This is a genomic window from Streptomyces sp. NPDC088400 (assembly GCF_044753355.1).
Taxonomy (GTDB): Bacteria; Actinomycetota; Actinomycetes; order Streptomycetales; family Streptomycetaceae; genus Streptomyces.
Genome location: NZ_JBIVMZ010000007.1, coordinates 401,899 through 459,569 on the forward strand (window position 1 = coordinate 401,899; position 57,671 = coordinate 459,569).

The window sequence follows — 57,671 nt, forward strand, 5'->3', positions numbered from 1 at the left end:
TCGTCCTGCGTCCGGGACGGTCCTGCGTCGGGGACAGGTCTCAGGCGTCGATGCGCGAGCGGTCCAGGGTCGCGGCCGAGCTGGTGATGAATTCCTTGCGGGGCGCCACTTCGTTGCCCATCAGCAGGTCGAAGATCTGCTCGGACGATTCGAGGTCACCGATGTTGATCCGCCGCAGGGTGCGGTACCGCGGGTCCATCGTGGTCTCCGCCAGCTGGTCGGCGTCCATCTCGCCGAGGCCCTTGTACCGCTGGATGGAGTCCTTGAACCGGATGTTCTTGCGCTGGTACTCCAGCAGCGTCTGCCGCAACTCACTGTCCGAGTACGTGTACACGTACTTGTCCTGGCCCTTCTTGGGCTGCACCAGCTCGATCCGGTGGAGCGGCGGTACGGCGGCGAAGACCCGGCCCGCCTCGACCATCGGCCGCATGTAGCGCTGGAAGAGCGTGAGCAGCAGGATGCGGATGTGGGCCCCGTCGACATCGGCGTCGACCAGGAGCACGATCTTTCCGTAGCGGGCGGCGTCGATGTCGAAGGTCCGGCCCGAGCCCGCCCCTATGACCTGGATGATCGCCCCGCACTCGGCGTTCTTGAGCATGTCCGACACAGAGGCCTTCTGGACATTGAGGATCTTGCCGCGGATCGGGAGCAGCGCCTGGAACTCGCTGTTCCGGGCGAGCTTGGCCGTACCGAGCGCGGAGTCTCCCTCCACGATGAACAGTTCGCTGCGGTCCACGTCGTCACTGCGGCAGTCGGCCAGCTTGGCCGGCAGCGAGGAGGACTCCAGGGCCGTCTTCCTGCGCTGCGCCTCCTTGTGCTGGCGGGCCGCGATGCGCGTACGGGCGGCGGCCACGGCCTTCTCCAGGACGGCGCGGGCCTGTGCCTTGGCATCGCGCTTCGTCGAGGTCAGGAAGGCCTTGAGCTCCTTGGCGACGACATTGGAGACGATGCGGTTGGCCGCGGACGTACCGAGGACCTCCTTGGTCTGGCCCTCGAACTGCGGCTCGGCGAGCCGCACGGTGACCACGGCGGTGAGGCCCTCCAGGGCGTCGTCCTTGACGACGTCGTCCTCGGCGACGCGCAGCATCTTGGCCGAGCGCAGCACCTCGTTGACCGTCTTGGTCAGAGAACGCTCGAATCCGCTCACATGGGTGCCGCCCTTGGGGGTGGCGATGATGTTGACGAAGGACTTGACGGAGGTGTCGTACCCGGTGCCCCAGCGCAGGGCGACATCGACACCCAGTTCGCGGGTGACCTCCGTGGGAGTCATGTGCCCGCGGTCGTCCAGGACCGGCACGGTCTCCTTGAAAGTGCCGTGTCCGGTGAGCCGCAGCACGTCACAGACGGCCTTGTCCTGCGCCAGGTACTCGCAGAACTCACTGATGCCACCGTCGAAGCGGAAGGTCTCCTCGACCGTACCGTTGCCCTCGCTCTCGCCGACGGCCCGCTCGTCCCTGACGACGATGGTCAGGCCGGGGACGAGGAAGGCGGTCTGGCGGGCGCGCTGGTGGAGCGTGTCCAGGGAGAGCTTGGCGTCCTTGAGGAAGATCTGCCGGTCGGCCCAGTACCGGACACGGGTACCGGTGCGCGTCTTGGGTACGCGCTTGCCCTTGAGCGGCCCGTTCGCCGGGTCGAAGGGAGCGTCGGGGCCCGGCTCGGTGAACATTCCGGGGACACCGCGCCGGAAGCTGATCGAGTGGGTGGCGCTGTTACGGTCCACCTCGACGTCGAGCCGGGCGGAGAGGGCGTTGACGACGGAGGCGCCCACGCCGTGCAGACCACCCGACGCGGCGTACGAGCCGCCGCCGAACTTTCCGCCGGCGTGCAGCTTGGTCATCACGACCTCGATACCGGAAAGGCCGGTCTTGGGCTCGACATCGACCGGAATGCCCCGGCCGTTGTCCTTGACCTCGACCGAGCCGTCCTCGTGGAGGGTCACATCGATGTGGTCGCAGTAGCCGCCCAGGGCCTCGTCGACGGAGTTGTCGATGATCTCCCAGAGGCAGTGCATCAGGCCGCGGCTGTCGGTCGAGCCGATGTACATTCCGGGGCGCTTGCGGACCGCTTCGAGCCCCTCAAGGACGAGCAGGTGCCGCGCGGTGTAGTTGGAACCGTCACGGTCTGCGGTCAACAGCGCACTGGACGGCACGGACGTATCGGCGGTCACGCGGTTCGCTCCTCGCTGAATTTGGGATGGGGCCCCGTGGGGTAAGGGCCCGGCGTCTGTCACCGGTCAGAGGGTACAGAGGCCTGGTAGAGCCGTTGTCACGCCACCCACGTGAATTCTCATGCTAGTCCAAGGTCGCATAGGTGTTCGATCCCTCGTGGGAGTGAAGCACACATCACGTTCCCTTCCAGGCATGAACCATTTAGGCTCCGGGCACGTCCTCATCAACAACCGGCAAGCCAGCCGGTGAGGACAGGCCCCCAAGACAAGCAATGCGAAACCCGTAGAGCGAAGCCCAGCGGAGCGATACGGCCCATTCGCCGCCAACCGCCAGCAGCCAGCCGGCTCGGAAAAGAAGTTTCGAGAAAAAGCCGTGAGCGGGAACGTTTTCGGCCTGGTTGGATGTTGACCCTGGTACGACAGCTCGTCGAGCTAGAGAAGAGGCGACGTGACTACTGTTCTGACCCCCGCGAGCCCGCTGACGGCGGCTGACCGCTGCGACCGCTGCGGCGCCCAGGCTTATCTGCGCGTCGTCCTGTCCAGCGGTGGTGACCTGCTCTTCTGCGCCCACCACGGGCGTAAGTTCGAGCCAGAACTCAAGAAGATCGCCGCGGAAATACAGGATGAGACCGACCGGCTGACGGCCGTACCGGCCGGCGGCGGTGAAGAGGAGCACTGACACCTCGCATCCACGACGAGCCAGGGGCCGGTCCCGCACCGGCCGACGGGCGGCCACCCCGCACAGGGGGGCCGCCCGTTCTCGCTCATCGCGCGGCGTGCGCCCCGACCGCCTCTGCGACCGGTCCTACAGCTGTGGTGATCCGGGTGTAGACCCCGGGGCTGTCCGCGCGGCCGCAGCCGCTCCCCCAGGAGACCAGCCCGATAAGCCGTCCCTGGGCCACCAGCGGCCCGCCGCTGTCTCCCTGGCAGGCGTCATGCCTGCCCTCGGGGTCGCCCGCACAGAGCATCGTGGAGGCCTCGTAGCGGCCTGCTGAGCCGCCCGAGTACGCCCGCTCGCAGTGGGAGTCCGCCAGGACCGACACAGGCGCGGAGCGCAGCGCACCGGCGTAGTCCCCCTCCCCCGTGGTGTCACCCCAGCCGTAGACGGTCGCCTCGGCGCCCGGCGCGGACGCGGGGTCCCCGGCTTCCGCCGGCCGGATCGCATACCCCTTGGGGAGCGCCCGCGACAGCGTCAGTACGGCCAGATCCGACGCGTTGGTGTCCGGATCGTATGCGGGGTGCACCCGGACGGACCGCACCGCGACCTCGCGCCCGCCGCTGCCGCGCAGCCGGTCACGGCCCGCGATGACCAGGAGGTCACTCACCTTCTCGGGAGCCGCTCCGAGGACGTCCCGGCCCATGCAGTGGGCGGCGGTCAGCACTTTCGTCGGCGCCACCACCACGCCTCCGCAGAACTGACCCGCGCGCGTACCGCCGAACCGGTCACGGCTGGACAGGGCCACCACCCAGGGGCTGTCCACGGCCCGCACCGGCACACCACCGACGATCACACGGTCGGCGGCGGCGGGAACGGGCGCGACAAGCGGCAGAACGGCCCCCGTCGCGATCACGGCCAGCCCTCCCGTCAGTACTCGGGCAAGGGAACGGCGCATACAGGCTCCTGACTCTCCGGTTCACCATGATCTACCCAGAGTCATCCAAACGGTCGGCGCGCGCACCCGGCGCACGGACGAAGGCCCGGATGCACGGTGGCATCCGGGCCTTCGTCTGTGCTTCCGCGCGCCCCCGGAACAGCCGGGGAAACCCCGCCCGCCCTGGGGGCGCTGCTTTCGCAACACGTCCTGGTCGAGTCCTAGTCGAGGTAGTCGCGCAGCACCTGCGAACGCGACGGGTGACGCAGCTTCGACATCGTCTTCGACTCGATCTGACGGATACGCTCACGCGTCACGCCGTAGACCTTGCCGATCTCGTCCAGCGTCTTGGGCTGGCCGTCGGTGAGACCGAAGCGCATGGAGACCACGCCCGCCTCACGCTCGGAGAGCGTGTCGAGCACCGAGTGCAGCTGCTCCTGGAGGAGCGTGAAGCTCACGGCGTCGGCCGGGACGACCGCCTCGGAGTCCTCGATGAGGTCTCCGAACTCGCTGTCGCCGTCCTCGCCCAGCGGAGTGTGCAGCGAGATCGGCTCACGGCCGTACTTCTGGACCTCGATGACCTTCTCGGGGGTCATGTCGAGTTCCTTGGCCAGCTCCTCCGGAGTGGGCTCTCGGCCCAGGTCCTGGAGCATCTGGCGCTGCACACGCGCGAGCTTGTTGATGACCTCGACCATGTGCACCGGGATACGGATGGTGCGGGCCTGGTCGGCCATGGCGCGGGTGATCGCCTGACGGATCCACCAGGTGGCGTACGTGGAGAACTTGTAGCCCTTGGTGTAGTCGAACTTCTCGACCGCGCGGATCAGACCGAGGTTGCCCTCCTGGATCAGGTCCAGGAAGAGCATGCCGCGGCCGGTGTAGCGCTTGGCCAGCGAGACGACCAGGCGGAGGTTGGCCTCCAGCAGGTGGTTCTTGGCGCGGCGGCCGTCCTCGGCGATGATCTCCAGCTCGCGTTTGAGCTTGGGCGCGAGCTTGTCCGAGTTGGACAGCTTGTCCTCGGCGAAGAGACCGGCCTCGATGCGCTTGGCGAGCTCGACCTCCTGCTCGGCGTTGAGGAGCGGGACCTTGCCGATCTGCTTCAGGTAGTCCTTGACCGGGTCGGCGGTGGCACCCGCGACGGCGACCTGCTGGGCCGGCGCGTCGTCCTCGTCGTCGTCGGAGAGGACGAAGCCCTTGTTCTCGCCCTCGGGCTCCTCCTCGTCACCCTTGACGCCCTGGACCTCGTCCGCCGGCTCTTCGCCGTCGATGATCTCGTCGGCGTCCTTCTTGCCCACGGTCTTCTTGGCCGTCGTCTTCTTGACGGCGGTCTTCTTGACCGCCGCCTTCTTGGCGACGGTCTTCTTCGCGGCCGCCTTCTTCGCGGGGGCGACGGAATCGTCGGCCGCGGCGTCCACGGTCTCTGCCGTCGGAGCGGCCGTGGCGGCCGCGACGGTCTTGGTCGTGGTCGTCTTGGCCGCGACAGTCTTGGTGGCGGTGCGCTTTACCGGGCTCTTCGCTGCGACGCTCTTGCGGGTGCGCTTCGGCGACTCCGCGGCACTGACCATCAGCGTCACACCCTCTTCCTCGAGGATCTGGTTGAGGCTGCGCAGAACATTCTTCCACTGGGTTGGCGGAATCTGGTCGGCCTCGAAGGCTCGACGCACGTCATCGCCGGCGATCTGCCCATCAGCCTTTCCCCGCTCGATGAGCGCCATCACAGACTCGGACTCGGCGATCTCCGGCGGGAGCGTACGGGATGTGCTGGCCGACACGAACAACCTCTCGGAACGATGGAAACGGCTTCCGGCCCCGCCCATGATCGGGCCGGAGCCGACGACCGGCGGCTGGGGATGTCGCCGACGGCGCGGGTTGGACCTCGGGGATGAATACAGCGCCACGTGCGGCGGTCGTATTCCCTCCTCGGCTGTCACCTCTTAGGTCATCGCACTGCCTCGAAGAGTGTTACGCCCAATCCACGTGGCCCGAGTCACACCCCATATGCGGCAAAGCCTACAGAGCATGCTTTAAGACCCCACAATCGTGTCGCCGGACCCGGCGGGCCCGGCGACACACGATGCGTACATCCCCGTACGCCCGGGCATGGGGCAGCGTTCAGTGTTCGCGCGGCGCCGGGACGACGCGCTCCACTTCCGGCTGCACGGTGAGCAATTGACGCATGGCCGATTCCGCCGCGGGCGCGTCGCCCGTGGCGAGGGCGTCGACGATCCGCGCGTGGTGGGACAGCGAGGCATCGGTGGGGCGGTCGCATCCGGTGACCGGACCGCCGGAGACCTGGAGGGCCGCCGAGACGATCCCCGAAAGGTGCTCCAGCATGCGATTGCCCGCGAGCTGGATCAGCAGGGAGTGATATTCGACGTCCGCTCGCGCAAAGGTGATCGCGTCACCCTGCGTAAGGGCGTGCCCCATGATCCCCACCATGTCCGAAAGCCGCTGCTGAGCATCCGCCCGGCCATGACCGGCGGCCAGGCGCGCGGCGAGGGGCTCGATCGTCCAGCGCAGCTCACTCAGCTCGCGGCGCTGGTCGTCGCGCTGCGGCCCGAAAGCACGCCATTCGATGATGTCGGGGTCCAGCAGATTCCAGTCGCTCACCGGACGGACCCTGGTACCGACATTGGGCCGGGCACTCACGAGGCCCTTGGCCTCGAGGACCCGCAGCGACTCCCGCACCACCGTGCGGGAGACCTCGAAGCGCTGACCGATCTCCTCGGGCACGAGCGGCCGGTCGGCACCCAGGTCTCCGGAGACGATCATCTGACCGAGCTGTTGGACGAGTTGGCCGTGGAGCCCGCGGCCACGGCTGCTTGTCGTACGCCGCCCCACCCGGCCCAGATCGGTGTCTGCGCCGTCCCAGACGGGGGCGGCCATGCGGTCGGCGACGGGCGCCTCCGCGAAGGGGTAGCGGTCGAGTTCGCCCGAGTCGGCGAGGCCGTTCTCGACGGAGCGGGCGGCGGTCATCATGGTGTGCGCAAGGGTACTCACGCATCCTTTGTCGGCGTTGCTTCCATCACCCTTGAGGTCTTTGGTGAAAAGCACACGAAAGGGTGATCGGCGCTCACCCCTCGATTGACGCCTTATCGGAAAGAAGCGGGCTTTTTCAGGGGAGTTGCGGACAGGATGGCACGCTCCGGTCGTTCCCCGGTCACCAACGGGCCCTGCGGCGAAGGCCGGTGAACAGATATGCGCAGAGCAGGGCCGACAGTGACAACGTCAGGGCCGCGGCGACCGGTTGGGCGACGAGCCTGCCCATGGCCATCAGCCAACGATCCGCCTGGTGCGGCCATTCCAGCCACGCCAGCTCGCGCAGCCTGCCCGGCAGTCCGACGACCGAACGTGCGGACGGACCGGCAAGCCCCTTCTGCAGAAGGGGTACGACCAGGGTCGGTACGGCGACGACCGCGGCCATTCCGGCGACGGTGATCCTGAAGACCCCGGCGCCCAGCAGCCCGGCCCAGGCGCAGCCGATGGCGAGCCCGGCCCAACCGGCGATCAGCGCGGCCCAGTTGCCCGGCACAGGGACGGCGGCGGCGCCGTACACGAGACGCAGCGCGGCGGCGTCCGCCGCCACCGCCAGGAGCGCGAGCAACAGGGCCGCACCCGCCGTCACGGTGAGCTTGGCGAGCAGGAGGCCGAGGCGGCGCGGGACCGTTCCCCGCGCCCCGGCGAGAGCGGGATAGCGGAACTCGTCGCCGAACGAGAGCGCGCCGAGCAGTCCCGCGCCGAGCACGGCGGGCGGCAGGGGCAGGAGCGCGGGCCAGGCCGCGAGCAGTTCGGGCAACGGTGTCCTGCCGGTTCGGGCGAGGGGCACGGCGAGGACCACGGAGGCGATCAGGACGGCGGCCACGATCAGTGGCGTCGAACGCACGCCGAGCATGCGGCGGAGTTCGTAACGCACCGGCCAGAGCGGGCTGCTGACCGGACGCGACATGGGCGGCGGCGGGAGCGGCCCCCGGTCGTGAGCCGCCGCCCGGACCGTCCTCGGCTTCGCCTCGGGGGCAGTGGCGGGGGCGGGCACGAGGCCGGGGGTGGGCGCCTGCGCGGGGACGGGGCCGGTGTCGCCGACCTCATCGGCGAGCTGATGGACCAGGACGCCGTGCCGGAAGGCGGTTTCGCCGATCTCCGGACAGCTGCTGCCGTAGACCGTGAGCCTGCTGCCCGCCTCGGCGACCACTTCGACGGAGCGCCTGCCTGCCCTGGCCTCGCGGTTCAGCGCGTCGGCGAGGCGTGCGGCGTGCGGCGTCCTGACCACGACGCGGGGACGCAGCCGGGTCCGGGCGAAGTCGAATCCGTCCTGGTCGGCGACGAGGCGACCCCCGTCGATGGTGACGACATGGTCGGCGGTCCGGGCGGCCTCCTTGGGGTCGGTGGTGGTGTACAGGACCGTGCCGCCATGGTCGGCATGGGTACGCAGCAGTCCGAACAGCCAGCTGTTCTCGCGGGACGAGAGCCCTGCGGAGGGTGTGTCGAGCAGGAGAGTGTGCGGGTCACCCAACAGCGCGGCGGCGAGCCCGAGTCTGCGGTCCATACCGGACGAGAGAGTGCCGAGGCGCTCACCGCGGAGACTGCTCAGGCCCACGATGTCGAGGAGTTCGTCGGCGCGGGCGGCAGGGACGCCCGCGGCGGCGCAGAGCATCCGGAGTTGGCCCCGGGCGGTGCGTGCGGGATGGCCGGGCACATCGCCGAGGAGCACCCCGATCTCGCGGGCCGGATGGGAGAGACGGTGGAGCGGACGGCCACGGAAGTACGTGACACCACGGCCGGGTTCGAGTTCGAGTATCAACCGGAGCACGGTGGCCTTGCCCGCGCCCTCGGCGCCGAGCAGCGCCGTGACAGAGCCGGAACGGGCCTCGAAAGTCAGATCCTCCACGGCGGGCGTGAGGTCTCGACGGGGGGTGCTGGTCAGTCCGATGGCCTGGAGCATCGCTTCTCTCGCGGGGAGGTGAGACCGCTCGGCGGCTGGGCAGGTACCGCAGCAAGATAACGCGACATGTCGGACTTGCGAGGGAGGGGCGGACGTCTGGGTGTTGGATGTCCGCGCGTCCCGGATGCTTCAGGCCCTCTGATCCTTCCGCCGTTGCCGACCTTCCGGCCCCTCCGGCGCTTCCGGTGCCGGGGAGTTCGTCCGGGGCGGAGACCGGTCAGACCTCGGGCCGCAGCATCGGCGGATTGAGAACGGTCGCCCCGCCGGCCCGGAACAACTGCGCGGGCCGGCCGCCCTGCCGGGTGGTAGTCCCCCCGGACGGAACCAGAAATCCCGGAGTGCCCGTCACCTTTCGGTGGAAATTACGGGGATCGAGCACCACGCCCCACACCGCCTCGTACACCCTGCGCAGTTCACCGACGGTGAACTCGGACGGGCAGAAGGCCGTGGCGAGCGAGGAATACTCGATCTTGGACCGGGCCCGTTCCACCCCGTCCGAGAGGATCCGCGCATGGTCGAACGCGAGCGGGGCGGGCTGCTCGTCCTCCCTGGCGAAACCACCCTCCTGATGGAGCAGGTCCGCGACGGAGGCCCAGCGCGCGCTGTTCGCGTCGCCTCCCGCCCGGGGCGCGGGAAGGTCGGGCGAGAGCGCCAGATGGGCCACGCTGACCACCCGCATCCGAGGATCGCGCCCGGGATCTCCGTAGGTGGCGAGCTGTTCGAGGTGGGCCGCGTTCCCCGGCGCCGGGGAACGCGGATCGTGGGCGCAGAGTCCGGTCTCCTCGGTGAGCTCACGCGCGGCCGCGCCGGCGAGATCCTCGTCGCCCCGGACGAAGCCGCCGGGCAGCGCCCACCGTCCCTGGAACGGTGGCTCCCCCCGCCGTACGACCAGCGCGCAGAGCGCGTGGCGGCGCACGGTCAGCACGACCAGATCGACGGTGACAGCAAAAGCCGGGTAGGCCGACGGGTCGTAGGGCGACATGCCGTGATCATAGTCGTCTGCCTGACGATAAACACTCCTTCCGACATTCTCGCCGTCTGCTTCCCGGCCGTCTTCGTGATCTTCGCGCTCCGGTCCGCCGACCGTGCTTCCCCGTGGCTCCGCGCGCTCCACACGAGGCGGGCCGGCCGTCCGTCACGCGAGTGGCCGGGGCGTGGATGTCATCGCCCGCTCCTGGTCCCGCGTCGGCCGGTCCGCCGGACGCTCCGATTGCGCGCGGCCGTCATACCGGGGCCCGGCGCTTTCGGCGGCAGGGCTTTCCGTCCCGTGGGCGGGCGCACCGCGCGGGGCTTGGGCCGCCCGCCCTGTTCCCGGGCGCCGCGCTCCTTGCGCAGACAGTGGCGCAGCGTTTCGGGGTCCAGGCCTTCGTTGCATGCCTGGTGGAGCAGTTGTGCGAAGACGTACTGGGGGTCGAGCCGCAGGGCGAGGCCCAGCGCGACCCGGGCACCGGGCTCGTCACCCGTGGACCAGGCCACCCAGCCGGCCAGGGTCAGTGGAGCGGTCGCGTGCTCCGCGTACGGGCCGACGCAGCGACGTGAAAGGGCGCGCCAGAGCCGTAACGCCGGTGCCGCCACCGGTCCTTCCATCCACTCCGCCGCGCGGTCGCGTGTCTCCCTGTCCTGGAGGCCGAGGATGACGGCGGCCGCCTCGTCGTGGCCGATGAGCCGGTCGTCCTCGGTGTCCGTGTCGGGGGCGCCCGCGCACGATGCGTCGCCCAGCCGTTTGATGAGCTCGCGCGCCAGCCGCAGGGTCTCCCTGCCGACCTGCTCCCGGCTTCCTCCGGCCAGGATCCTGGGCACGAGGGCGGCGCCCGCGTCGTCCAGGGCCCGCGCCTGCTCGTCCGCGGCCGGGGCCTGCCAGGGCTCCAGCCGTGCCTCCATCTCCCGTAGCGATCCTCGCACCCGGACACCCGCGTAGGTGGCCGCCGCGGCCATCACCGATGTGCCGGCCATGGCCAGTCCGGTCCCCTCCGGCGGACAGCAGCGGACATCGGGGCAGCAGTAGGACCAGAAACGGCCGTCGGAGATACAGAGCACTTCGTGCACGGGCACGTCGAGATTCCCGCACGCGATGCGCAGCCGTTGCGCGAGGGGGCGCAGCCGCTCCATCACCTGCCGGCCCGTCTCCCCGTCCGCCGGGTCCTGGCAGAGGAAGGCGACGATTCCGTCGGGCCGGGAGCCGCGCCGCTCGCTCCCCTCGATCAGGCATTCGGCGAGTTGCTCGGCCACCGGCGGCCACTCCCGCGGTGAGCGCGGGATGCCGAGCCTGAGCCGCCCGCCGAAGCGCCCTCGGTCGCCGTGGAGCGCGACCATGACGACGGAGTCGGTGGGGTGGAAGCCGAGCAAGTACGGGAGAGCGTCGGCGAGTTCCGCGGGGCTGCGCAGGGTGATCTGCTGCTCGTCGGCGGATCCGGTCGGTTCGTGATGCTTGTTCATGAGTCGACCGTCCCGCGCCGAGCCTGATCACGCGACCCCTGTGGATAACGTTATCCACAGGCTGGCGGCGAACTTCGCGCATTGCCGGAGCCGTCGGGTTGCATGGGGACATGACCAAACGATCGCGCCGCCGACGACCGGGACTGACGGCCCTACGGTGGCCGCGCGGCGACACCCCCGCGGAAGATCGCTCGCGTGATCTTCCCCTGGATCCCGACGGGTTGGCGGGACCTTGACTCAGCCCGCCGCGGCGAGGACCAACGGAAGCACCCGTTCGCTCCCTGCCTGACGGAGCAGCCGGGCAGCGACCGCGAGGGTCCAGCCGGAGTCGGTGCAGTCGTCCACGAGCAGCACGGGGCCGGGAGAGCCGGCCAGGGCGCCGGCCAGTTCCTCAGGGACGGTGAAGGTGCCGGACAGCGCCTTGAGGCGCTGGGCGGAGTTGCTGCGTCGTGCCGCGTGGGCGCCGCTCGGCCCGGTGTACGTCAGTGTGCCCAGAAGGGGCAGGCGGCCGACGGCCGCGATTCCCTGGGCGAGGGAACCGACCAACTGCGGGCGGGTCAGGGACGGTACGGCGACGACTCCTACCGGCCGGGCGGAAGCGTCCGGGGTATTCGTCGCCCATCCCCCCGGAGAGCGGGCCCAATCGGCGAGGACCGCCACCGCAGCCTGCAGGACATCGTCAGGGACCGGCCCGTCGGGCGCGCTCTCAGCCAGCAGCGGGCGCAGCCGGTTGCCCCAGCCGATGTCCGAGAGCCGCCCCAGGGCACGCCCGGTGGAGCACTGCTCCTTGGCCGGGATACGCCCCTTGAGGTCGATGCCCAGTGCGGGCATCCCCGTCGGCCACATCCGGCGCGGCTCAACCTCCACCCCCGGACGGTCCAGTTCCTTCGTCGCCCCCGTCAACGACTCCGCCGAGACAGCGGAATCGGTCCAGGCTCCCGCGCAGTTGTCACAACGGCCGCACGGGGCCGCTCCCTCGTCGTCCAGCTGCCGGCGCAGGAACTCCATCCGGCACCGGGACGTACTCACGTAATCGCGCATGGCCTGCTGCTCGGCCGCCCGCTGTCGCGCCACCCACGCGTAGCGTTCAGCCTCGTACACCCACTCGGCTCCCGTGGCCGTCCAGCCGCCCTTCACCCGCTTGACCGCGCCGTCGACATCCAGCACCTTCAGCATCGACTCCAGTCGGCTGCGCCGAAGATCCACCGCCGCCTCCAGAGCCGGCACGGACAGCGCCCGTCCCGCATCCGTGAGGGCCGCGAGGGTCTGGCGCACCTGTGTCTCGGGCGGGAAGGCGGTATCGGCGAAGTAACGCCAGATGGCCTCGTCCTCCTTGCCCGGCAGCAGCAGCACATCGGCGTGGGCCACACCGCGCCCCGCGCGCCCCACCTGCTGGTAGTAGGCGATCGGCGAGGACGGCGAGCCGAGATGCACCACGAAGCCCAGGTCCGGCTTGTCGTAGCCCATGCCCAGCGCCGAAGTGGCGACCAGCGCCTTGACCTTGTTCTCCTGCAGGTCGATCTCGGCCTGCAGCCGGTCGGCGTTCTCCGTCTTCCCGGTGTACGAGGCAACGCGGAAGCCGCGCTGCCGCAGAAAGGCAGTGGCCTCCTCGGCCGCGGCGACGGTGAGCGTGTAGATGATCCCGGAGCCCTGCAACTCGTCCAGGTGCTCGGCGAGCCAGGCCAGGCGGTGCGCGGCATCGGGCAGTTGGACCACGCCCAGCCGCAGGCTTTCCCGCTCCAGCGGGCCGCGCAGCACCAGGGCCTCGCCCGCACCGGTACCCAACTGATCGGCCACATCGGCGGTGACGCGCGCGTTGGCGGTCGCGGTGGTGGCCAGCACCGGCACACCGGCGGGAAGCTCGGCCAGCATCGCCCGCAACCGGCGGTAGTCAGGCCGGAAATCATGACCCCAGTCGGAAATACAGTGCGCCTCGTCGACCACGAGCAGGCCGGTCGTGGCCGCGAGCTTGGGCAGCACCTGATCGCGAAAGTCCACGGAATTGAGGCGTTCCGGACTGACGAGGAGAACGTCGGTCTCGCCGCGCTCGACCTCCTCGTAGATGGTGTCCCACTCCTCCGGGTTCGCCGAGTTGATGGTGCGCGCCTGGATGCCGGCCCGCGCCGCCGACTCGACCTGGTTACGCATCAGCGCCAGCAGCGGCGAGATGATCACCGTGGGGCCGGAGCCACGCCTGCGCAGCAGGGCGGTGGCAACGAAGTACACCGCCGACTTGCCCCAGCCGGTCCGCTGCACCACCAGCGCGCGCCGACGCTCCTCCACCAGAGCCGCCACAGCCTGCCACTGGTCCTCGCGCAGCCGCGCCGAACCTCCCGGGGCACCGACGAGCTCAGCGAGGATGGCATCGGCTTCGGCGCGCAGCTCCAGGTTGTCCATGCCCCCATGCAACCCGATGCCACTGACAATAAGCCACTTCACTCAACGTCACTGCCGGGTCGCGAACGGTTCTCAGGCCACGCGTCACAGGCCACGCGCCGAGCCGCGCACGGGCTCGGTCACGGCCGTCGGAGTCGTCACCGCAGCCCCGTACGGTCGGCCCCAAACGTGAGCTCAGAGGGGGTGTTTCCCCTGGTCCTTGCCGTTCAGACGTGACACGAGGCATCAGCCGGGCCCTTTTGGGCAGGGATATGAGTGCCATATCCGCGCATTCCGCCCAGTCGCGTCAATTGCTCGTTGCCGCACGCCCGTACGGCAGCGAGAATTGGAACTGCCCCCGCACGGTCCGACAACGGTCCGCGAAGGCTGTGCCGCGGCGCGCCCCCATCCGACCCTGCCCGCACCGTGGGCGCGTATGCGAAGGGAGGAACGTGACCTTCGGATTCGCTCCGTCCGCAGCCACTTCGATCACCACCCCGGCCGATTCCGTCAGCCACCTCGCCAGGATGCTCGAACCCGCCGAATGGGCGGCAGCGGGCATACCGCTGCTGCGCGATCCGCGCGACGTCGTCAGCGGTCTGCACAGTCGGCACCGGCCGGTGGCGGGGACCGCCGTCGTGGCCGTGCTCGATCATGAGGAACGGCTCGCTGCCAGCGCCTCGTTCGTCCCGCGTGCGGTGCCGGTGGACGGCTGGGAGTTCCGTAACGCGCTGCTGGCACATCTGCGCCGGGTCATCCCGCACGATCTGCGTCGCCGCACGCCCGTACGCACGGCGGTACTGCTCTACTGCCGCGACGGCGACGAACGCTGGACGCAGGAGGACGGAGCCTGGATGTGGGGGCTTCGGGACGCCTGCACCCTGCACGGGCTGCGGTGCGGCGCGTACATCACGCTGACGCGCGGTGGCTGGCAGGTGCTGGGAGAGGGCCGCGGAGGCCGTCGTCCCAGTTCCGAGTCCCCGCCCACGGCTCTGTCGGACACGGCGGCCGACCCCGGCTCGTCACCGCTGCGCAGTGGTGGCGGTGCGGTGGAGGTACTGCGCCGCACGGCCGCCCGTTGAGCGGCTGAACCGCTGAAAGGCCACAGCGGCCCGGCCACCCCCTGAGGGGCAGCCGGGTCACGGCCGGGATCCGACGCGGATGCGCCCACGGGCCCCGTGTGTACGGACCTCGTGCGCACACGCGGACGCGCGCACACGAGGCGTCGCGTACGACTGCCTCACGGCTGTCGCACGGTTCAGACGCCCGCACCGAGCGCGGCGTTGACCCGCTCGGAGTCACCGCACACGACAAGCAGCGCGGCGGCCCGGTCACGGGCCAGGGGCAGCGTCCGGGCGACGGCGTCGTCAGCGCCGCCGTTGACGACGACGACCACGACGGGCCGGGACTGCGCACGGGCGACAGCGTCGGCGTCGGCGAAGAACACGTCGTCGCCGGCGTCGTGCTGAGCCCAGTACGCGGTCTCGCCGAAGGACAGCTCATGAGCCGCCCAGGGGTGCTGCTCACCGGTGGTGAGCACCAGGATGTCGCCCGGCGCCCGACCCGAGTCGAGCAGCAGGTCGACCGCCTCCTCGGCGGCGTCGAGGGCCCCGTCCGCCGAAGCCGGGACCAGCTGTATCTGAGGTACGGGAGGAGTGGTGGACCCGGGGGCCTGGGGCTTCCCGGCGGGGCTCTGCGAGCGCTGCGCCGGCGGCGCGGGCCTCGCGGGACCGGGACCCGGACGACCGGGACGCGGTGCTGACGCGGAACGCGGCCCGGGGACGGGGCGCGGACCGGGTACAGGACGAGGGGTCGGCGCGGTACGGCCGGTGGCCGGCGCGGCGCTGGGACCCTGGGCTCTCTCGTGAATCTGAGGCTCCTGAGGGATGAGAGGCATGACTGACTGTCTATCAAACACCGGTGCGAAAAGCATCGGCGGGTGGGCGCCTTCGCGCCCTTGCCTGCGCCCGGAGGCGGACAGGCGGAGGTCTGTCGGTGATCCAGTAGTCGGACGGGTCGGACGGGTCAGAAATCGAAGCCGAGTTGGCCCCCGCTTTCCATCTCGGCGGCCTCCGGGGAGACCCGGACCTTCTTGAGGTGCCGCCACTGGGGCAGCGCGTCGAGATAGGACCACGAGAGCCGGTGATGCGCTGTCGGTCCCCACTCCTTCAGCGCCGCCTTGTGCACCGGCGAGGGATAGCCGGCATTGGCGCCGAAGGCGAACGGAACGTACTCCTCGGTGTCCGCGCCCAGTTGGGCCATCATCGCGTCCCTGCGCACCTTGGCGAGCACCGAGGCGGCCGCCACCGAAATGCAGGACTGGTCACCCTTGATGACCGTACGCACCCGCCAGGGCTCCCCGAGATAGTCGTGCTTGCCGTCCAGGATCACCGCGTCGGGCCGTACCGGAAGAGCCTCCAGGGCACGTACGGCAGCGAGCCTGAGCGCCGCTGTCATCCCGAGGGCGTCGATCTCCTCCGGGGAGGCGTGCCCGAGAGCGTACGAGGTGACCCACCCCTCTAGCTCACCGGCCAGCTCCGTACGGCGCTTGGGGCTGATCAGCTTGGAGTCGGTGAGACCCGCCGGGGGTCTGCGCAGTCCGGTGACGGCCGCGCAGACCGTGACCGGACCGGCCCACGCTCCGCGCCCGACTTCGTCGACGCCGGCGATGATTCTGGCGTCGGTAGTAGCACGGAGCGAGCGCTCGACGGTGTGCGTGGGTGGTTCGTACGGCATGGCATCAGCAAGGTTACGCCGCCCGGACGCGGCCCGACAGACCGGGTACCTGCCGTCTCTCACACCGGCGCGATCGGTTGTCCCGGCGACCTCCTGTTCAGCAGATGATCGGCCGAACAGGAGAGCAGCTGAGCCGGAGAACCGTTCAGCTGGAGAACAGTTGAGCCGAGGAGCCGTTGAGCTGCTGATCTGCCGGTCTGCTGAACTGCTGTCCTGGAAACCCGTTGGGACGATGAGCCACCGAGCTTCTGAACCACTGAACTTCTCAATCGCTGAACTTCTGAGCTTCTGAACCGTTCAGCTTCTGAACCGCTGAACCGATCAGCGGGCTACAGAGCAGCCGTCGGCAGCCAGTCCGGCAGCGCTTCCGTCCGCTCCAGCCAATGCGTCGGCGGCGCCCCCGCCTCGGCCGCTGCGATCACTCCCCCGGCGATGGCGCAGGTCGTGTCGACATCGCCACCCACCTGGGCTGTGGCCCAGAAGCCCCGCTCGAAGTCACCGAGCGCACGCGCCGCCGACCAGAGAGCGAACGGCACGGTGTCGTGCGCGCTGGTCCGGCGCCCGCAGCCCAGCACGGCGGCGACCGTGCCCGCGTCGTCGTAGTCCAGCATGTCCCCCGCCCGCCGCAGCCCGGCGCCCACCGCACTGCGTGGCAGCAGCGCCACGACCCCCTCGATCAGGGCCTCCGGGGTGGGCGGCCCCGCCGGGGCCGCGACCAGGGCGGCGGCCGCTGCCACGGCCATGGCGCCCACCACGGCCTCACGGTGCTGATGGGTGGTGTACGCGGAGATCTCGGCCTGGTGCGTGGCCTGCTCCGGGTCGCCGGCGTACCAGGCGCCGAGCGGCGCGATCCGCATCGCGGCTCCGTTGCCCCACGAGCCCTGGCCGTTGAAGTGCCCGGCGGCCAGCTCACGCCAGTCGCCACCCTCCCGGACCAGCCGGAGCATCCGGTTCACGGCGGGGCCGTAGCCCCGGTCGAAGTCATGGCGCTCGGCAAAGGAACCCGCGAGCGCGTCCTGATCGATACGTCCGTGCGCGGCCAGTACGGCCACGACCGACGCGGCCATCTCGGTGTCGTCGGTCCACTGCCAGGGGTCCGACGGCAGCTCTCGGCGCTTCAACTGCGGATAATTCGACGGTACGAAGAACTGGGAACCCAACGCGTCTCCCACGGCCAGTCCGCGCAGGCTGGCCATGGCGCGTGCGAAATGACGGTCGACTGCCCGGCCGGGAGTTCGATCGAGCGTCCGGTCGACTGTCTCAAAACACCGGTCAGGTGTGGGGTCGGCAGTCATCGCCTTATCAGCTTAGACCGACCCGCGACGCCGCCCCCAATCGCCGGCCGGTCTTATCCGGTACGGCCGTACGGCTCGGGGATACACCAGCGCTCGAACGGCCTGTCCAGGGTGTACCGGCCGTCCGGGCCGAGCAGCAGAGTCCGTGTCTCCGCGTTGCCGGGATTCGACAGCGATTCGAACTCCGCGACCGACCAGTGGAACCACCGCATGCAGAACAGCCGCATGGTCAGTCCATGGGTCACGATCAGCACGTTCTCCGGAGAGTCGGGCGCCTCGAAGCTCCGGTGCAGGGACTCCAGGAACGCGCCGACCCGGTCGTACACGTCCGCGCCCGACTCCCCCTGCGCGAAGCGGTAGAAGAAGTGCCCGTACGCGTCGCGGTAGGCCTTCTGGAGCCGTACGTCCTCCCGGTCCTGCCAGTTCCCCCAGTCCTGCTCACGCAGCCGCGGCTCCTCCCGTATCCGTACGAGATCCGGATCGAGGCCGAAGGCCCGGAACGTCTCATGGGTGCGGCGGTACGGGGACACGAAGACGCTGACCGGCTCACGGGCGAACAGCTCGCGCAGCCGCACCCCGGTCTCCTCGGCCTGCCGGTAGCCGGTCTTCGTGAGCCCCAGGGCGTGGTCGGGCTCGCGCTCGTACACCGTGTCGTCTGCGTTCCCTTCCGACTCGCCGTGCCGGACAAGGACAATGCGCCGCGGTCGTGCTGCCATGCCACGACCCTAGGCCCTGTCCGGAAGAACCGTTCAAACCGTCCAGGACGGCTCAAGATCGACGACGGCCCCGGCCAGCGCCGCCACATCCGCGGCCGTCTGGGCGCGCAGCGTCAGCCGCTCCACCCGTTCGACCCGGTACTTTCCGTGCTCGGCGGCCGACTGCCACATCGACAACACGATGAACTCGTGTCCCGGCGCCTCGCCGAACAGCCCGCGCACCATCCCGGGCGATCCCGCCATCGCGGGATTCCACACCTTCTCCTGCATCAGCGCGAAGTGCTCGACCCGGTCCTCACGCACTTTGCAGTGCGCGACCCTGACCACATCCGCGTCGGTGAACCGTGGCTCGAAGCCGGTCTTCACATCGAAGCGGTAGTCGAACAGCTTGGCCTGGCTGTCCTTGAACGTCCCCGACTGCGCGGCGGCGAGCCGGTCGTGGGAGCGGGCCATGAACGAGTCGTAGAACGCACGGCTCTCCCAGAACGTGAAGACATGCGCCACACCCGGCCTGGCCCTGCTCCATCCCCCGCTCTGCCCCCGGAATCCCGGCTCACCGAGCAACCCCGCCCATTTCCGCTGTCCGCGTTCGAACCCTCGGCGGTCGACCACGGTGCAGCGAATCCACTTGACCAGCACCGCGCCATCGTACGGCGCTCGACGTGGCACCGGTCACGCTCCAACAGCCCGGATCCGCCCGCCCGATGATCGTCGCGACGGCACCGAACGCGTCACGGGCCAAGGCGACTATCGGCCAAGGTGGCGTCAACTGGGCCGACCACGGAGCGTGTTGTCAGTGCTCCGGTCTAGCCTTGTGTCCGAGGCTCGGAGATCCGGGCCGGTCATGAAGGGTTATGAAGAGGGGGAAGACCGGTGAGCAGTCTCAACAGAGGAGTGGCGAAGATCGAGGTCACGCTCAAATGGGACCCCAGTCCACTGGGCGCTACCCCGCATGATCTCGACCTCGTCGCCGCGACCTACACAGCGGACGACGCGAGCGGCAAGCCCGCTTATCTGGTCCATTTCGACAGTCGGTCGCCGGACGGCACCATCACGCTGGACCGGGAGAGCCGGACCGGCCAGGGGTTCGGCTCCGACGAGGAGATGACGCTGGAGCTGGAGCGGCTGGCGCCCGCCTACACCCGCGTGGTGGTGGGCGTGGCCATTCAGCAGCGGGACGGCCGGCGGACGTTCGGGGACATAACGAATCCCGGGATCCGCATCCTGGAGGGGTACACGGAGCTGGCGGAGCTCAACTTCGAAGGCGTCTCCGACTCCACGGCGGCCACCGTCGTGGAGTTCACCCGGGACCCCTCGTCGGGGGCGTGGCAGTTCCACACGTCCGTCCGGGGATTCGACACCGACCCGCAGTCCTTCGGTGCTCTGATGGGCGGCGCCTGACCCAGGGACCGTCCGCGGCCTTCCGGGGCGCTCCCGCGCGGTACGCCCCGAGGGGCGGCGAGCCTCACCGGCTCACCGCCCCTCGGACCCGTGCGTCCGTTCACTGCGGAACGGGTCAGCTGCAGCCGCTCGTGGAGCCGCAACCCTCGCAGATGTAGCAGGACCCGGCCCGCTGCATCTTCGTACCGCAGGAGAAGCAGAGCGGTGCGTCGGCGCTGATGCCGAGCTGCATCTCGACCAGCTCGGCCGAGGTGTGCGCCTCCTTGGGCGCCGGGATCACGCTCGCCTTGGCACCGATCGGGGACACCGGCTTGAGCGTCTCCTGCCTGGCCGCCACGGACTGAGCCGCCAGGTTCCCGGCATCCGGACCGTCATCGCCCGGGGACGGCTCGTAGGAACCGGTGTCCAGGTGACGCTGGCGCTCCTCCGCAGAGTGGATCCCGAGGGCGGAGCGGGTCTCGAAGGGCAGGAAGTCCAGCGCGAGACGGCGGAAGATGTAGTCGACGATCGACTGCGCCATCCGTACGTCCGGGTCGTCCGTCATACCGGCCGGCTCGAAGCGCATGTTGGTGAACTTGGAGACGTAGGTCTCCAGCGGGACACCGTACTGAAGCCCAACCGAGACCGCGATCGAGAAGGCGTCCATCATCCCCGCGAGGGTCGAACCCTGCTTGGACATCTTGAGGAAGACCTCGCCGAGACCGTCGTCGGGGTAGGAATTGGCGGTCATGTAGCCCTCGGCGCCGCCCACCGTGAAGGAAGTGGTCAGACCGGGACGCCCCTTGGGGAGGCGCTTGCGGACCGGGCGGTACTCGATGACCTTCTCGACCGCCTCACGGATGGCCTCCTCGGCCTTCTCCGTGACCTTCTCCTTCTCCTTCTTCTTCGCCGAGAGGGGCTGGCCGACCTTGCAGTTGTCGCGGTAGATGGCGAGTGCCTTGACGCCCAGCTTCCACGCCTCGAAGTAGACCTCTTCGACGTCCTCGACGGTGGCGCTCTCCGGAAGGTTCACGGTCTTGGACAGCGCACCGCTGATCCAGGGCTGGATGGCCGCCATCATGCGGACATGGCCCATGGCGGAGATGGAGCGGTCACCCATCGCGCAGTCGAAGACCTCGTAGTGCTCGGTCTTCAGCGCGGGGGCGTCCACCACATTGCCGTGCTCGGCGATGTGCTCGACGATCGCCTCGACCTGCTCCGTCTGGTAGCCGAGGCGGCGCAGCGCCTGCGGAACCGTGCCGTTGACGATCTGCATCGAGCCGCCGCCGACCAGCTTCTTGAACTTGACCAGGGCGAGGTCGGGCTCCAGGCCGGTGGTGTCGCAGGACATCGCGAGACCGATGGTGCCGGTGGGCGCGATGACCGAGGCCTGGGCGTTGCGGAATCCGTTCTTCTCACCGAGGCGGAGAACGTCCTGCCAGGCCTCCGTGGCAGCGGCCCAGACCGGACTGTCCAGGTCGTCGACGCGGACGGCCGTGCCGTTGGCGTCGGAGTGCTGCTTCATGACGCGCTTGTGCGGCTCGGCGTTGCGGGCGTAGCCGTCGTACGGGCCGACCACCGCGGCCAGTTCGGCGGAGCGGCGGTACGACGTGCCCGTCATCAGCGAGGTGATGGCGCCGGCGAGGCTGCGGCCGCCGTCGGAGTCGTACGCGTGCCCCGTGGCCATCAGCAGGGCGCCGAGGTTGGCGTAGCCGATGCCGAGCTGACGGAAGGCGCGGGTGTTCTCACCGATCTTCTGCGTCGGGAAGTCCGCGAAGCAGATGGAGATGTCCATCGCGGTGATGACCAGCTCGACGACCTTGGCGAAGCGCTCGGACTCGAAGGACTGGTTGCCCTTGTCGTCGTCCTTGAGGAACTTCATCAGGTTCAGGGAGGCCAGGTTGCACGAGGTGTTGTCCAGGTGCATGTACTCACTGCACGGGTTCGAGCCGTTGATCCGGCCGGACTCCGGGCAGGTGTGCCAGCGGTTGATGGTGTCGTCGTACTGGATGCCCGGGTCGGCGCAGGCCCAGGCCGCCTCGGCCATCTTGCGGAAGAGGGACTTGGCCTCGACCTCTTCGATGACGTCGCCGGTCATCCGGGCGCGCAGCCCGAACTTGCCGCCGGCCTCGACGGCCTTCATGAACTCGTCGTTCACCCGGACCGAGTTGTTGGCGTTCTGGTACTGGACGGACGCGATGTCGTCGCCACCCAGGTCCATGTCGAAGCCCGCGTCACGCAGGGCGCGGATCTTCTCCTCTTCCTTCACCTTGGTCTGGATGAAGTCCTCGATGTCGGGGTGGTCGACATCGAGGATGACCATCTTCGCCGCACGGCGCGTGGCGCCACCCGACTTGATGGTTCCGGCGGAGGCATCGGCGCCGCGCATGAAGGAGACCGGTCCGGAGGCGTTGCCCCCGGAGGAGAGCAGTTCCTTGGAGGAGCGGATCCGGGAGAGGTTCAGGCCTGCGCCCGACCCGCCCTTGAAGATCATGCCCTCTTCCTTGTACCAGTCGAGGATCGAGTCCATCGAGTCGTCGACGGCCAGGATGAAGCAGGCCGAGACCTGCTGCGGCTGGGGCGTGCCGACGTTGAACCACACCGGCGAGTTGAAGCTGAAGACCTGGTGCAGGAGGGCGTACGCCAGCTCGTGCTCGAAGATCTCGGCGTCGGCGGGCGAGGCGAAGTAGTGGTACTCCTCACCGGCCTTGCGGTAGGTCTTCACGATCCGGTCGATGAGCTGCTTCAGACCGGTCTCGCGCTGCGGGGTGCCGACAGCACCTCGGAAGTACTTGCTGGTAACGATGTTGACCGCGTTCAGCGACCAGAAGTCGGGGAACTCGACGCCACGCTGCTCGAAATTGACCGAGCCGTCGCGCCAATTGGTCATGACGACGTCACGGAGTTCCCAGGCCACCTCGTCGTACGGATGCACGCCGGGGGTCGTGTGGATCCGCTCGATGCGCAGCCCCTTGCTGGCCTTGGCCCCCTTGGCTCGGGAACCTCGTGCCGGACCGCTCGCCGTCTCTGTCATGCCGCCTCCCATATACGTACAAAAACGCCCTGAAGTGCCATGTTCTTCCCGTGGCACAGGGTGTGTGTCTGATGCCTCGGGCGCGCCGAAGGCGCCCGTGACAGGTCTTGATCACCGCGGAGCGGCCGGGCTCGGGCCGGCCGGTCAGTCCGCGGCGGTGGCGGGCACGGGGACCCCTTGGGTCCCGTCGGCGCCGCATTCCTCTGAGGGGGGCCGCTCGCGCAGTTCCGCGATGGCGGCCTCGAAGTCTTCGAGCGAGTCGAACGCCCGGTACACGGATGCGAAGCGCAGGTACGCGACGAGGTCGAGCTCCTGCAGTGGGCCGAGTATGGCCAGCCCCACGTCGTGGGTGGTCAGTTCGGCGCTCCCGGTGGCACGCACCGCCTCCTCGACCCGCTGGCCGAGCTTGGCGAGGGCGTCCTCGGTGACCGGCCGTCCCTGGCACGCCTTGCGCACGCCGGAGATGACCTTGGTACGGCTGAAGGGTTCGGTCACGCCGCTGCGCTTGATCACCATCAGCGAGGCGGTCTCCACCGTCGTGAAACGGCGGGAGCAGTCGGGGCACTGCCGGCGACGGCGGATCGACGTTCCGTCGTCGGTGGTACGACTGTCGACGACACGGCTGTCGGGGTGCCTGCAGAAGGGACAGTGCATGGCTCCCAACCCCTCCTTCACAGCGCGACTGAATAGCCTCGTCAGGGCCTGGAAAGAACCCCTCGAAGCACTCCCCAGCATAGGCGATGGACTAGGTCATCAGAGACCGGGGACCACAACTTCTGGGAGGCTGCGGCAATCCAACCACTAGATCTGGGGTTTGGCTGCATCCTAAGCCCCGACGCGTGTCGCGTGTCGGGGAGGTGGCCGCAGGGCCTCGGGGACCGGCCACGAGGGTACGGGAAGGGCGCGGCGGCCGGGGTCACGGGCCGTCCGGTGGAAGACTGGGCCCGCCCTCCGGGCCGCTGCTGCGCGGCGCCCGGACCGTACCGTGACGGCCACTCCCGCCCCGCTCCCCCGGCTCCTGCCCATACACCCAGCCTGCCGCTCGCGGCAGAGACTCTACGATTTTTCACTCGAACGTGTGTTTGGCGCAACCTTTCGAAAGCTACTACCGTTGTCCAGCTAGGGAGAACATTTCGAGAGGGGCCCGACGTGACCACCACCGCAGACAGTGCCACCATCACTGCCCAGGACCGCTCCCAGAGCCGACTCGAGCCGGTGCATGCCATGAATGACGCAGCCACGAATCCGGAGGGGCCCAAGCCCGGCCGCTCGCTGCCCGGCCGACCTCCTGGAATCAGGGCGGACAGCTCGGGCCTCACGGACCGGCAGCGGAGGGTCATCGAGGTCATCCGCGATTCCGTCCAGCGGCGTGGGTACCCGCCGTCCATGCGGGAGATCGGCCAGGCCGTGGGCCTGTCCAGCACCTCGTCGGTCGCCCATCAGCTGATGGCCCTGGAACGCAAGGGCTTCCTGCGCCGGGACCCGCACCGGCCGAGGGCGTACGAAGTCCGGGGTTCGGACCAGCCCAGCACCCAGCAGACGGACACGACCGGGAAGCCCGCCGCGTCCTATGTTCCGCTGGTCGGCCGGATCGCGGCCGGAGGGCCGATCCTTGCGGAGGAGTCCGTCGAGGACGTCTTCCCGCTCCCCCGCCAACTGGTGGGTGACGGAGAGCTGTTCGTCCTGAAGGTCGTGGGCGACTCGATGATCGAGGCCGCGATCTGTGACGGTGACTGGGTCACCGTCCGCCGCCAGCCCGTCGCGGAGAACGGTGACATCGTGGCCGCGATGCTGGACGGCGAGGCCACCGTCAAGCGCTTCCGGCGCGAGGACGGCCATGTCTGGCTGCTCCCGCACAACTCCGCGTACCAGCCGATCCCCGGCGACGAGGCGACGATCCTCGGCAAGGTGGTGGCGGTCCTGCGCCGCGTCTGAAGAGCGGTCTTTCGGACAGACAGTTGCGGTACACGCCGGAATTCCGTGTACCGCAACTCTGCATGTGGGGCCACTGACTGTGCGTGGCGCCACTGGTCTGGGGCCACTGACCAGGTGAGGCGCTACTGCCCGTACATGGGGCTACTGCCCGTCGGCCTGGGCCTTGGCGTCGATCGCCGAGAGGGACCGACGTACCTGGTTACGGTCCGTCGTGTACCAGAAATCGGGCAGTGAGGTCCGCAGGAAGCTGCCGTACCGAGCGGTGGCCAGCCTCGGGTCCAGTACGGCCACGACCCCCCGGTCTCCGCTCGCCCGCACCAGCCGTCCGGCGCCCTGGGCCATCAGCAGAGCCGCGTGCGTCGCGGCCACCGCCATGAAGCCATTGCCGCCGGCCTGCTCCACCGCCTTCTGGCGCGCGCTCATCAGCGGGTCGTCCGGGCGCGGGAACGGGATCCGGTCCATCACCACCAGCTGGGAGCTCGGCCCCGGCACATCGACGCCCTGCCACAACGACAACGTGCCGAACAGGCATGTCTTCGGATCGGCGGCGAAGGACTTGATCAGCTCGCCGAGCGTCTCCTCGCCCTGAAGCAGGATCGGCATGTCCAGCCGGCCACGCAGCTCCTCCGCGGCGGCCTGGGCGGCCCGCATCGAGGAGAAGAGACCGAGCGTACGTCCGCCGGCCGCGTCCACCAGCTCCGCCAGCTCGTCCATCATGTCGTCGCGCGAGCCCTCCCGGCCGGGCGTGGCCAGATGGCGGGCGACATAGAGGATGCCCTGCTTGCGGTAGTCGAAGGGCGAGCCGACGTCGATGCCCTTCCACTGCGGGACGTCATCCCCCTCCGTGCCCTCCGGCGCCAGACCGAGCGACGCGCCCACACCGTTGAAATCCCCGCCGAGCTTGAGCGTGGCCGAGGTCAGCACGACGGAGCGGTCGGCGAAGAGCTTCTCGCGCAGCAGGCCCGACACGGAGAGCGGGGCCACCCGGAGGGACGCCCCGAACCGGTCGTGCCGCTCGTACCAGACCACGTCGTACTCGGAACCGTTGGCGATCCGCTCGGCCACACCGTGGATGGACTCGACGGAGGCGAGCGCCTGCTTCCGTACGACGTCCTCGTCCTGCACGGACTTGTCGCGGGTCGAGCCCAGCGCCGAGATGACCGTACGGGCCGCGTCACGCAGCGCCATCAGGGCATAGCCGAGATCCTCGGGGATCTCTTCGAGCCGCCCCGGAAGAGCCAGCTCCATCAGGCGCTCGAAGGTCTCGGCGGCCGTCTGGAGGCCGTCCGCCGCCTTCTCGTTCACCAGCTTCGCCGAGCGGCGCACGGCGCGGTGGACCTGCCCGGGGGTGAGCTCGCCGGTGGCGACGCCCGTGACCCGTGAGACCAGCTCATGGGCCTCGTCCACGATCAGCACCTCGTGCTGCGGAAGCACCGGGGCGCCCTCGATCGCGTCGATCGCGAGGAGCGCGTGGTTGGTCACCACGACATCGGCGAGCTTGGCGCGCTCGCGTGCCATCTCGGCGAAGCATTCCGCTCCGTACGCGCATTTCGACGCCCCGAGGCACTCCCGGGACGAGACGGAGACCTGGGACCAGGCCCGGTCGGAGACACCGGGCGTCAGGTCGTCCCGGTCGCCGGTCTCCGTGTCGTCCGACCAGTCCCGCATCCGCAGCAGGTCCTGGCCCAGCCTGCTGGTGGGCGCCGCCGCCTCGAACTGGTCGAAGAGTCCGTCCTCCTCGTCCTGCGGCACGCCCTCGTGCAGCCGGTGCAGACAGAGGTAGTTGGAACGGCCCTTGAGCATGGCGTACTCAGGACGCCTGTGCAGCAGGGGGTGCAGGGCGTCGACCGTACGCGGAAGGTCCCGCTCCACGAGCTGGCGCTGCAGCGCCAGGGTCGCCGTGGCCACCACGACCCGCTCTCCGTGCGCCAGGGCGGGCACCAGATAACCCAAAGACTTACCGGTGCCCGTACCGGCCTGGGCGAGCAGATGGGACGGGGTGTCGATGGCCTCGGCGACGGCCTCGGCCATCGCGACCTGGCCAGGCCGCTCCACACCGCCGACAGAGCTGACGGCGGCGTGGAGGAGCTGGGGAAGTGATGGCTTCGTCATAGCCCGACCAGCCTAAGGGGCAGCACTGACAGCGATGGTCACTCGCTCGACCGCACGGCGGCGATCGGGTTGGGGACCGTACCGTGCACGGCGGCGTGCGGCCGCTCGGACCGGTCCCGGTATCCGTCGAGATGGAGCCGGTTGCGGTTGAGGCAGAGGCGCTCGATACGGGGCGTGAGCAGGTCGAAGGTCTCGAAGCGCTCCTTGAGCTCCGGGAAGCGCGCCTGGTACCGAAGAATCTCCGCCCGGACGAGGGACCAGAACTCGTCCTCCGTCACGCCCAGTTGCTCCTGGCACAGGGGCGCCAGGTAGCGGAAGACGCCGACGAAGAGCCCTGAATGGATGAACTGGGTGAGGAAGGCCGGCTCCTCTGTAAGGAGGATGTCCTTCACGTCCTCGGGCATCGAGTCGTGCTCGGGCAGCGGACGGGCGCTGACGTTCACGTCGTCGACGAAGTCCTTGACCGCCAGCCGTACCGGTACGTCCTGGTCGTCGAAGACGACGATCGCGTTCTCACCGTGCGGCGAGAAGACGGTCCCGTAGCGGTAGAGGAAGTGCAGCAGCGGCGGCAGCATCGTGGCGAAGAGCCGCTGGAGCCAGTCGGACGGAGTGAGTCCGGACCGGTCGACGAGTTCCGCCGTGAACGCGCGCCCCTGCGGGTCCGTATGAATCAGGGAGGCGAGCGTGCGGGCGCGCTCGCCGGGGGCCAGCCGGGTCTGGAGGGGCTCGCGCCAGATGGCTCCGAGCAGTTCCTTGTACTGGTACGGAACCTCCGGGAGGCGGTCGTACAGCGGGTGCTCGACGGTGACGGAGGCGACTTCGCCGAGCAGGATCACCCCGCACTCCTCGCGCAGGAAGGGGTCGGCGTCACGCAGCGCGTGGACCCACGCGGTGACGGCGGGGGCCGCGAGTGTGCGCTCGGTGGGCAGCCCGCGCCAGACCAGGGTGTTGAGGATCGACAGGGGCAGTTTGACCGTGTGCCGGTCGGGCCGGGCGGTGTTGAGGAACGTACGGATGGACTGCTGGGGCAGCCGTAGGTCGCCATCGGTGGGGAGCGGGACTATCGCTCCCTCGGCTATCGCGGGCGCGTAGAGCTGCACCAGCACTTCGTCCCACTGCCAGGGATGTACCGGGAGGTAGAGGTACGCGGCCGGATCGAGGCCCCGGTCGCGGAGTACGGAGTCGAAGCGCTCGCGGACCTCGGCGTCGAGTTCGAGGGCGTACAGGTGGCCGGGGGTGTCAAGTGCGGCGACGCCGCGATAGGCGGCGAGGGCGGTGCTGACGGCGATCCAGGGCAGCCTGGCGGGTGTGCGGGCCTCGGGCGACCAACGGGCGGCGTCGGTGCCGGAGAAGCCGACCCGGCCCTTGTTGAGGACGATCCAGGGGTGGCCGGTCTGGTGCCCTTCGAGTTCGGCGTAGTCCAGGTCGGCGAGGCGCGCCGCGGTGAGGGCGGTGTGGTCGAGCTTGGCGTCGGCGGCGAGCGTCGTGGTGAGTTCGCGGACGAGATGGCCGAGGGTCTCGCCGTCGAGTGCGAGCAGCCGGCGGGACCGCAGCAGGAAGTCCAGCGGGTCGGTGAAGGGCTCGTTCCGGCACTGGAGGGACTCGGGGTCGACGCGCCAGCTGCCGTACGAACCGCGTACGGCCCGGAAGGTGAGCGTCTCGCCGGCGTCGAGCGTGAGGGTGTAGTGGCCCTCGTCGGCCCCCGGGACCGGCTCGACGATCTCTTCGTACGCGAACTCCCCGAGCAGTTTGGCGAGGAGGCGGCCGGCGGACCGGTTCCACGTCCGCGCGTTCAGCTCGGGCGGGCAGAACAGGACGGGCGGCTCGACGGAACCGTCGGGGCTGCTCGTACCGGCGGACGCGACGGGACTGGAGGACGTGACGGGACCGGGGGAAGTGGCGGGACTGCCGGAGTCGGCGGAGCTGGAGTCGGCGAGGCCGGTGGCGGGGCCGGTGACGTCGGCGGAGCTGGTGGAGTCGGGTATGGCAGGGGACTTCGGCACAGGGACTCCTCGGGGAGGGAACCGATGGTGGTCGAGCGGTGAACGCGGTGGTGGGTGCGGTGGTGAGTGCGGTGGATGATGCGGTGGATTCGATGGATGCGGTGAACCGGAGAGAACGTGGTGTGCGGGCTGCGGACCGCTCACAGCAGATCGCGGAAAGCGCGTTCGCGGATCATGAGGGCGGCCCTTTTGTCGGGCAGATCGACCTCCGCCGCGAAGCGGAAGCCGGCGCTGAGGAAGGCGGACACGGAAGGGGTGTTCCGCAGATCGGGTTCGGCGACGACGCGGCCACAGCGGGGACGGTGGTCGAGGATCAGATCGGCGACTGCCCTGAGCAGCGTGGTGCCGACGCCGCGCCCCCGGTTGGCGACGCCACCCAGGAGGAGATGAATCCCGGTGTCGTGCGGGCGCGCGGGGTAGTGGCGCGCCAGCGGGTCGAGATCCGCGCGGTAGATCTCCCAATAGCTCATGGGGGTCCCGTCCAGCACACCGAGACAGGGAACACTGCGCCCGTCGCCGTCGAGTTGGGGCCGCAGATGATCCGCGGTGACGGTTTCCGGACCCGCCAGCCCCCAGAACGCCTCGACCGCCGGATCGTTCATCCACCGGCTGATCAGTGTCAGATCGCGCTCGACACGGACGGGCACGAGTTGGAAGACACCGCCGGGGGTGGTGACCGGCCCCCAGCCGGCCGGGGCGTCGAGCAGCTCACCGGCCGGCGGCGCGTCATCGTCGGACGCAGCGGGAAGAGCCGTCGGATCGCCCTCCGCGAACAGGGCGATCAGTTCCTCGGTCAGGGGCAGATCGAGGGTGTCCTCGGCGCTCCCGCCGCTGTGCGAGGTGGCGTCGACTGCGGCGTCCGGTCCGGAGCCAGGGTCTGATCCAGGGCCGGATTCGGAGTCGGAGTCGGCATCGGTATCGCCGGCGGCATCGGCATCGGTGTTCGCGTCGGTGGGAGGCATCAGGCGCTCTCCTCTCAGCAGTTCGGACAGGTCACGATCCCTCAGTGTCGAAGAGGATTGGTGATGGTGACGTAGACGGACTGGGTGTCGACGGGGCCGACGAGTTCGTCGAGGCCGTGCAGCCGGGTGAGCAGATTGGCCTTGCTGCGCAGGGTGGGCGTGTCCAGGAGCTGGCCGGGCAGCGGGGATCCGAGCCCGGTCGCCCCGGCGAGGAACTGGCGGAATGCCGCGATGAGCACCCGCTCGTCGGCGAGCCCCTGGGCGCCGAACGCCCCGATCAGGCCGAGGACGTTGTTGATGCCGAGGTAGTAGGCGAAGCGCTCGTCGGTGACCTCGTCGGCGACGAAGGTGTCGCTGACCGAGCTGATGCCGGGGAGACGCCGGTCCAGGGAGGCGCGGTGGGATTCGCGGAAGTAGTAGCCCTGGTTGTCGCGGTAACGGCCGCCGATGGGCCAGCCGTCGGTGTCCAGGAGCACCAGCGTGTTCTGCTGATGGGCTTCGAGGGCGATGCCGGCCGTACCGTCCAGCCAGAGCACCGGCCGTACGACCTGGTCGAGGTAGCGAAGGAACCACTCGGCGGCCACGGCCCCACCGGAGCGGCCGGTACGGGCGGCCAGCCCGGAGATGATCTCGGCGAGGCGCGAATACATGCCCGTACGGCCGGGATAGGGGCGCTGAGCGGTCAGTCCCGCGATGCAGACGGCATCGTCCTGAGGGCCGAACGGATTGTGCCGCAGCATCACATCCAGCCCGCCGACCTCTTCGCCGTCCTGGGTGTCGACGGCGAGCCAGGCCGGGTCGCGGATGATGTCGAAGCCGGGGTGGGCGGCCTGCCACTCCTTGGCGAGGCCGCTGCGCAGCAGCCGTTGGACCTCGACGCCCCGGTGGAGTTCCTTACGGAGGTTCTCGCGGCGGGAGTTGGTGATCCGCACGCCGAGCGAGAGCTTGAGCATGGCGGCGGCACCGGGCTGGTACACCGTACGGATCGAGGAGGTCGGGTGCCAGCGGCCTCCATGGGGCCCCAGGTCATGGAGAAGACCCGCGTCGAGCAGCGCGGCGACGGCGGGGCGGTGCCGCAACTCCCGCGCCTGCCAGGGGTGGAGAGGCAGCGGGACGGTTCCGTCGGGAAGCGGCAGGTCGCCGAGGAGACGGGTCGTGAGCACGTGGGCGGGGACGACGCGCCCCTGCTCGGTCCAGGCCGAGTCGGTCGCGAGCACGGACCGGTCGACGGCCATCCAGTGCAGCGGGAAGGATCCCCGCGACTCGGGTGAGTACAGCCGGGCTTCGGCTTCGGAGAGGCCGTCCCTGCTCTTGGGAGTGGGATGCAGCGGGTGCCCGAGGACCAGCGACTGCTCGGACGTGAGGAACAGGTCCGCGTCGGCGTCCGCCTCCGGACGGTTGCGGCGGTCGGCGAGGAAGTCGGCTGTGTGGCCCAGCGAGTTGGCGACGCGGCCGACCAGATCGGCGCCCTGGTAGCGGCCCGACTCGCGGCCGAGGAGCGCCGCGACGGTGACGGCCTCCGCGGCGGGGGCGTCGTCGGAGGCGCCTTCCAGGAATGGCGTGCCGAAGCGGTGCCAGCCGGTGTCCGACCAGTACCGGACGGGGACGAGGAGGGCGGTGCCGCTGGCGTCCAGGGGGATGCGCAGCACATTCCCGTCGGGACGGGGCAGGTTGGTCTCCCGCACCCAGCAGCGCAGCAGATTCTCGGTGGCCGCCGCGTCGGCCGCCTTCTGCGGGTCGGGGTGGTCGAGATGGTCGGGGTGGCCGTCCTGTCCGGCCTCTCGAAGACCCGCGTGCGATCCGGCGGAAGAGCTGTTGGACGACGTGGCCGGGCCCGCCAGCGAGCCCGCGGCGGCGGGTAGTTGTTCGTCGTGACCGCCCGCCTGCTGCCGTGGCACCGTCACCGACTCGGCGGTGGGACGGCCGTCGGTCTCGGGAACATCGGGTGAGGGAGTGGGATTCACGGAGGGCTTCCTTGTGAGGGGGCGGGAGGGTTACGACACGCCGGTTTTTTCCCCGTACGACGGGCTGGTCCCGCCCGCCCGGAGCGCGGCACGCTCGGCGGCGGCCAGCGCGTCGGCGAAGCGGTCGAGGACCGCGACCGCCTGTTCGTCGGTGAGGGTGAGCGGAGGGAGCAGCCGTACGACCGAGCTCTGGCGCCCGCCCAGTTCGACGATCAGGCCTCGGCTCAGGCACTCCCGCCGCACGGCAGCGGCGAGTGCGGGGGCCGGCGGCGCAGGGTCGCCGGTGGCCGGGGCGACAAGTTCCACACCGATCATGAGACCACGGCCGCGTACGTCCCCGACGCACGGGTGGTTCGCTGCGAGGCCCTGGAGCTGTCCCAGCATGCGCGCGCCGAGGACGGCGGCGCGGTCGGCGAGCTTGTTCTCCCGTACGTACGCGAGCGTGGCCGCGCCTGCCGCCATCGCGAGTTGATTGCCCCGGAACGTACCCGCGTGTGCCCCGGGCCGCCAGCAGTCGAGGTCCTCGTGGTAGACGATCACGGCCAGCGGAAGAGAGCCGCCGATCGCCTTCGAGAGCACCATGACGTCGGGCGTGATCCCGCTGTGCTCCACGGCCCAGAATGTACCGGTGCGTCCCACTCCTGTCTGTACCTCGTCGGCGATGAGCGGGATGGACCGGTCCGCGGTGATCCGGCGCATGGCGCGCAGCCAGTCGTCCGGCGCGGGGATCACCCCGCCCTCGCCCTGCACCGGTTCGAGGATCATCCCGGCGGGGGCGGGCGCGCCGCCCTTGGCGTCGTCCAGCAGATTCTCCGTCCAGCGGGCGGCGAGTTCGGCGCCGCGCTCCCCGCCGACGCCGAACGGGCAGCGGTAGTCGTACGGATAGGGCAGCCGGGTCACCCGTACGTCCTGGGCGCCACCGGAGGCGGCGAGGGCTCCCTCCGTCATCCCGTGGTACGCCCCGGTGAAGGCGAGGAGACCGCCCCGGCCGGTGGCGGTACGGACGAGTTTGAGGGCGGCCTCGACCGCGTCCGTACCGGCGGGACCGCAGAACTGCACCCGGGCGTGCTCGGCGAACCGCGGTGGCAGCGTGGCGAACAGCTCGGTGGTGAAGGCGTCCTTGACGGGTGTCGCAAGGTCGAGGACCTGGAGCGGGGCGCCCGAGTCGAGGACCCTTCTGATCGCCTCCAGAACCACCGGGTGATTGTGCCCGAGGGCCAGCGAGCCCGCCCCGGAGAGACAGTCCAAGTACCGCCGCCCGTCGGCGCCTTCGATCGTCAGGCCCCGGGCGCGCACCGGCACGATGGGCAGCGACCTCGCGTAGGTACGGGCGGCTGATTCGCGCTGGGTCTGGCGCCGGAGGATGCCCTCGTGTGCGACGGTCGGCGCCGCCGGAGCTTGTTCGGTCACGGCCACGGCTTCGGTCCTCCCGCTGTCACGGTTCGGTCGCATGTCAGTACGGCGCTCGACCGGCGAATGTTCGACGGTGAACGCTGTCCCGGCCCCGTACGTACCAACGACGCGGACCGCCGGGGATCACGGGGCGGCGCGAAGATCCTTGGAACAGGACGTTCGGGGCGCGGTGTTCGGGGCGCGGTGTTCGGGGTCCGGCACTCCGGCGCTCCGGCGCTCCGGCCTTCCGGAAGCGGCTCCTCCCGGCGCGGAACCGCGGCCCTGCCGCGCACCGTCCCCAACGACACCGGCATAGTGGGGTGCCGCGTCCAGGCCCGGCACCGGGCCCGCACGCGCCATCTGCCGCTTTGTTCCGAACCGTTCCGAAGTCCCAGGGGGATCACGCCATGCGACCCATTCACCCGACGCTTGCCGCACGCCGCAGGGGGAGCGCGCGGCGCAGAGTCTCCCCCGTACTCGCCGCGGCCTCCCTGGCCACGGTCCTCGCACTGACGGCGACCGCCTGCGGTCCCGACGAGGACGGCGCGGCCGCCCAGGCGAGCGACTCCGCAGACCCCTCGTCCGGCGGTGGCACGTCGTCGGACGGCAAGATCGTCATACCCGACGAGCTGAAGGACAAGCTCAAGGAGCGCGGGTTCGACCTGGACAAGTGGCGGAACGGCGAGTGGAAGAACTGGGACCGGGACAAGTGGCTCCGTGAGGCCAAGGACTTCGTCAATCCGATCATCGCCGGCCTCTGGGACCCGGACCGGATGCGGGACGCGGAGAAGCCGCCCGAGAAGCCCGTCGACAACGAGCAGAACTGGGACGACGCGGGGGTCAGCGACCCGACGCCCGCCCCGGTCGAGGCGCAGTCGGTGAAGACGCCGTACAGCGACAGCGCGGCCGAGTCGGGCAAGCTGTTCTTCGACGGGCCCGAGGGATCGATGGTCTGCTCGGCGACCGTGGTCACGGACCCGGCCCACCCCGGCAAGTCCAACATGGTGTGGACCGCGGGCCACTGCGTGCACGCCGGCAAGAAGGGCGGCTGGTACCGCAACCTCGCCTTCGTGCCGTCGTACAACAACGAAGGCCTGTCGATGGCCGAGTTGGAGAAGGCGCCCCAGGACCAGGTCGCCCCGCACGGCGTCTGGTGGGCCGACTGGGGACAGACCTCGCAGCAGTGGATCAGCCAGGGCGCCTCGACCGGCGGCCAGGGCGCTCCGTACGACTTCGCGGTCATCCATGTCACCCCGGAGAAGGGCGGCAACGGCAAGTCGCTGGAGGAGACGGTCGGTTCGGCGCTGCCGGTGGAGTTCAACGCTCCGGCCACCCCGAAGATCGACAGCATGACGGCGACCGGCTATCCGGCGGCGGCCCCGTTCGACGGGCAGAAGCTCTACCAGTGCCAGGACAAGCCGGGCCGGCTGTCGGTGACCGCCGATGACCCGTCGATGTACCGCGTCGGCTGCACCATGACCGGCGGTTCGTCCGGTGGCGGCTGGGTCGCGAACGGGCAGGACGGCAAGCCCGCCCTGGTGTCGAACACCTCGATCGGCCCGGTCACAGCCGGCTGGCTGGCCGGACCGCGTCTCGGCGATGTTGCCAAGGGCGTCTACGCCGGCGTGAGCAAGAAGTTCGCAGGTCAGTAACGCGTCGGGGGTATTCGGCGCAACCGGGGGTCTTCGGCGCGACAGCTGAAGGCCCCCGCACGGCTGTCGCCCGGGAATCCCGTACGGGCCCCTGCACGGCCATGCCCGAGGCCCGTCGAAGGCTCTCCGCTCCTTTGCGCGTGTGTAAACCGGTCGTGACAGGCTCACGCCAATTCGGGCTCGCGGCCATGTCTCGGAGCTCAGCGTTCATGCACATCAGGGGGAACAACTTCATGCGATCCATACGTCCGCTGCTCGCCGTCTCCGGCGCGGTCGCGGCCCTCGTTCTGACGGCCTCCGGCTGCGGACCGAGCGAGGACAAACCGGCTGAGTCCGCCGCCTCTTCCGGCTCCGCCACCGGCGGCGGCAGCGCCGGGATTCCCGCCGATCTGGCCGGCAAGCTCAAGGATCACGGCGTCGATCCGGAGAAGTGGAAGGCCGGCGGGTGGAAGAACTGGGACAAGGACACGTGGCTCAGCAAGGCGTCGGACTTCGTCAACCCGGTGATCGAAGGCTTGTGGAAGCCCGAGCGAATGACGAGCGCGACGTCGCCGACCAAGACGCTCGCCGCCGGTGACACCACCGGTGGCACCACCGGCGACCAGGGAGTCACCGACCCGGCCCCCCGTCCGGTGAAGGCGCAGGAGGAGAAGACTCCGTACCACGAGAACGCGGCGCCGGTCGGCAAGGTCTTCTTCGACTCGCCCGAGGGCTCGATGGTCTGCTCCGCCACGGTGGTCAAGGACCCCAGGAACCCCGGGAAGTCCAACCTCGTCTGGACCGCGGGCCACTGCGTGCACGCGGGCGCGGAGGGCGGCTGGTACCGCAACATCACCTTCGTCCCCGCCTACAACGACCTGGGCAAGTCCGAGGCCGAGCTGCGCAGCGCCCAGCCTCAGGAGATCGCTCCGTACGGAACGTACTGGGCGGACTGGATCTCCACCTCCGGTGAGTGGATCAGCGACGGCGGTCCGACCGGCGGCGACGGCGCCGCGTACGACTACGCCGTGATGCACGTCAAGCCCGAGAACGGCGGCACGTCGCTGGAAGAGACCGTGGGCGCTGCGCTGGATGTCGACTTCGAACTCCCCGAGGCGGCCAACGTCCAGGGCATGGGCGCATGGGGTTACCCGCAGGCTCCGCCGTACGACGGTCAGCTCATGCACAAGTGCGTCGACAAGCCCGGCCGGCTCTCGGTCGCCCCCGGTACGCCGGCGATGTGGCGGATCGGCTGCACGATGACCGCTGGTTCGTCGGGCGGCGGCTGGTTCGCCCAGCAGCCGAACGGCAAGCTCGTGCTGGTCTCCAACACGTCCATCGGCCCGGTCACTTCGGGCTGGCTGGCCGGCCCCCGGCTGGGCAAGGGCGCCGAGCAGATCTACACGACGATGAGCGAGAAGTACGGCTCGCGGTAAGAAACCCGACGGCGAAGGCCCGCCACCTCGCGATGAGGTGGCGGGCCTTCGCCGTACTCGATACGTGACGCTCCCGGCACGATCAGCGGGCCACCGGCACATACGGAGCGAGCGCGGCGGCCAGCTCCACATGGACACGTGCCTTGAGCACCGTGCCTTCCGGGGTGTGCTCCTCGGACAGCACCTCGCCCTCGGCATGCACCCGCGAGACCAGTCCGCCCGCCGTGTACGGCAGGAGCACCTCGACCTCGACCTCGGGCCGGGGCAGCTCGGTGTCGATCAGCTCGATCAGCTCGCCGATTCCGTTGCCCGTACGCGCCGATACCGCGATCGCGTACCGCTCCGTGCGCAGCAGCCGCTGAAGGACCAGCGGGTCGGCCGCGTCCGCCTTGTTGATCACCACGATCTCGCGTACGTCCACCGCACCGACATCGCGGATCACCTCGCGCACGGCGGCCAGCTGCTCCTCCGGCGCGGGGTGCGAGCCGTCCACCACATGCAGGATCAGGTCGGAGTCGCCGACCTCTTCCATCGTGGAGCGGAACGCCTCGACCAGGTGGTGCGGCAGATGGCGGACGAAGCCGACGGTGTCGGCCAGGGTGTAGAGCCGCCCGCTCGGCGTCTCGGCCCGGCGCACGGTGGGATCGAGGGTGGCGAACAGCGCGTTCTCCACCAGCACGCCCGCGCCGGTGAGCCGGTTGAGCAGGGAGGACTTGCCCGCGTTGGTGTATCCGGCGATCGCGACCGACGGCACCCTGTTGCGGCGCCGCTCCTGCCGCTTGATCTCGCGGCCGGTCTTCATCTCCGCGATCTCCCGGCGCATCTTCGCCATCTTCTCGCGGATCCGCCGCCGGTCCGTCTCGATCTTGGTCTCACCGGGGCCACGAGTGGCCATGCCGCCACCGCCGCCGCCACCCATCTGCCGGGACAGCGACTGACCCCAGCCACGCAGCCTCGGCAGCATGTACTGCATCTGCGCCAGCGCGACCTGCGCCTTGCCCTCACGGGACTTGGCGTGCTGCGCGAAGATGTCCAGGATCAGGGCCGTACGGTCGACGACCTTGACCTTGACCACATCTTCGAGATGGATCAGCTGGCCGGGGCTCAGCTCACCGTCGCAGACGACGGTGTCGGCGCCGCTCTCCAGCACGATGTCCCGCAGCTCCTGAGCCTTGCCGGAGCCGATATAGGTGGCCGGATCGGGCTTGTCCCGGCGCTGGATCACTCCGTCGAGCACCATCGCGCCCGCCGTCTCGGCGAGCGCCGCCAGCTCCGCGAGGGAGTTCTCCGCCTCCTGCGAGGTCCCCGAGGTCCATACGCCGACCAGCACGACCCGCTCCAGGCGCAGCTGCCGGTACTCGACCTCGGTGACGTCTTCGAGCTCGGTGGAGAGGCCGGCCACACGCCGCAGCGCCGCACGGTCCGAGCGGTCGAACTGGTCGCCGTCCCGCTCTCCGTCGATCTCGTGGCTCCAGGCGACGTCCTCTTCCATCAGGGCATCGGCCCGAAGGCTCTCTGTACGGGGGTCCTCCGTGTCACGGGGGTCCGCGAAACTCTGCGCGTCCTGGGAAGGGGAAGAAGAGGAGGTCATTGGATCCTTACGTCGAAGAAGAGTCCGTCACGAGGAGTCCGTCACGGAAGAGTCCACTACGCCCGTCACAACGCGTGACATCCGGGAATGATTCCCGGCCGCGTCGCCGACTCGACGATGGTGGCACGGCCGGGCCAGGCCGTCACTCGGGTTTCACGCCCGGATTCCGTACGGTGTCGGGGTGCCCGGGACGATGACGATGCCACGTTTCCCGCATCGGGTCGGCCTTCCCGGACTTCCGGGACTTGTCGGCCGTCTCAGGCGCCGCTGCCGCCCCGGGCTTGTCGGCCTTCCCAGGCTTGTCGGCTTTCCCTGGCTTGTCGGCTTTCCCAGGCGCCGCTGCCGTCCCAGCAGCCCCGGGCTTGTCAGCCTTCCCTGGTGCCTCGGCCGCCCCGGGCTTGTCGGCTGCCGCTGTCCCGCTCCGCCAGTCAGGGTGGCCGGGCATCGGCGGGGTCTTCCGCTCGTACAGCCACGCCCCGAAGAACGCCGCCAGGTCACGCCCCGCGATGTCCGACGCCAGCGCGATGAAGTCCGCCGTGGTCGCCGTCCCGTCCCGGTGATCGCGGACCCACTCCCGCTCCAGCCGCTGGAAGGGGTCCTCGCCGATCTCCTGCCGCAGCGCGTACAGCACCAGGGCGCTGCCGTCGTACACCACCGGCCGGAACAGGCTGATCTGCTGCCCCTCCGCCGGGGGCTCGGGGGCGGCCGGCGGACCGCCCACCGCCCGCCAGCCATCGGACTGCCGGTAGGCGTTCTTCATGCGCGTCTCCACCGACTTACCGGCGTGCTCCTGCGCGTAATGCGCCTCGTACCAGGTCGCATGTCCTTCGTTGAGCCAGAGATCGGACCACCGGTGCGGCGAGACGCTGTCGCCGAACCACTGGTGGGACAGCTCGTGGACCATGATCGAGTCGACGTACCACTCGGGGTATTCGGGGCGGACGAACAGGGAGCGCTCGAAGAGCGACAGCGTCTGTGTCTCCAGCTCGAAGCCCGTCTCGGCGCCGGCGATCAGCACGCCGTACGTCTCGAAGGGGTACTGGCCCACCTGCTGCTCCATCCACCGCATCTGCTCCGGTGTCTTCTTGAGCCAGGGCTCCAGCTTCTCCTTGTCCGCGGCCGGCACCACGTCCCGTACGGGCAGCCCGTCCGGCCCGTCGCGGTGGATCACGGCCGAGTCACCGATGGAGACCTGGACCAGTTCCGTGGCCATGGGGTGGTGCGAGCGGTAGGTCCAGGTGGCGGTCGCGCCCTGCCTGGTCTTCCGCTCCAGCAGGCCGTTGGCCACCGCTGTCAGCCGCTCGGGCACGGTGATGCGGAAGGTGAACCGGGCCTTGTCGGCGGGATGGTCGTTGCCCGGGAAGACGCGGTGACCCGCGTCCGCCTGGTTGGCCATCACCAGTCCGTCGGTGGTGGTCACCCAGCCGCCGGCCTTCCCGGTCGGGTCGCTGGTGTGATGGACGGTGATCCGCAGCCGCGCCCCCTCGTCCACCGATTCGGCCGGTGTGACGACCAGATCCTCACCCGCCGTCGCGAACGTCGCGGGCTCTCCGTTGACGTCGACCGAACGGACCACGCCGTGTGTGAAGTCGAGGTTGATCCGGTCCAGTCGCTGCGTCGCCAGCGCGTTGATCTTGGTGATGGCGTCCAGGGGCTTGCTGTTGTCACCGCCGTAGGTGAAGTCGAGGTCGTAGGTGAGCACGTCGTAACCGGGATTGCCCAGGTGCGGGAAGAGCGGATCGCCGATGCCGAGCGGCTCGGGCGCGGGCAGGGTCGCGGCGACGAGGGTGGCCGAGGCGGCGGCCAGCAGGGCGGCGCGCAGTCGGCGGGAGGTGAGCAGCATGGACCACCGCTACCAGCGCCACTCCGGCGCACCGCGACGGCGCGCTCCGCGCCCACCCGAAAGAGACAGGTCAGGACGCGGAACCCCGCCGGATGCCGGTGTGCACGCGGTTGACGTACGGCACACAGGCCGCACCGGCCACACCCGGGTCAGGCCACACCCGGGTCAGGCCGTTGCCGGATGCTGGGCGCGGCTGACGTCGTACACCCCCGGTACATCACGCATCGCGCGCATCAGACCGGGCAGGCCCGCGGCATCGGGCAGCTCCAGCGTGTACGTGTGCCGTACGCGCTGCTCGCTCGGCGGTTCCACGGTGGCCGACACGATCGCCGCGCCCGCCGTGGCGATGGCCTCCGTCAGCTCGGCGAGCAGCCGGGGGCGCCCGAAGGACTCGGCGTACAGCGTGACCCGGCAGCCCGGAGCGTCCCCCCAGCTCACCGGGGTCGGGGCCCGGTCGAGGGCCCGCATCCGGTCCACCGAGGGGCACTCCTCCCGGTGGACCGTGACGACTCCGCCGCGCACCAGGAAGCCGGTGACCGCGTCGGGCGGTACGGGCGTGCAGCAGCCCGCCAGCCGTACGGTCGCGCCCGGCAGATCCACCACGGCGTTGGCGGCCTCCCGCCGGTCGGCGGTGACGGCGAGCGGCGCACGGGGCGCGGCGTCGGGCGTCCCCACCGCCTCCGGGTGCGCCGCGAGCCATCCGGTGATCGCGATCCGGGCTGCGGGCGTACGGGCGTGGTCGAGCCACTCGGGCGAGGGCCCCGAGGCGGCGTCATGGGTCAGCAGCAACTGAACCGTGTCGCCGTCGCTGAGGACCGTACTGAGCGTCGCGAGACGGCCGTTGACCCGCGCCCCGAGACAGCTGTGCGCGGCTTCGCCGTACTGCGCGTACGCGGCGTCCACACAGGTCGCCCCGGCCGGCAGGCCGAGCATGCCGCCCTCGGCGCGGAAGACGGTGATCTCCCGGTCCTGCGCCAGGTCGTCGCGGAGCGTCGTCCAGAAGGTGTCCGGGTCGGTGGCGGCCTGCTGCCACTCCAGGAGGCGGGAGAGCCAGCCAGGCCTGGTCGGGTCGGCGCGCTCGCCGTCCTGCGGTTCGGTGCTGTCGGCCGGTTCCGCGCTGCCCACGGCTTCCGGGCTGTCGACGGACGCGTAGGGATTGCCTAGGGCGACGACTCCGGCCTCGGCGACCCGGTGCATCTGGTGCGTACGGATGAGGACTTCGGCGACCGCGCCGTCCGGCCCGGCGACCGCCGTGTGCAGCGACTGGTACAGGTTGAACTTGGGCGCGGCGATGAAATCCTTGAACTCGGAGATCACCGGCGTGAAGCAGGTGTGCAGCTCACCGAGGACCCCGTAGCAGTCGGCGTCCTCACCGACCAGCACCAGCAGCCGCCCGAAGTCCGTGCCGCGCAGCTCGCCGCGTTTGTGCCGGGAACGGTGTACGGAGACGAAGTGCCGTGGCCTCACGAGCACTTCGGCGCCGATGCCCGCCTCGCGCAGCACCCGCCTGACGTCCTCGGAGATGGCCGCGAGGGCGTCCCCGGCGGTGGCGTTGTCCGCGATCAGGGCGCGGGTGTACGCGTACTCCTCGGGATGGAGGATCGCGAAGACCAGATCCTCCAGCTCGGTCTTGAGCGCCTGAACGCCCAGACGTTCGGCGAGCGGGATGAGGACGTCGCGGGTGACCTTGGCGATCCGCACCTGCTTCTCGGGACGCATCACGCCGAGGGTGCGCATGTTGTGCAGCCGGTCCGCCAGCTTGATCGACATCACGCGGACGTCGTTGCCGGTGGCCACGAGCATCTTGCGGAAGGTCTCGGGCTCGGCCGCCGCCCCGTAGTCGACCTTCTCCAGTTTGGTCACGCCGTCGACCAGATAACAGACCTCGTCACCGAACTCGGCCCGCACCTGGTCGAGCGTCACTTCGGTGTCCTCGACGGTGTCGTGGAGGAGCGAGGCGGTCAACGTGGTGGTCTCGGCGCCCAGTTCGGCGAGGATCAGGGTCACGGCCAGCGGATGCGTGATGTACGGCTCGCCGCTCTTGCGGTACTGCCCGCGGTGCGACGTCTCGGCGAGGACGTACGCCCGGCGCAGTACGGCGAGGTCGGCGTCCGGATGGTGCGCGCGGTGGGCGTCCGCGACATGTCCTATGGCGTCCGGCAACCGGTCCCTGGAGGCGGGACCGAGTAAAGCGGCCCGGCCGAGTCGTCGGAGGTCGATCCTGGGAATGCCGCGTCTGCGGCTGTGGGCACCAGGGCTGGTGGCCTCTGCGCTCATGGGGCACCTCCGGCAGCTTCGACCGGCGGTGGAAGAGCGGGAGCGCCCTCCGGGCCGGTGCTTGATGCTACCGGGCCCACCACGTGGAGCAGTTCAGGTCCCGCCCAGCGTGAAACGGATCACCCATTCGAGCGACGCTCTACGCCAGGGTCGTTTCGAACCAGACGGGATCGATGTGCCCCTCCGCGACAATCACGGCGGGGCCGGTCATCTCGATCCCGCCGTCCGGACGCTCCGTGATGACGAGTCGTCCGCCGGGGAGATCCACGGTATAGGTGACGGGGACTCCGGTGACGGCGGGGTCCACTCCGTCCCTGCGGGCGGCGGCGACGGCCACGGCGCAGGCGCCCGTACCGCAGGAGCGGGTCTCGCCCGAGCCGCGCTCATGGACGCGCATGGCGACATGGCGGGGGCCACGGTCCACGACGAATTCGACGTTCACCCCGTCCGGGTAGAGGGACGCGGGGCTGACGGGCGGTTCGGAGTAGAGGTCCCCGGCGTGCGCCAGGTCCTCGACGAAGGCGACCGCGTGCGGATTGCCCATGTTGACGTTACGGGCGGGCCAGGAGCGGCCGCCGAGGGTGACCGTCACCCCGCCGTCGGGAAGAGCGGCACGCCCCATGTGGACGGTGATGTCCCCGGCACCGGTGCCCTCGGCCTCAGCGCCCTCGGTCCCAGCACCCTCCGGGGCCGTGCCCTTGGGATGCGTGTCCTTGGCGAGGTGGATCTTCTTCACACCGCCGCGCGTGGCCACGGCGAGGTCGCCCGCCTGCGCATGGCCGGCGCGCTGGAGGTAGCGGGCGAAGACCCGTACGCCGTTTCCGCACATCTCGGCGATGGACCCGTCGGCGTTGCGGTAGTCCATGAACCACTCGGCCTCGTCGGCCATGGCACGCGCCTCGGGGTGCGCCGCGGACCGTACGACATGCAGCAGCCCGTCGCCGCCGATACCGGCACGCCGGTCACAGAGGACGGCTACGGCCCGTGCGGGCAGGTCGATGGCGTTGTCCGGGTCGGGGACGATCACGAAGTCGTTCTCGGTCCCGTGGCCCTTGAGGAAGGCGATCGGCGCGGTCTGCGAAGTGCTCACGGAATCCATCGTACGAGCAGCCACCGACAACGTCGGCCGCCCGGCCCTCCGAAGGGGACCGTCAAGGTCAGCGCAGTCGGGCGACGCGCCAGACCGCGAGGGCGACGACGGCGGCGGCGACGGTCACGTACAGCGCGACGACCCGCCAGTCGGGGCGTTCGCCGGAGGCTCTGGCGGGCAGCCCCGGCCAGGTGTGGCCCACCTTGCGGGCCGCCATCATGCCCCAGCCCGCCGCGCAGCAGCTGATCAGCAGCCCCAGCATCGGGACGACCGCACCGCCGTCTCCCGTGCCGAAGGCAAGAGGGAACGCGAACATCAGGGAGCCCAGCGCCGCGAGTCCCACGATCGGGGCCAGCTGCCAGATCCGCAGCCGGCGCTGCGGACGCAGCTCGACCTCGACCTCGGGAGTCACGGTCTCTTCTTCCGGCCCGTCAGGGCTCAGCCCCGGGGCGTCCACCCGTGCCTCCGAAGCCGTCGTCCGCGGTGCCGCTGGATCTCCGTCGCGAGGGCCGGCCTCCATCGCCACGCGCCCTCCCCATTCGGACTCCACTGGTCGATCGATACCCGATGGTCGACCGCTGCTCGATGATGGCACGCCCGTGAGGACCGCAAGGACGAGCGGAGCGTCCCGATGCCATCACGTGATCAGGCTGTGACCGCTCGTTCGACCAACGAGAGTGCCCGGCGCGGGAGTTCCTCACGGTGCTCCGTACCGCCGCCCAGCCAGTGCACGCGCGAGTCGCGGCGGAACCAGGAGTCCTGCCTGCGGGCGAAGCGTTTGGTGGCGCGTACGGTCTCGGCGCGGGCCTCGTCGTCCGTGCACTCGCCCGCCAGCGCCGCCAGTACCTGCTGGTATCCGAGGGCGCGGGAGGCGGTCCGCCCCTCCCGCAGGCCCTGGGCCTCCAGGGCGCGCACCTCGTCCACGAGCCCCTCGTCCCACATCCGGTCCACCCGCCGCGCGATCCGCGCGTCCAGCTCGGGGCGGGCGACGTCGACACCGATCTGCACGGTGTCGTAGACGGAGTCGTGGCCCGGCAGATTGGCGGTGAAGGGCTTGCCGGTGATCTCGATCACTTCCAGCGCCCGTACGATACGGCGGCCGTTGCTCGGGAGGATCGCGCGGCCGGCCGGGGGGTCGGCGGCGGACAGTCTGGCGTGCAGGGCACCGGACCCGCGCAGGGTCAGCTCCGCCTCCAGCCTGGCCCGTACCTCGGGGTCCGTGCCGGGGAAGTCGAGGGCGTCGATGGCGCCGCGTACATACAGCCCCGAGCCGCCCACCAGCACGGGGGTGCGGCCCGCGTCGAGCAGCCGGTCGATCTCCGTCCTGGCGCGCCGCTGGTACTCGGCGACGCTGGCGGCCTCCGTGACGTCCCAGATGTCGAGCAGGTGGTGCGGGATTCCGGCGCGTTCCTCGCTCGTCAGCTTGGCGGTGCCGATGTCCATCCCGCGGTAGAGCTGCATGGAGTCGGCGTTGACGACCTCACCGTCGAGTTGCCGGGCGAGGTGAACGCCCAGATCGGACTTGCCGGCCGCGGTGGGCCCGACGACGGCGATGACCCGCTGTGCGGTAGCTGCGCTTCTCACTGCCCCAGTCTCGCAAACTCAGGAGCCCCTACCCGAACGAGTTACGTGACGACGCACGTCCGGGTTCGTTGCCTGTTGCGAGGTTCCGGCCGCCGGTTTTTCCGACCGGTGGCCCTGGGCGGCGCAATGGGACGCTCCGGGCGGCGCGGGATTTCGCCCTCACGAGTAGGCTATGGAGAAGATATGGGTGTTTTTTCATGGTTTCGACGTAAGCCCGTGGCTACGTCCGAGCCGTCAACCGTAGAGGCGCTGACCGGCGCCCCGACGGCGGACACCGGGGCGGACGAGACTCCGGGTGAAGCCGAGGCGACGACGCGGAAGACCGACACGGAAAAGGCCGGGCCCGCCGGGAGCGGATCCACCGAGGGCGAAGCGGAGGCCGGGACAGCCGGTGATGGGGCCGCTGAGGGTGTGGAGATCCCGAAGCAGCAGTCGCCGGACGCCGCGGCGGACAACGAGGCCGGAAAGAGCACCCGCACGTAAGGCTGTTGATCCTCCGAGGGAAGGTGGCCCATGGGCTTCCTGGATTCATTGAAGGCCAAGATCGGCCCGGCCAAGAACAAGGTCTCGGACCTCGCGCAGCAGCACGGGGGCAAGATCGAGCACGGGCTCGACAAGGCCGCCCGAACGGTCGACGAGAAGACCAAGGGCAAGTACAGCGACAAGATCGATTCCGGGACGGGCAAGGCCAAGGACGCCCTGGGCAAGCTCTCCCACAAGGACGACGGCACTCCCCCTCCGCCGTCGGCCACTTCCTGATCCTCACGACATCACGGCCGGCAACGGCCTGGGCAGCCGCAGTGCGTCGGAGTTGACGACGCACTGCGGCTGCCGCCGTTTTCGCATGGGCTGGTGGCTGGTTCTCGCCACTCACTGGTTTCCGCGGCGGGTTACTGATTTCCTCGGCTCACTGGCGGCTTCGCCGCCGTTATCGCGTGCGGTGACCGGGCTCAGGACGGTGACCGGGCTCAGGACCAGGTCGCGACGAGATACCCGACGCCGTAGGGCGCGTCCTCGTACAGCAACTCGCCGCCCAGACCCGCGCCCTGCGCCGCGCCCGCGAGTACCTGCCAGGGCGCCCGGCCCGCCGCCTTGAGCTCGGTCGCAAGCTCCTCGTCCAGCGCCTTCAACGCCGCCACGTCCGCCGCCGCGAGGGCCCGCGCCACCCCTGCGTCGAACCCGGCCGCCCGTTCGTCCAGATACCCGGGCGCCTTCAGCGTGCGGCACGCGCTGGCGTCGCCCATCACGAGCAGCGCCACCCTCTCGGGCCCCCCCGTGATGTCGGCTCCGGCTCGGACGCATTCCTCGACGGTGAGGGATTCGCCCACCCCCAGCCCGGTGACCGGGGCCGCGGACCAGTGGACATGTTCCAGCAGCCAGGCCGCGACCGCGAGGGAGACCGGCAGCTCACGCTCGGCGGGCCCGGGGGCCGTGCGGTCCGCGGCCCCCGCACCCAGGACGACCTCGGCATCCACCCCGAAGCCGCGGAAGGACCCGGCTGCGCCCTCGGGATACGGCCCCCGGCCCTCCCGCTCGGCGGGCGCGACGACGACCAGCCGGTCCGGCCGGGCGGCGGCCAGCACCCCCAGAGCAGCGGCACACGCGGCGCGCGCGGCATCGAGTTCGGAGGCGGCTCCGGCTGCCACGGCGGGCACGAGCAGCGGCGGGCAGGGGCACACGGCGGCGGATACGAGCATGATCCGCAGCCTAGATGAGTGAGCCACCGCCCCGGCCGGAGCCTCGGGCACGAGCACCAGCACCAGCACCAGCACCAGCACCAGCCGGAGGTTCCAGCACGGGATCGCGGTCTCAGGCTCGGGCCGCGCGAGGTCCCGCCGGAGAAAGATCCCGCGCCGGAGCCTCGTACCGGTCGGCCGTCAGCCGGTCATTCCGCGCCGCAGCCGCCGGTCACGGCCGGCAGCGGGGCCGGGACCCCGACCGTGGGCAGTCCCAGCAGCACCCCGGCGGGCTTCGCCGCCTCGGTCGCGTTCCGCTTGTCCCAGGCGTCTCCGGCGCGGGTACGGCGCACCGTGCGCGTCGGCCCTTCGGCAAGCAGGTGGTGCGGTGCGGCATAGGTGATCTCGACGGTCACCACATCCCCCGGACGCACCTCCTCGTCGGGCTTGGTGAAGTGCACGAGGCGGTTGTCGGGAGCGCGTCCCGAGAGCCGGTGGGTCGCGCCGTCCTTGCGCCCCTCGCCCTCGGCGACCATGACCTCAAGTGTCCGGCCGACCTGGCTCTTGTTCTCGTTCCAGGAGATCTCCTCCTGGAGGGCGGACAGGCGCATGTAGCGCTCCTGGACGACCTCCTTGGGAATCTGCCCGTCCATCTCGGCGGCCGGGGTCCCGGGGCGCTTGGAGTACTGGAAGGTGAAGGCCTGCGCGAAGCGCGCCTCGCGCACCACCCGCATGGTCTGCTCGAAGTCCTCCTCGGTCTCGCCGGGGAAGCCCACGATGATGTCGGTGGAAATGGCCGCGTGCGGTATGGCGGCGCGCACCTTGTCGATGATGCCGAGGTAACGGTCCTGCCGGTACGAGCGGCGCATCGCCTTCAGAATGGTGTCCGAGCCGGACTGCAGCGGCATGTGGAGCTGTGGCATCACGTTCGGCGTCTCGGCCATCGCGGCGATCACATCATCGGTGAAGTCGCGCGGGTGCGGTGAGGTGAAACGGACCCGCTCCAGGCCCTCGATCGTCCCGCAGGCCCGCAGCAGCTTGGAGAACGCCTCGCGGTCGCCGATGTCGGAGCCGTACGCGTTGACGTTCTGGCCCAGCAGCGTGATCTCGGAGACCCCCTCGGCGACCAGCGCCTCGATCTCGGCCAGGATGTCGCCGGGGCGGCGGTCCTTCTCCTTGCCTCGCAGCGCGGGGACGATACAGAAGGTGCAGGTGTTGTTGCAGCCGACCGAGATGGAGACCCACGCGGCGTAGGCGGACTCGCGGCGGGTCGGCAAGGTGGAGGGGAATGCCTCCAGCGACTCGGCGATCTCGACCTGTGCCTCTTCCTGGACCCGCGCGCGCTCCAGGAGGACCGGCAGCTTGCCGATGTTGTGCGTCCCGAAGACGACATCGACCCAGGGCGCGCGCCGCACGATGGTGTCGCGGTCCTTCTGCGCCAGGCAGCCGCCGACGGCGATCTGCATGCCCGGCCGCTTGGTCTTCATCGGCGCGAGCCGGCCGAGGTTTCCGTACAGCTTGTTGTCCGCGTTCTCCCGCACCGCGCAGGTGTTGAAGACGACGACGTCGGCGTCGCCGTCGGCGTCTGCGGGGGCACGGACGTATCCGGCTCCCTCCAACAGGCCCGACAGCCGCTCGGAGTCGTGGACATTCATCTGGCACCCGTAGGTGCGCACCTCGTAACTCCGCTTGCCGCCCACTGCCTGACTCCGGTCGCTGCTGCTCATGCGACAAGGGTAGGCGGTGTCCGGGGCCTCTCCCGTTCCCGATGGGCGCCACGAGATGGGTACTCCCCGACAGGTACCGCCCGGCCCGGAGGACGCACCCGCTGGACGAGCTCCGTGCCCACCTCATGACCGTAGGCCCTGGCTATCGCCGGGAGTGAGCTGGCAGGATCGCCGCATGTTCGCCGAACCGTTCCGAATCGGCCGCCGCCGGGCCCTCCAGGGCGCCGCCGCACTGCTGGTGGTGCTCGGGCTGCTCGTGTGGTGGCTGGCGCCGTTCGGGGAGACGTCGCCCAGTGGCTCGATCACCTTCAGTACGGGCGTGAAGAGCGGGGTCTACGAACGGTACGGAGAGCTCCTCAAGGACGATCTCGCGCACGACCTGCCCCAGATGTCGATAGGGCTGCAGACCAGCCAGGGCTCCCAGGAGAACATCGCGCGGGTGGCGACCGGCGAGTCCGATTTCACCATCGCCACCGCCGACGCCGTGGCCACGTACATGAAGGAAGGCAAGCCGGGTGCGGACCGGTTGCGTGGCTGCGCGCGGCTGTACGACGACTATGTGCAGCTGGTCACCGCCCGGAGTTCGGACATCCGATCCGTCGCCGACCTACGGGGCAAAAAGGTGGGTGTGGGGCAGGGGAAATCGGGTGTGCGGCTGGTGGCCGACCAGATTCTGACGGCCGCGCGGATTGATCCGGCGCATGACATCACCCCCGTTTCAGCCGGGATCGACACCATGCCGAACCGCCTCGAAACCGGCGATCTGGACGCCTTCTTCTGGTCGGGCGGGCTGCCCACCAGCGTCGTGCAGAAACTGTCGGAGCGCTTCGACATCCGCCTGGTGCCCCTGGACTCCGCGCTGATCTCCAGACTGCACGCCACCGGCCAGACCGCTTCGCGCTACTACCGCTCGGCCGAGATGCCCGCCGACGCCTATCGCAAGGCCCAGCAAGGCACGGCCGTACCGACAGTGGCGGTGGCGAATCTTCTGATCACCACCGACCGGACGGACGCCGAGCTGACGGAACGCTTCACCCGTACGGTGATCGGCAGCCGCGACCGGATCGGCGACGAGGTGCACCCCGCGCAGTTGGTGGACCTGCGGACCGCCATCTATACGGACCCGTTGCAGTTGCACGAGGGCGCGAAGCGGTACTACCAATCGGCCAAGCCGTAGCCGGACCAACCACATTCGACCGAGCCGCGGTCCGTCCGCGGCCGGTCGAGCCGTAGTCCATCGGTCCGCAGCCGGTCATACCGTGGCACGAGTAGCCCTCCCACAGCTCGTGGCACGAGTAGGCCTCCCACAGCTCGTGGAAAAGCAGTGCGTCCCCGAAGGGGGCACGTCACCCCGTCGGGGACGATCTCGGGACGCTGAGCACGACCCGCAGACCGTGCGGCTCACTGTGTCCGTACGTGATCGAGCCCCCGCCCGCCGTGAGCAGCGCCCGCGTGATGGACAGGCCGAGCCCTGATCCCTTGATGTTCTGGTGGCGGTTGCTGCGCCAGAAACGGTCACCGATCCGGTCGATCTCGTCGTCCGTGAGACCGGGCCCGCCGTCGTCGATGACGATCGTGGAGGCGGCGCCGTCGCGGGCGACAGCAACCGTTACCTCCTCGCCGGGCGGAGTGAACTTGAGGGCGTTGTCGATCACCGCGTCCAGGGCGCTGGAGAGCGCTATGGGGTCGGCCCAGGCGGTGACGGCCGCGCGGTGCTCGGTCAGCCGTACGCCCTTCTCCTCGGCCACGACCCGCCAGGCCGCGACCCGCTCGGCGGCCACCTCACCGATGTCGGTGAGTCTCAGGTCGGCGGCGGTGTGCTCGGCCAGCGCCAGGTCCAGCAGGTCGTCGAGGACCTGGGCGAGGCGCTTGCCCTCCGTACGGACGGAGGCGATCTCCTCGTTCCCCTCGGGCAGTTCGAGAGCGAGCAGCTCGATCCGCAGCAGCAGAGCGGCGAGCGGGTTGCGCAACTGGTGGGAGGCGTCGGCGACAAAGGCGCGCTGCTGCTCCAGCACGTCCTCGACGTTGTCGGCCATCTCGTTGAACGCGCCGACCAGGCGACGCAGTTCCGGGGGGCCGCCGGCGGCGGCGACCCGGGACTTCATCCGGCCGGTGGCGATGTCGTGGGTGGCCGCGTCCAGCACCCGTACCGGACGGAGCACCCAGCCCGTCAGCCGGATGGCCGCCCCGACGGCGACCAGCATGGCCGCCGCCTCGCCCACCGCGATGTACACCCAGTCCTCGAGGATGCGCGAACGCATCCGGCCGGTCGGCGAGTCGGTCACCACCACCGCGACGACGTCTCCGTCCCGTACCACCGGCGAGTCGACGATGAGCCGGCCGTCCTGCCAGGGCCAGACCTGCCGGGGATTGTCGCTGCGGCGGCCCAGCAGGGCCTGCTGGAAGGATTTGCGCCCCTCGCCCGCCCGGGGCACCGACCAGTTCTCCGGGGCGCGGGCCATGGCGTCGTTGTCGCGGTAGAAGACGCCCGCCTTGATCCCGTACACCTCGTGGTAACGGGTGAGTTCGGCCTCCAGCACGCTGCGCCGTTCCGCAGTGCTGTCGCGACCCTCCGTGACGAACTGGGCGAGCGCCGCGACCCGGGCCGCGTCGTCGATCCGGTCGACGACGACGGCCTGTTGCCGAGCGGCGGCGACACTCACGGCGAGCGGGAAGCCCAGGGCGAGCAGCACACCCGCCATGAGGATGATCAGCAGCGGCAGAAGTCGGGAGCGCACCGGGTCACGGGCCTTGGTGCGCGGCCGGGACGACCAGGCGGTAGCCCACGCCCCGGACCGTCTCGATCAGCGCCGGCATGCCGAGCTTGCCGCGCAGGGAGGCCACATGCACTTCGAGCGTGCGACCGGTCCCTTCCCAGCTGGTGCGCCACACCTCGCTGATGATCTGCTCGCGCCCGAAGACGACTCCGGGACGTTGCGCGAGCAGGGCCAGCAGGTCGAACTCCTTGCGGGTCAGCTGGACGGCCGTACCGTCGACACTGACCCGGCGGGTGGGCAGTTCGAGGGTGAGCCGACCGAGCCGCTGGGACGGATCGGCAGCCGGTTCCGCCTCCTCGCCCACGGTGCGCCGGCTGACGGCGTGGATACGGGCGAGCAGTTCGCCGGTGTCGTACGGCTTGACGACATAGTCGTCGGCGCCCAGGTTGAGGCCGTGGATCCGGGAGCGGACGTCGGCCCGCGCGGTCACCATGATCACCGGGGTCGAGGTGATCTTCCGGATCTTGCCGCAGACCTGATAGCCGTCCTGGTCGGGCAGCCCGAGGTCGAGCAGGACGACCGCGAAGGGCGTCTTGCCGACATTGGCGGCGGGCAGCACGGCCTGGAGCGCCTCCTCCCCGCTCCTGGCGTGCACGACCTTGAATCCGTGCTTGGCGAGCACGGCCGACAGCGCGGCGGCGACATGATCGTCGTCCTCCACAAGCAGCAGTCTCACGGGCCCCCTTCGGTCGCGGCACCGGCTTCCGGCGATGTCCGCCCTGTCACGGCACCGGTCGCGGTCTTAGTACGTACCTGGGCATCCACGCCCATGACGTCCTGCCAGTCAAGAGTCTTCCCGTTACACCGATGTTTCCGTTACCTACCCGGTACTCCACGGCCCGCCCTTCTTCACATGGAGTATCCGGCGCGGCCGGATCGTTATGCTCAATTTCCGCTCAGATGTAATGACGCTGATCGCAGGGCGTGACTATGGTCCTCCCCAACCGAGGAGGACGGAGCAAAAAGCCGATGAGCGGAGTGTCAGTGACCAAGGGAACCGAGGACGCCGTGCCGGCGGCCGGCGACCTGGTCGTACTGAGCAACGTAAACAAGCACTTCGGCGCGCTGCATGTGCTCCAGGACATCGACCTGACCATCGCCCGGGGCGAAGTCGTGGTCGTCATCGGGCCCTCCGGGTCCGGTAAGTCCACACTGTGCCGCACCATCAACCGCCTGGAGACGATCGATTCGGGATCGATCTCCATCGACAGCAAGCCGCTGCCCGAAGAGGGCAAGGAACTGGCCCGGCTGCGCGCCGACGTCGGAATGGTCTTCCAGTCGTTCAACCTCTTCGCACACAAGACTGTGCTGGAGAACGTCACGCTGGGTCAGATCAAGGTCCGTAAGGCGGACAAGAAGAACGCCGAGGAGAAGGCGCGCGCGCTGCTGGACCGGGTGGGTGTCGGCTCGCAGGCCGACAAGTACCCGGCGCAGCTCTCCGGCGGCCAGCAGCAGCGCGTCGCCATCGCCCGCGCGCTGGCGATGGACCCCAAGGTCATGCTCTTCGACGAGCCGACCTCGGCGCTCGACCCCGAGATGATCAACGAAGTGCTCGAGGTCATGCAGCAGTTGGCGCGCGACGGGATGACGATGGTCGTCGTCACCCACGAGATGGGCTTCGCGCGCTCCGCGGCGAACAGGGTCGTCTTCATGGCGGACGGCCGGATCGTCGAAGAAGCCACGCCCGACGAGTTCTTCAGCAACCCGCGCAGCGACCGTGCCAAGGACTTCCTGTCGAAGATCCTTCATCACTGATCCTGCGTGACTGATTTACGCGTGACCGGTTTACGGCTCACCAAGATCTGGATGAGTGCGTCCGACGCAGCGTCGTCCGCCCCGAAGGGCGGGCCCGGGCGCGTCTGGCGCGTGCGATCACACGGCACCGGAGCGTCCTCGTAGCGGATCAGCGGAGCTACCAGGACATTTCGGCAACGCGGCGAACGTACGTGGCAGACGCCCCCGGGCAGACGGGACCGCGGACTCGTCCGTCCAGGGCCCTTCTTACGGTTCTCCCGATTCCGGCAGGACCTGTTCGTCCACGTCTCACCCGAGGGAAGTTCACGCATGAAACTTCGCAAGGCAAGCGCGGCCTCCGCCACGGTCCTCGTCCTCGCCCTGACCGCCACCGCGTGCGGTGGAGGCAGCGGCAGCAGTGACGATGGAAAGATCACCATCGGCATCAAGTACGACCAGCCCGGTGTCGGTCTGAAGAAGCCGGACGGAACGTTCGCGGGCTTCGACGTCGATGTCGCCACCTACGTGGCCAAGGAACTGGGCTACGCCGCCAAGGACATCGAGTGGAAAGAGTCGCCCAGCGCCGAGCGCGAGAACCTGATCGCCAACGGTGACGTGAAGTTCGTCGCGGCCAGCTACACGATAAACGACGAGCGCAAGAAGAAGGTCGACTTCGCCGGCCCGTACCTTCTCGCCCACCAGGACCTGCTGGTCCGCGCGGACGACAACTCGATCACCAAGGCTTCGGACCTCAACTCCAAGAAGCTCTGTTCGGTCACCGGCTCCACCCCGGCGCAGAACGTCAAGGAGAAGCTCGCGCCCGACGCCGACCTCCAGCAGTACGGCGGCTACTCCGAGTGTCTGACCGGCCTGGAGAACAAGGCCATTGACGCCGTGACCACGGACGACGACATTCTCGCCGGGTACGCCTCGCAGAAGGAGCACAAGGGCAAGTTCAAGCTCGTGGGCCTCAAGCTGAGCGACGAGCCCTACGGCATCGGCCTCAAGAAGGGCGACGCCGATCTCAAGAAGAAGATCAACGCCGCGCTGACGAAGATGGTGTCGGACGGCTCCTGGGACAAGGCCGTGAAGGCCAACTTCGGTCCGTCCGGCTACAAGAACGAGCCTGCCCCGAAGATCGACGCCGGCAGCTGAGAGAGAAGTGACGCGCCGCCGGCCGGTCCGGCGGCGCGTACCGACCAGCCAACCAGGGGAGAGCGCGGGGCATCGTGTTCGACTTTCTAAATTCCGGGCAGTATGACCTGCTCGGCGCCTTCTGGGTGACGGTGCAACTCACCCTCTACTCCGCAGTCGGTTCCCTCATATGGGGAACGCTGCTTGCCGGGATGCGCGTCAGTCCTGTTCCGTTGATGCGCGCTTTCGGCACCGCCTACGTCAATCTTGTCCGTAACACCCCACTGACCGTGATCATCGTCGCCTGTTCGCTGGGACTCCAGCAGACCCTCGGTGTCACACTCGGCGGCCAGGACTTCGAGTCCATGGGCTTCCGGCTGGCCGTACTCGGCCTGATCGCCTACACCGGCACCTTCGTGTGCGAAGCGCTGCGCTCCGGCATCAACACCGTGCCCGTCGGCCAGGCGGAAGCGGCCCGCGCGCTGGGACTGAGCTTCTTCCAGGTGCTGAGCCTGATCGTGCTTCCCCAGGCGTTCCGTTCGGTCGTGGCACCGCTGGCCAACGTGCTGATCGCGCTGACCAAGAACACCACGGTGGCCTCGGCGATCAGTGTGGTGGAGGCAGCGGCGCTGATGAAGGACATGATCGAGAACGAAAGCAGCGCGCTCTTCGCGGTCTTCGCGGTGTTCGCCTTCGGATTCGTCGTTCTCACCCTCCCCACCGGTCTGCTTCTGGGCTGGGTCAGCAAGCGAGTGGCGGTGAAGCGATGAGTGCCTCGTCCGTTCTGTACGACACCCCCGGTGTACGCGCCAAGCGGCGCAACGTCCTCTACACGATCGTGTTCCTGGTTCTGTTCGTACTCGCCGCCTGGTGGGTGCTGGCCACCATGGCCGACAAGGACCAGTTGGCGGCCGCGAAGTGGAGTCCGTTCGTCTCGGACCCCGAGGTGTGGACGACCTATCTCCTGCCAGGACTCGGGGAGACGCTCAAGGCAGCGGGGCTGTCCATCCTGATAGCACTGCCGTTCGGCGCGCTGCTCGGCATCGGCCGGCTCTCCGAACACGCCTGGGTACGCACACCGGTCGGTGTCGTGGTCGAGTTCTTCCGTTCGATCCCGGTTCTGCTGATGATGGTGTTCGCCAGCGCGCTGTACGTGCAGTTCTCGAATGTCTCGTCCGACCTCCGGCCGCTGTACGCCGTGGTGACGGGCCTGGTCCTCTACAACGCCTCGGTCATCGCCGAGATCGTGCGGGCCGGCATTCTCACCCTGCCGAACGGTCAGACCGACGCCGCGAAGGCGATCGGTATGCGCAAGGGCCAGAGCATGACGTACATCCTGCTGCCGCAGGCGGTGACCGTGATGCTGCCGGCCCTGGTCAGCCAGCTGGTGGTGATCGTCAAGGACACCGCGCTCGGCGGCGCGATGCTCGGACTGTCGGAACTGCTCTCGCAGAACCGTACGATCACGGCCAACTACGGCGCCAACACCATCGCCGCGTTTGTCGTCATCGCGCTGATCTACATCGCGCTGAACTTCCTGCTCACGAGCTTCGCCGGATGGCTGGAGAAGCGGCTGCGGCAGGGCAAGAAGAGCACGGGCGCGACGCTCGGCGGCGATGACATGCAACAGGCCAACCTGCCGAGTCGCACCGGCGAAAGCGGCGCTATGTGAGGCGGAAGGGACTGGGGGTGCGCGCGCCGCTGAGGCGGTCGCTTGACGCGGGCACCCCCAGTCGGTTGCATACGTTCTGTGATCACACACCGGGCAGCTGCCGCCCATGACCGTATGACCGCACGGGCCGGAGGGGTCTCGCCGTGGACCCGGTGATCGTCGCCGGCGCGGGCCCCGTCGGCCTCGCGCTCTCCCTGGCCCTCGCCGCACAGGGCGTGCCCTCCGTCGTCCTGGACGAAGGATCCGGTACGGAGGAGCCCCGCCCGGCCCGTACCGCCATACTGCGGCCCGACACCGTCGCCCTGCTGGCCGGAATCGGCTGTACGACCCTCGGTGACGAGGGAGCCCGGTGGACCGGCTGGCGCTCGATACGGCGCAAGCAACTGATGCGGCATCTGCCGCTCGGCGAGGACGACGCCCCCTCGCCCCTCCATATTCCGCAGCACGCCCTGTCACGCGGGCTCCGGGACGCCATCGCCGGCCAGGAACTGGTACGCGTGATCACCGGCAGCCGGCTCGACTCACTGGAACAGGATGCCCGCGGGGTCACCGTGCACACGCGCGGCGCCGAGGAGACCTGGTGGCGCGGAAGCCATCTGGTCGGTTGCGACGGCGCCCGGTCCACGGTCCGCAAGCTGCTGAACATCCGTTTTCCCGGACGTACGGCGGTGGAACGGCACGCCGTCGCCGCGCTCCGCGCCGAGCTGCCCTGGCCCGGCGAGGCGATGCTGCACCGGCAGCCGCCCTGGCGCACCGGCGGCGACGAGGTGTCCGCCAGGCCGCTGCGGGACGATGTCTGGCGCATCGACTGGCTGCTCCCCGCGCGCGGCGAGTTGGTCACGCCCGACGCGCTGGTGGCGCGTTTACGGGACACCCTGGCCGGCTGGTGCGGCGAAACACCGCCGTACGAACTGCTCGACACGGGCGTCTACACGCTGCATCACCGGCTCGCCAAGCGCTGGCGCGTGGGCCGGGCCTTCCTCGCCGGGGACGCCGCGCACCTGCTGGGCGCGGTGGGCACCCAGGGGCTCGACGAAGGGCTGCGGGACGTCGGCAACCTCGCCTGGAAGATCGCGGCACACTGGCATCGCGGCGCGTCGGACACCCTGCTGGACAGCTACCAGACGGAGCGGCGCACGGCCGTCGCCGCACGGCTGCGCGCGGCGGACCAGTCGCTGCCGCTCCTGCGGGGCGGCGGCGGGCTGCGGACCTATATGCCCGGTGCCTCGCGCGGACACGACGCGCTGCTCGCCGACGGGCATCTGGGGTACGGAGCATTGGGAGCACCGCCGTCGTATCCGCACTCCCCCCTTACGCCTCCGTACGCCCAGGCGCAGACGGCTGTCGGCACGCCCCCGGGCGGGCCGGTCGCGGACGTACGGGTGACGGCGCCCGACGGTACGACCACACGGCTGCGGGACCGGCTCGGGCGGGGGCAGCTGCTGGTGGTGCTGGTCGCGCCGGGTACCGGGGTCTGGGACCGGCGGCACTGGCTGACCGCGGGGGTGATGCCACGGCTGGCCGCGGCGGTGACCGCGCTGCCGGTGCGGGCGGAGCTGCTGGTCACCGAGGCGTATCCGGGGGCTTCCGCGCACAACGTGCTGCTGGTGCGGCCGGACGGGCACCTGGTCGCCGCCTTCGGCGGGGTGCGCCCCGCGGACCTCTACGCGGCGGCGGACACGGCCCGTGGCGGCACCCCTGCGGAGGTCTCCGCGCCGGTGTCCGCTGACCACACTGCGAACATCAATTGACCGTCGCAGGCGCACATGGTGTACTCCGGAACGTGACTGACACCGATGTGCGCCTGTGGCGGAGGGTCCATGTGGACCTGGTCCGCTATGCGGGCTGCGTGTGTCGCCCGTCCTGTTGATTCGCCCTTCTTCTCCACGCGCTCGCCGCGCTCCGTCGCGGCAGGGCACTCGCGAACTTCTCAGGACGGTCACCTTGTCTGTTCCCGTACGTACCTCCGCGCCCGCGACCTCTCAGCCGTCGTCCTCCACTTCCGCGCCGCAGCCCTCTGTTCCGGCGCCCGCGTCCTCCGCTGTCGCGCCCGTGTCTTCCGCGCCCGCCGCTGTCGCTCCTTCGGGGCCCGCCCCGACTGCTGCGGAACTGCTCGACTTCGTCCGCCGGACCACCGCCGACGCCGAACTGATCTCCTCACTCCCCCTCGACCCCGAGGGCCGTACCTGGATCCGGCTCAACGGTCCCGGCGGCAGTGAGGCATGGCTGATCAGCTGGCCGCCCGGCACGGGCACCGGCTGGCACGACCACGGCGGCTCGCACGGCGCGTTCGCCACGGCGTCGGGCGCGCTCAAGGAGGACTCACTGGCGGCCCGGCTGCCCACCGAGGGGTGGAAGACGCTGGAGCTGGCCGAGGGCATCGACCGTGAGCGGCTGCTGACGGGGGGCGAGGGCCGCGCCTTCGGCAAGCACCATGTGCACGAGGTGCGCAACGAGTCC

At 69.8% G+C, this 57,671-nt stretch carries 46 protein-coding genes (1 of these 46 running past the window's edge); 16 read left to right on the top strand and 30 right to left on the bottom strand.

Going from position 1 to position 57,671, the window contains the following annotated elements:
- Positions 1-40: 40 nt before the first annotated feature.
- Complete coding sequence (locus tag ACIQD6_RS20285) at positions 41-2,167, bottom strand: type IIA DNA topoisomerase subunit B (protein WP_401884340.1); 2,127 nt, start codon at positions 2,165-2,167, stop codon at positions 41-43.
- A gap of 448 nt (positions 2,168-2,615) precedes the next feature.
- Between ACIQD6_RS20285 and ACIQD6_RS20290 the strand changes: the two genes are divergently transcribed.
- Positions 2,616-2,846 carry a hypothetical protein gene (locus ACIQD6_RS20290; protein WP_401884342.1) on the top strand — a complete coding sequence of 77 codons (231 nt, stop codon included), beginning with the start codon at positions 2,616-2,618 and terminating at the stop codon, positions 2,844-2,846.
- Positions 2,847-2,931: 85 nt separating this feature from the next.
- Here ACIQD6_RS20290 and ACIQD6_RS20295 read toward each other — a convergent pair whose 3' ends face one another.
- The 7 genes from ACIQD6_RS20295 to ACIQD6_RS20325 all read right to left on the bottom strand — a co-directional run bounded on the left by ACIQD6_RS20295 (position 2,932) and on the right by ACIQD6_RS20325 (position 13,531).
- Positions 2,932-3,780, bottom strand: a complete 849-nt coding sequence (locus ACIQD6_RS20295; protein ID WP_401884344.1) for a S1 family peptidase — start codon at positions 3,778-3,780, stop codon at positions 2,932-2,934.
- Positions 3,781-3,980: 200 nt separating this feature from the next.
- A complete protein-coding gene (locus tag ACIQD6_RS20300; RefSeq protein WP_401884345.1) occupies positions 3,981-5,531 on the bottom strand; it encodes an RNA polymerase sigma factor in 1,551 nt (516 codons plus the stop codon).
- Positions 5,532-5,871: 340 nt separating this feature from the next.
- The gene (locus ACIQD6_RS20305; RefSeq protein ID WP_401884346.1) at positions 5,872-6,759 is read right to left on the bottom strand and encodes a FadR/GntR family transcriptional regulator; all 888 of its coding nucleotides are present in this window, start codon (positions 6,757-6,759) and stop codon (positions 5,872-5,874) included.
- 160 nt (positions 6,760-6,919) lie between these two features.
- Positions 6,920-8,698: an ATP-binding cassette domain-containing protein gene (locus ACIQD6_RS20310; RefSeq protein WP_401884347.1), complete on the bottom strand. Its 1,779-nt coding sequence runs from the start codon at positions 8,696-8,698 to the stop codon at positions 6,920-6,922.
- Between the two features lie 217 nt (positions 8,699-8,915).
- Positions 8,916-9,680: an NUDIX domain-containing protein gene (locus ACIQD6_RS20315; protein WP_401884349.1), complete on the bottom strand. Its 765-nt coding sequence runs from the start codon at positions 9,678-9,680 to the stop codon at positions 8,916-8,918.
- 179 nt (positions 9,681-9,859) lie between these two features.
- Positions 9,860-11,134: a DUF4192 domain-containing protein gene (locus ACIQD6_RS20320; protein ID WP_401884350.1), complete on the bottom strand. Its 1,275-nt coding sequence runs from the start codon at positions 11,132-11,134 to the stop codon at positions 9,860-9,862.
- 237 nt (positions 11,135-11,371) lie between these two features.
- Positions 11,372-13,531: a RecQ family ATP-dependent DNA helicase gene (locus ACIQD6_RS20325; RefSeq protein ID WP_401884351.1), complete on the bottom strand. Its 2,160-nt coding sequence runs from the start codon at positions 13,529-13,531 to the stop codon at positions 11,372-11,374.
- 431 nt (positions 13,532-13,962) lie between these two features.
- Here ACIQD6_RS20325 and ACIQD6_RS20330 point away from each other — a divergent pair, with 431 nt between their 5' ends.
- Positions 13,963-14,592, top strand: coding sequence for a hypothetical protein (locus ACIQD6_RS20330; RefSeq protein WP_401884353.1), 630 nt, complete (start codon positions 13,963-13,965; stop codon positions 14,590-14,592).
- A gap of 176 nt (positions 14,593-14,768) precedes the next feature.
- Here ACIQD6_RS20330 and ACIQD6_RS20335 read toward each other — a convergent pair whose 3' ends face one another.
- The 5 genes from ACIQD6_RS20335 to ACIQD6_RS20355 form a co-directional block, all read right to left on the bottom strand.
- Complete coding sequence (locus tag ACIQD6_RS20335; RefSeq protein WP_401884354.1) at positions 14,769-15,407, bottom strand: hypothetical protein; 639 nt, start codon at positions 15,405-15,407, stop codon at positions 14,769-14,771.
- 128 nt (positions 15,408-15,535) lie between these two features.
- Positions 15,536-16,246: a ribonuclease HII gene (locus tag ACIQD6_RS20340; protein WP_401884356.1), complete on the bottom strand. Its 711-nt coding sequence runs from the start codon at positions 16,244-16,246 to the stop codon at positions 15,536-15,538.
- Positions 16,247-16,575: 329 nt separating this feature from the next.
- A complete protein-coding gene (locus ACIQD6_RS20345) occupies positions 16,576-17,442 on the bottom strand; it encodes an ADP-ribosylglycohydrolase family protein (protein WP_401884357.1) in 867 nt (288 codons plus the stop codon).
- Positions 17,443-17,594: 152 nt separating this feature from the next.
- Positions 17,595-18,257, bottom strand: a complete 663-nt coding sequence (locus ACIQD6_RS20350; protein WP_401884359.1) for a histidine phosphatase family protein — start codon at positions 18,255-18,257, stop codon at positions 17,595-17,597.
- A 33-nt stretch (positions 18,258-18,290) separates the two neighbouring features.
- Complete coding sequence (locus tag ACIQD6_RS20355; RefSeq protein ID WP_401884360.1) at positions 18,291-18,896, bottom strand: YdbC family protein; 606 nt, start codon at positions 18,894-18,896, stop codon at positions 18,291-18,293.
- A gap of 234 nt (positions 18,897-19,130) precedes the next feature.
- Between ACIQD6_RS20355 and ACIQD6_RS20360 the strand changes: the two genes are divergently transcribed.
- Positions 19,131-19,658: a TerD family protein gene (locus tag ACIQD6_RS20360; protein ID WP_401884361.1), complete on the top strand. Its 528-nt coding sequence runs from the start codon at positions 19,131-19,133 to the stop codon at positions 19,656-19,658.
- Between the two features lie 115 nt (positions 19,659-19,773).
- On the opposite strand, the gene ACIQD6_RS20365 is transcribed toward ACIQD6_RS20360, so the two are convergent.
- Both ACIQD6_RS20365 and nrdR read right to left on the bottom strand, forming a co-directional pair.
- Positions 19,774-22,671, bottom strand: coding sequence for a vitamin B12-dependent ribonucleotide reductase (locus tag ACIQD6_RS20365; protein WP_401884362.1), 2,898 nt, complete (start codon positions 22,669-22,671; stop codon positions 19,774-19,776).
- 144 nt (positions 22,672-22,815) lie between these two features.
- The gene (gene nrdR, locus ACIQD6_RS20370; RefSeq protein WP_401884363.1) at positions 22,816-23,325 is read right to left on the bottom strand and encodes a transcriptional regulator NrdR; all 510 of its coding nucleotides are present in this window, start codon (positions 23,323-23,325) and stop codon (positions 22,816-22,818) included.
- Positions 23,326-23,820: 495 nt separating this feature from the next.
- Here nrdR and lexA point away from each other — a divergent pair, with 495 nt between their 5' ends.
- A complete protein-coding gene (gene lexA / locus ACIQD6_RS20375) occupies positions 23,821-24,606 on the top strand; it encodes a transcriptional repressor LexA (protein ID WP_401884364.1) in 786 nt (261 codons plus the stop codon).
- A 141-nt stretch (positions 24,607-24,747) separates the two neighbouring features.
- Here the strand turns inward: lexA and ACIQD6_RS20380 are convergent, their stop codons facing one another.
- The 5 genes from ACIQD6_RS20380 to ACIQD6_RS20400 all read right to left on the bottom strand — a co-directional run bounded on the left by ACIQD6_RS20380 (position 24,748) and on the right by ACIQD6_RS20400 (position 33,063).
- Positions 24,748-26,718, bottom strand: coding sequence for an ATP-dependent DNA helicase (locus ACIQD6_RS20380; protein ID WP_401884366.1), 1,971 nt, complete (start codon positions 26,716-26,718; stop codon positions 24,748-24,750).
- Positions 26,719-26,756: 38 nt separating this feature from the next.
- Positions 26,757-28,532 carry an IucA/IucC family protein gene (locus tag ACIQD6_RS20385; protein WP_401884455.1) on the bottom strand — a complete coding sequence of 592 codons (1,776 nt, stop codon included), beginning with the start codon at positions 28,530-28,532 and terminating at the stop codon, positions 26,757-26,759.
- Between the two features lie 329 nt (positions 28,533-28,861).
- Positions 28,862-29,683 (bottom strand): GNAT family N-acetyltransferase, encoded by an 822-nt coding sequence (locus ACIQD6_RS20390; RefSeq protein ID WP_401884367.1) that lies wholly within the window; start codon positions 29,681-29,683, stop codon positions 28,862-28,864.
- A 41-nt stretch (positions 29,684-29,724) separates the two neighbouring features.
- Complete coding sequence (locus ACIQD6_RS20395; RefSeq protein WP_401884369.1) at positions 29,725-31,647, bottom strand: IucA/IucC family protein; 1,923 nt, start codon at positions 31,645-31,647, stop codon at positions 29,725-29,727.
- A 30-nt stretch (positions 31,648-31,677) separates the two neighbouring features.
- Positions 31,678-33,063, bottom strand: a complete 1,386-nt coding sequence (locus ACIQD6_RS20400) for a diaminobutyrate--2-oxoglutarate transaminase family protein (protein ID WP_401884370.1) — start codon at positions 33,061-33,063, stop codon at positions 31,678-31,680.
- Between the two features lie 383 nt (positions 33,064-33,446).
- Here ACIQD6_RS20400 and ACIQD6_RS20405 point away from each other — a divergent pair, with 383 nt between their 5' ends.
- Positions 33,447-34,691 carry a trypsin-like serine peptidase gene (locus ACIQD6_RS20405; protein ID WP_401884371.1) on the top strand — a complete coding sequence of 415 codons (1,245 nt, stop codon included), beginning with the start codon at positions 33,447-33,449 and terminating at the stop codon, positions 34,689-34,691.
- 233 nt (positions 34,692-34,924) lie between these two features.
- Complete coding sequence (locus tag ACIQD6_RS20410; RefSeq protein WP_401884373.1) at positions 34,925-36,106, top strand: trypsin-like serine peptidase; 1,182 nt, start codon at positions 34,925-34,927, stop codon at positions 36,104-36,106.
- An 82-nt stretch (positions 36,107-36,188) separates the two neighbouring features.
- Here ACIQD6_RS20410 and hflX read toward each other — a convergent pair whose 3' ends face one another.
- The 6 genes from hflX to miaA all read right to left on the bottom strand — a co-directional run bounded on the left by hflX (position 36,189) and on the right by miaA (position 44,491).
- Positions 36,189-37,697 (bottom strand): GTPase HflX, encoded by a 1,509-nt coding sequence (hflX, locus tag ACIQD6_RS20415; RefSeq protein ID WP_401884374.1) that lies wholly within the window; start codon positions 37,695-37,697, stop codon positions 36,189-36,191.
- Positions 37,698-37,839: 142 nt separating this feature from the next.
- Entirely contained in the window at positions 37,840-39,540 is a 1,701-nt protein-coding gene (locus ACIQD6_RS20420) for a M1 family metallopeptidase (protein ID WP_401884375.1), read from the bottom strand.
- Positions 39,541-39,705: 165 nt separating this feature from the next.
- Positions 39,706-41,817: a RelA/SpoT family protein gene (locus ACIQD6_RS20425; protein WP_401884377.1), complete on the bottom strand. Its 2,112-nt coding sequence runs from the start codon at positions 41,815-41,817 to the stop codon at positions 39,706-39,708.
- Between the two features lie 139 nt (positions 41,818-41,956).
- Entirely contained in the window at positions 41,957-42,916 is a 960-nt protein-coding gene (dapF, locus tag ACIQD6_RS20430; protein ID WP_401884378.1) for a diaminopimelate epimerase, read from the bottom strand.
- Between the two features lie 58 nt (positions 42,917-42,974).
- Positions 42,975-43,427 (bottom strand): hypothetical protein, encoded by a 453-nt coding sequence (locus ACIQD6_RS20435; RefSeq protein ID WP_401884457.1) that lies wholly within the window; start codon positions 43,425-43,427, stop codon positions 42,975-42,977.
- Positions 43,428-43,552: 125 nt separating this feature from the next.
- Positions 43,553-44,491, bottom strand: coding sequence for a tRNA (adenosine(37)-N6)-dimethylallyltransferase MiaA (miaA, locus tag ACIQD6_RS20440; protein WP_401884379.1), 939 nt, complete (start codon positions 44,489-44,491; stop codon positions 43,553-43,555).
- Positions 44,492-44,707: 216 nt separating this feature from the next.
- Between miaA and ACIQD6_RS20445 the strand changes: the two genes are divergently transcribed.
- Together ACIQD6_RS20445 and ACIQD6_RS20450 are read left to right on the top strand one after the other, a co-directional pair.
- A complete protein-coding gene (locus ACIQD6_RS20445; protein WP_401884380.1) occupies positions 44,708-44,974 on the top strand; it encodes a hypothetical protein in 267 nt (88 codons plus the stop codon).
- Positions 44,975-45,004: 30 nt separating this feature from the next.
- Complete coding sequence (locus ACIQD6_RS20450; protein ID WP_401884382.1) at positions 45,005-45,250, top strand: antitoxin; 246 nt, start codon at positions 45,005-45,007, stop codon at positions 45,248-45,250.
- 209 nt (positions 45,251-45,459) lie between these two features.
- Here the strand turns inward: ACIQD6_RS20450 and ACIQD6_RS20455 are convergent, their stop codons facing one another.
- Both ACIQD6_RS20455 and miaB read right to left on the bottom strand, forming a co-directional pair.
- Positions 45,460-46,188 carry a hypothetical protein gene (locus ACIQD6_RS20455; protein WP_401884459.1) on the bottom strand — a complete coding sequence of 243 codons (729 nt, stop codon included), beginning with the start codon at positions 46,186-46,188 and terminating at the stop codon, positions 45,460-45,462.
- Positions 46,189-46,376: 188 nt separating this feature from the next.
- Positions 46,377-47,894, bottom strand: a complete 1,518-nt coding sequence (gene miaB, locus ACIQD6_RS20460; RefSeq protein ID WP_401884383.1) for a tRNA (N6-isopentenyl adenosine(37)-C2)-methylthiotransferase MiaB — start codon at positions 47,892-47,894, stop codon at positions 46,377-46,379.
- Between the two features lie 175 nt (positions 47,895-48,069).
- Here miaB and ACIQD6_RS20465 point away from each other — a divergent pair, with 175 nt between their 5' ends.
- Entirely contained in the window at positions 48,070-49,071 is a 1,002-nt protein-coding gene (locus tag ACIQD6_RS20465; RefSeq protein WP_401884384.1) for a TAXI family TRAP transporter solute-binding subunit, read from the top strand.
- A gap of 169 nt (positions 49,072-49,240) precedes the next feature.
- On the opposite strand, the gene ACIQD6_RS20470 is transcribed toward ACIQD6_RS20465, so the two are convergent.
- Complete coding sequence (locus ACIQD6_RS20470; protein ID WP_401884386.1) at positions 49,241-50,632, bottom strand: ATP-binding protein; 1,392 nt, start codon at positions 50,630-50,632, stop codon at positions 49,241-49,243.
- Between the two features lie 4 nt (positions 50,633-50,636).
- Positions 50,637-51,347, bottom strand: a complete 711-nt coding sequence (locus ACIQD6_RS20475; RefSeq protein WP_401884387.1) for a response regulator transcription factor — start codon at positions 51,345-51,347, stop codon at positions 50,637-50,639.
- 293 nt (positions 51,348-51,640) lie between these two features.
- Between ACIQD6_RS20475 and ACIQD6_RS20480 the strand changes: the two genes are divergently transcribed.
- The 7 genes from ACIQD6_RS20480 to ACIQD6_RS20510 form a co-directional block, all read left to right on the top strand.
- Positions 51,641-52,426 (top strand): amino acid ABC transporter ATP-binding protein, encoded by a 786-nt coding sequence (locus tag ACIQD6_RS20480; RefSeq protein ID WP_401884388.1) that lies wholly within the window; start codon positions 51,641-51,643, stop codon positions 52,424-52,426.
- A 309-nt stretch (positions 52,427-52,735) separates the two neighbouring features.
- Complete coding sequence (locus ACIQD6_RS20485; RefSeq protein WP_401884390.1) at positions 52,736-53,560, top strand: glutamate ABC transporter substrate-binding protein; 825 nt, start codon at positions 52,736-52,738, stop codon at positions 53,558-53,560.
- A 74-nt stretch (positions 53,561-53,634) separates the two neighbouring features.
- Positions 53,635-54,309, top strand: a complete 675-nt coding sequence (locus ACIQD6_RS20490; protein ID WP_401884391.1) for an amino acid ABC transporter permease — start codon at positions 53,635-53,637, stop codon at positions 54,307-54,309.
- On the top strand, positions 54,306-55,211 hold the full coding sequence (locus ACIQD6_RS20495; RefSeq protein ID WP_401884392.1) for an amino acid ABC transporter permease: 906 nt from the start codon (positions 54,306-54,308) through the stop codon (positions 55,209-55,211). Before ACIQD6_RS20490 ends, ACIQD6_RS20495 begins: the two co-directional genes overlap by 4 nt.
- Before the next feature lie 143 nt (positions 55,212-55,354).
- Positions 55,355-56,962 (top strand): FAD-dependent monooxygenase, encoded by a 1,608-nt coding sequence (locus tag ACIQD6_RS20500; protein WP_401884393.1) that lies wholly within the window; start codon positions 55,355-55,357, stop codon positions 56,960-56,962.
- A gap of 71 nt (positions 56,963-57,033) precedes the next feature.
- A complete protein-coding gene (locus ACIQD6_RS20505) occupies positions 57,034-57,081 on the top strand; it encodes a hypothetical protein (RefSeq protein ID WP_309506048.1) in 48 nt (15 codons plus the stop codon).
- 182 nt (positions 57,082-57,263) lie between these two features.
- Positions 57,264-57,671, top strand: the 5' portion of a protein-coding gene (locus ACIQD6_RS20510) for a cysteine dioxygenase (protein WP_401884394.1). 123 nt of this gene lie beyond the right edge of the window; only the first 408 of its 531 coding nucleotides appear in the window; the start codon lies at positions 57,264-57,266; the stop codon falls past the right edge of the window.

Excerpts from the sequence above, each read along its gene's own strand:
- ACIQD6_RS20295 (WP_401884344.1), bottom strand. The coding sequence starts at position 3,780 with ATGCGCCGTTCCCTTGCCCGAGTACTGACGGGAGGGCTGGCCGTGATC.
- ACIQD6_RS20310 (WP_401884347.1), bottom strand. The coding sequence starts at position 8,698 with ATGCTCCAGGCCATCGGACTGACCAGCACCCCCCGTCGAGACCTCACG.
- ACIQD6_RS20315 (WP_401884349.1), bottom strand. The coding sequence starts at position 9,680 with ATGTCGCCCTACGACCCGTCGGCCTACCCGGCTTTTGCTGTCACCGTC.
- ACIQD6_RS20320 (WP_401884350.1), bottom strand. The coding sequence starts at position 11,134 with ATGAACAAGCATCACGAACCGACCGGATCCGCCGACGAGCAGCAGATC.
- ACIQD6_RS20325 (WP_401884351.1), bottom strand. The coding sequence starts at position 13,531 with ATGGACAACCTGGAGCTGCGCGCCGAAGCCGATGCCATCCTCGCTGAG.
- ACIQD6_RS20335 (WP_401884354.1), bottom strand. The coding sequence starts at position 15,407 with ATGCCTCTCATCCCTCAGGAGCCTCAGATTCACGAGAGAGCCCAGGGT.
- ACIQD6_RS20340 (WP_401884356.1), bottom strand. The coding sequence starts at position 16,246 with ATGCCGTACGAACCACCCACGCACACCGTCGAGCGCTCGCTCCGTGCT.
- ACIQD6_RS20345 (WP_401884357.1), bottom strand. The coding sequence starts at position 17,442 with ATGGCCAGCCTGCGCGGACTGGCCGTGGGAGACGCGTTGGGTTCCCAG.
- ACIQD6_RS20350 (WP_401884359.1), bottom strand. The coding sequence starts at position 18,257 with ATGGCAGCACGACCGCGGCGCATTGTCCTTGTCCGGCACGGCGAGTCG.
- ACIQD6_RS20365 (WP_401884362.1), bottom strand. The coding sequence starts at position 22,671 with ATGACAGAGACGGCGAGCGGTCCGGCACGAGGTTCCCGAGCCAAGGGG.
- nrdR (WP_401884363.1), bottom strand. The coding sequence starts at position 23,325 with ATGCACTGTCCCTTCTGCAGGCACCCCGACAGCCGTGTCGTCGACAGT.
- ACIQD6_RS20380 (WP_401884366.1), bottom strand. The coding sequence starts at position 26,718 with ATGACGAAGCCATCACTTCCCCAGCTCCTCCACGCCGCCGTCAGCTCT.
- ACIQD6_RS20390 (WP_401884367.1), bottom strand. The coding sequence starts at position 29,683 with ATGCCTCCCACCGACGCGAACACCGATGCCGATGCCGCCGGCGATACC.
- ACIQD6_RS20405 (WP_401884371.1), top strand. The coding sequence starts at position 33,447 with ATGCGACCCATTCACCCGACGCTTGCCGCACGCCGCAGGGGGAGCGCG.
- ACIQD6_RS20410 (WP_401884373.1), top strand. The coding sequence starts at position 34,925 with ATGCGATCCATACGTCCGCTGCTCGCCGTCTCCGGCGCGGTCGCGGCC.
- hflX (WP_401884374.1), bottom strand. The coding sequence starts at position 37,697 with ATGACCTCCTCTTCTTCCCCTTCCCAGGACGCGCAGAGTTTCGCGGAC.
- ACIQD6_RS20420 (WP_401884375.1), bottom strand. The coding sequence starts at position 39,540 with ATGCTGCTCACCTCCCGCCGACTGCGCGCCGCCCTGCTGGCCGCCGCC.
- ACIQD6_RS20425 (WP_401884377.1), bottom strand. The coding sequence starts at position 41,817 with ATGAGCGCAGAGGCCACCAGCCCTGGTGCCCACAGCCGCAGACGCGGC.
- dapF (WP_401884378.1), bottom strand. The coding sequence starts at position 42,916 with ATGGATTCCGTGAGCACTTCGCAGACCGCGCCGATCGCCTTCCTCAAG.
- ACIQD6_RS20435 (WP_401884457.1), bottom strand. The coding sequence starts at position 43,427 with ATGGAGGCCGGCCCTCGCGACGGAGATCCAGCGGCACCGCGGACGACG.
- ACIQD6_RS20450 (WP_401884382.1), top strand. The coding sequence starts at position 45,005 with ATGGGCTTCCTGGATTCATTGAAGGCCAAGATCGGCCCGGCCAAGAAC.
- ACIQD6_RS20455 (WP_401884459.1), bottom strand. The coding sequence starts at position 46,188 with ATGCTCGTATCCGCCGCCGTGTGCCCCTGCCCGCCGCTGCTCGTGCCC.
- miaB (WP_401884383.1), bottom strand. The coding sequence starts at position 47,894 with ATGAGCAGCAGCGACCGGAGTCAGGCAGTGGGCGGCAAGCGGAGTTAC.
- ACIQD6_RS20465 (WP_401884384.1), top strand. The coding sequence starts at position 48,070 with ATGTTCGCCGAACCGTTCCGAATCGGCCGCCGCCGGGCCCTCCAGGGC.
- ACIQD6_RS20480 (WP_401884388.1), top strand. The coding sequence starts at position 51,641 with ATGAGCGGAGTGTCAGTGACCAAGGGAACCGAGGACGCCGTGCCGGCG.
- ACIQD6_RS20485 (WP_401884390.1), top strand. The coding sequence starts at position 52,736 with ATGAAACTTCGCAAGGCAAGCGCGGCCTCCGCCACGGTCCTCGTCCTC.
- ACIQD6_RS20495 (WP_401884392.1), top strand. The coding sequence starts at position 54,306 with ATGAGTGCCTCGTCCGTTCTGTACGACACCCCCGGTGTACGCGCCAAG.